The sequence below is a fragment of the Pseudomonas fontis genome (genome assembly GCF_028656955.1).
Taxonomy (GTDB): Bacteria; Pseudomonadota; Gammaproteobacteria; order Pseudomonadales; family Pseudomonadaceae; genus Aquipseudomonas; species Aquipseudomonas fontis.
This window is the reverse complement of sequence record NZ_JAMDGY010000076.1, coordinates 1-57,671: the sequence shown is the minus strand read 5'-3', so window position 1 is coordinate 57,671 and position 57,671 is coordinate 1. Positions and strand designations below refer to the sequence as shown.

43 protein-coding genes (1 of these 43 running past the window's edge) are annotated in these 57,671 nt (G+C 62.8%); 11 read left to right on the top strand and 32 right to left on the bottom strand.

The genetic code is table 11. The features are described 5' to 3' along the window. The 7 genes in view from M5G11_RS21115 to M5G11_RS21085 are tightly spaced (at most 49 nt apart) and all read right to left on the bottom strand, a layout consistent with a single transcriptional unit that may run on beyond the window. Positions 1-1,411, bottom strand: partial view of a non-ribosomal peptide synthetase gene (locus M5G11_RS21115; RefSeq protein ID WP_273908864.1) — the beginning only. It extends 1,844 nt beyond the left edge of the window; the window shows 1,411 of its 3,255 coding nt (coding positions 1-1,411); the start codon lies at positions 1,409-1,411; its stop codon lies off the left edge, out of view. Between the two features lie 34 nt (positions 1,412-1,445). Next, on the bottom strand, positions 1,446-2,465 hold the full coding sequence (sbnB, locus tag M5G11_RS21110) for a 2,3-diaminopropionate biosynthesis protein SbnB (protein WP_273908863.1): 1,020 nt from the start codon (positions 2,463-2,465) through the stop codon (positions 1,446-1,448). Positions 2,466-2,485: 20 nt separating this feature from the next. Further along, the gene (sbnA, locus tag M5G11_RS21105) at positions 2,486-3,466 is read right to left on the bottom strand and encodes a 2,3-diaminopropionate biosynthesis protein SbnA (protein WP_273908862.1); all 981 of its coding nucleotides are present in this window, start codon (positions 3,464-3,466) and stop codon (positions 2,486-2,488) included. A 22-nt stretch (positions 3,467-3,488) separates the two neighbouring features. Then, on the bottom strand, positions 3,489-6,074 hold the full coding sequence (locus tag M5G11_RS21100) for a type I polyketide synthase (RefSeq protein ID WP_273908861.1): 2,586 nt from the start codon (positions 6,072-6,074) through the stop codon (positions 3,489-3,491). 17 nt (positions 6,075-6,091) lie between these two features. Next, positions 6,092-15,463, bottom strand: a complete 9,372-nt coding sequence (locus tag M5G11_RS21095) for a non-ribosomal peptide synthetase (RefSeq protein WP_273908860.1) — start codon at positions 15,461-15,463, stop codon at positions 6,092-6,094. Next, the gene (locus tag M5G11_RS21090; protein WP_273908859.1) at positions 15,456-16,865 is read right to left on the bottom strand and encodes a cytochrome P450; all 1,410 of its coding nucleotides are present in this window, start codon (positions 16,863-16,865) and stop codon (positions 15,456-15,458) included. The genes M5G11_RS21095 and M5G11_RS21090 overlap by 8 nt, the downstream gene beginning before the upstream one ends. A gap of 49 nt (positions 16,866-16,914) precedes the next feature. Beyond that, positions 16,915-18,306, bottom strand: a complete 1,392-nt coding sequence (locus M5G11_RS21085; protein WP_273908858.1) for an amidase — start codon at positions 18,304-18,306, stop codon at positions 16,915-16,917. A 325-nt stretch (positions 18,307-18,631) separates the two neighbouring features. On the opposite strand from M5G11_RS21085, the gene M5G11_RS21080 reads away from it, so the two are divergent. Together M5G11_RS21080 and M5G11_RS21075 are read left to right on the top strand one after the other, a co-directional pair. Beyond that, positions 18,632-20,044 (top strand): purine-cytosine permease family protein, encoded by a 1,413-nt coding sequence (locus M5G11_RS21080; RefSeq protein WP_273908857.1) that lies wholly within the window; start codon positions 18,632-18,634, stop codon positions 20,042-20,044. A gap of 55 nt (positions 20,045-20,099) precedes the next feature. Further along, on the top strand, positions 20,100-21,719 hold the full coding sequence (locus tag M5G11_RS21075) for a mechanosensitive ion channel family protein (protein WP_273908856.1): 1,620 nt from the start codon (positions 20,100-20,102) through the stop codon (positions 21,717-21,719). 1 nt (position 21,720) lies between these two features. Here M5G11_RS21075 and M5G11_RS21070 read toward each other — a convergent pair whose 3' ends face one another. The 6 genes from M5G11_RS21070 to M5G11_RS21045 form a co-directional block, all read right to left on the bottom strand. Beyond that, entirely contained in the window at positions 21,721-22,491 is a 771-nt protein-coding gene (locus tag M5G11_RS21070; protein ID WP_273908855.1) for an HvfC/BufC N-terminal domain-containing protein, read from the bottom strand. After that, positions 22,482-23,327 (bottom strand): MNIO family bufferin maturase, encoded by an 846-nt coding sequence (bufB, locus tag M5G11_RS21065; protein WP_273908854.1) that lies wholly within the window; start codon positions 23,325-23,327, stop codon positions 22,482-22,484. The genes M5G11_RS21070 and bufB overlap by 10 nt, the downstream gene beginning before the upstream one ends. Before the next feature lie 58 nt (positions 23,328-23,385). Next, positions 23,386-23,646 carry a BufA2 family periplasmic bufferin-type metallophore gene (gene bufA2, locus M5G11_RS21060; protein ID WP_273908853.1) on the bottom strand — a complete coding sequence of 87 codons (261 nt, stop codon included), beginning with the start codon at positions 23,644-23,646 and terminating at the stop codon, positions 23,386-23,388. A gap of 207 nt (positions 23,647-23,853) precedes the next feature. Next, a complete protein-coding gene (locus tag M5G11_RS21055) occupies positions 23,854-26,061 on the bottom strand; it encodes a phosphoinositide-specific phospholipase C-related protein (RefSeq protein WP_273908852.1) in 2,208 nt (735 codons plus the stop codon). 357 nt (positions 26,062-26,418) lie between these two features. Continuing rightward, positions 26,419-27,834 carry a DUF1254 domain-containing protein gene (locus M5G11_RS21050; protein WP_273908851.1) on the bottom strand — a complete coding sequence of 472 codons (1,416 nt, stop codon included), beginning with the start codon at positions 27,832-27,834 and terminating at the stop codon, positions 26,419-26,421. Positions 27,835-27,897: 63 nt separating this feature from the next. Continuing rightward, positions 27,898-29,430 carry an arylsulfatase gene (locus tag M5G11_RS21045; RefSeq protein ID WP_273908850.1) on the bottom strand — a complete coding sequence of 511 codons (1,533 nt, stop codon included), beginning with the start codon at positions 29,428-29,430 and terminating at the stop codon, positions 27,898-27,900. Positions 29,431-29,650: 220 nt separating this feature from the next. Here M5G11_RS21045 and M5G11_RS21040 point away from each other — a divergent pair, with 220 nt between their 5' ends. Next, positions 29,651-31,933, top strand: coding sequence for a tetratricopeptide repeat protein (locus M5G11_RS21040; protein WP_273908849.1), 2,283 nt, complete (start codon positions 29,651-29,653; stop codon positions 31,931-31,933). Here the strand turns inward: M5G11_RS21040 and M5G11_RS21035 are convergent. Both M5G11_RS21035 and M5G11_RS21030 read right to left on the bottom strand, forming a co-directional pair. Continuing rightward, a complete protein-coding gene (locus M5G11_RS21035) occupies positions 31,930-32,982 on the bottom strand; it encodes an MBL fold metallo-hydrolase (RefSeq protein WP_273908848.1) in 1,053 nt (350 codons plus the stop codon). The two genes, M5G11_RS21040 and M5G11_RS21035, sit on opposite strands and share 4 nt — an antisense overlap. Before the next feature lie 22 nt (positions 32,983-33,004). Beyond that, the gene (locus M5G11_RS21030; protein ID WP_273908847.1) at positions 33,005-33,859 is read right to left on the bottom strand and encodes an SDR family NAD(P)-dependent oxidoreductase; all 855 of its coding nucleotides are present in this window, start codon (positions 33,857-33,859) and stop codon (positions 33,005-33,007) included. 229 nt (positions 33,860-34,088) lie between these two features. Between M5G11_RS21030 and ppk2 the strand changes: the two genes are divergently transcribed. Continuing rightward, a complete protein-coding gene (ppk2, locus tag M5G11_RS21025) occupies positions 34,089-34,898 on the top strand; it encodes a polyphosphate kinase 2 (RefSeq protein WP_273908846.1) in 810 nt (269 codons plus the stop codon). A gap of 9 nt (positions 34,899-34,907) precedes the next feature. Here ppk2 and M5G11_RS21020 read toward each other — a convergent pair whose 3' ends face one another. Both M5G11_RS21020 and M5G11_RS21015 read right to left on the bottom strand, forming a co-directional pair. After that, a complete protein-coding gene (locus tag M5G11_RS21020) occupies positions 34,908-35,822 on the bottom strand; it encodes a LysR family transcriptional regulator (RefSeq protein ID WP_273908845.1) in 915 nt (304 codons plus the stop codon). Continuing rightward, positions 35,822-36,742 (bottom strand): LysR family transcriptional regulator, encoded by a 921-nt coding sequence (locus M5G11_RS21015; protein WP_273908844.1) that lies wholly within the window; start codon positions 36,740-36,742, stop codon positions 35,822-35,824. Before M5G11_RS21015 ends, M5G11_RS21020 begins: the two co-directional genes overlap by 1 nt. Positions 36,743-36,865: 123 nt before the next feature. On the opposite strand from M5G11_RS21015, the gene M5G11_RS21010 reads away from it, so the two are divergent. Both M5G11_RS21010 and M5G11_RS21005 read left to right on the top strand, forming a co-directional pair. Beyond that, the gene (locus M5G11_RS21010; RefSeq protein WP_273908843.1) at positions 36,866-37,492 is read left to right on the top strand and encodes a glutathione S-transferase family protein; all 627 of its coding nucleotides are present in this window, start codon (positions 36,866-36,868) and stop codon (positions 37,490-37,492) included. A 40-nt stretch (positions 37,493-37,532) separates the two neighbouring features. Continuing rightward, positions 37,533-39,590, top strand: coding sequence for a 2Fe-2S iron-sulfur cluster-binding protein (locus M5G11_RS21005; protein ID WP_273908842.1), 2,058 nt, complete (start codon positions 37,533-37,535; stop codon positions 39,588-39,590). Positions 39,591-39,709: 119 nt separating this feature from the next. Here M5G11_RS21005 and M5G11_RS21000 read toward each other — a convergent pair whose 3' ends face one another. The 9 genes from M5G11_RS21000 to M5G11_RS20960 form a co-directional block, all read right to left on the bottom strand. Next, complete coding sequence (locus tag M5G11_RS21000) at positions 39,710-41,008, bottom strand: transporter (protein WP_273908841.1); 1,299 nt, start codon at positions 41,006-41,008, stop codon at positions 39,710-39,712. A gap of 46 nt (positions 41,009-41,054) precedes the next feature. Further along, a complete protein-coding gene (locus M5G11_RS20995; RefSeq protein ID WP_273908840.1) occupies positions 41,055-41,798 on the bottom strand; it encodes a hypothetical protein in 744 nt (247 codons plus the stop codon). Positions 41,799-41,830: 32 nt separating this feature from the next. Continuing rightward, positions 41,831-42,511: a C39 family peptidase gene (locus M5G11_RS20990; protein WP_273908839.1), complete on the bottom strand. Its 681-nt coding sequence runs from the start codon at positions 42,509-42,511 to the stop codon at positions 41,831-41,833. 60 nt (positions 42,512-42,571) lie between these two features. Next, positions 42,572-43,567 carry a heme utilization protein gene (locus M5G11_RS20985; RefSeq protein ID WP_273908838.1) on the bottom strand — a complete coding sequence of 332 codons (996 nt, stop codon included), beginning with the start codon at positions 43,565-43,567 and terminating at the stop codon, positions 42,572-42,574. 52 nt (positions 43,568-43,619) lie between these two features. Next, a complete protein-coding gene (locus M5G11_RS20980) occupies positions 43,620-44,192 on the bottom strand; it encodes an adhesin (RefSeq protein ID WP_273908837.1) in 573 nt (190 codons plus the stop codon). A gap of 1 nt (position 44,193) precedes the next feature. Further along, positions 44,194-44,649, bottom strand: coding sequence for a hypothetical protein (locus M5G11_RS20975; protein WP_273908836.1), 456 nt, complete (start codon positions 44,647-44,649; stop codon positions 44,194-44,196). A 297-nt stretch (positions 44,650-44,946) separates the two neighbouring features. After that, a complete protein-coding gene (locus M5G11_RS20970; protein ID WP_273908899.1) occupies positions 44,947-45,498 on the bottom strand; it encodes an AAA family ATPase in 552 nt (183 codons plus the stop codon). Further along, positions 45,495-46,061 carry a nicotinamide riboside transporter PnuC gene (pnuC, locus tag M5G11_RS20965; protein WP_273908835.1) on the bottom strand — a complete coding sequence of 189 codons (567 nt, stop codon included), beginning with the start codon at positions 46,059-46,061 and terminating at the stop codon, positions 45,495-45,497. The genes M5G11_RS20970 and pnuC overlap by 4 nt, the downstream gene beginning before the upstream one ends. 130 nt (positions 46,062-46,191) lie before the next feature. Further along, positions 46,192-47,826, bottom strand: a complete 1,635-nt coding sequence (locus M5G11_RS20960; protein WP_273908834.1) for a methyl-accepting chemotaxis protein — start codon at positions 47,824-47,826, stop codon at positions 46,192-46,194. A 295-nt stretch (positions 47,827-48,121) separates the two neighbouring features. Between M5G11_RS20960 and M5G11_RS20955 the strand changes: the two genes are divergently transcribed. After that, positions 48,122-48,952 (top strand): undecaprenyl-diphosphate phosphatase, encoded by an 831-nt coding sequence (locus M5G11_RS20955; RefSeq protein ID WP_273908833.1) that lies wholly within the window; start codon positions 48,122-48,124, stop codon positions 48,950-48,952. Positions 48,953-48,965: 13 nt separating this feature from the next. Continuing rightward, the gene (locus M5G11_RS20950) at positions 48,966-49,346 is read left to right on the top strand and encodes a DUF1294 domain-containing protein (protein ID WP_273908832.1); all 381 of its coding nucleotides are present in this window, start codon (positions 48,966-48,968) and stop codon (positions 49,344-49,346) included. Between the two features lie 71 nt (positions 49,347-49,417). Here M5G11_RS20950 and M5G11_RS20945 read toward each other — a convergent pair whose 3' ends face one another. Then, positions 49,418-49,777, bottom strand: coding sequence for an MmcQ/YjbR family DNA-binding protein (locus tag M5G11_RS20945; RefSeq protein WP_273908831.1), 360 nt, complete (start codon positions 49,775-49,777; stop codon positions 49,418-49,420). Further along, entirely contained in the window at positions 49,770-50,678 is a 909-nt protein-coding gene (locus M5G11_RS20940; RefSeq protein WP_273908830.1) for a LysR substrate-binding domain-containing protein, read from the bottom strand. The genes M5G11_RS20945 and M5G11_RS20940 overlap by 8 nt, the downstream gene beginning before the upstream one ends. 129 nt (positions 50,679-50,807) lie before the next feature. On the opposite strand from M5G11_RS20940, the gene M5G11_RS20935 reads away from it, so the two are divergent. Both M5G11_RS20935 and M5G11_RS20930 read left to right on the top strand, forming a co-directional pair. Beyond that, positions 50,808-51,419: an FMN-dependent NADH-azoreductase gene (locus M5G11_RS20935; protein WP_273908829.1), complete on the top strand. Its 612-nt coding sequence runs from the start codon at positions 50,808-50,810 to the stop codon at positions 51,417-51,419. A gap of 142 nt (positions 51,420-51,561) precedes the next feature. Next, positions 51,562-52,593 carry an alpha/beta hydrolase family protein gene (locus tag M5G11_RS20930; RefSeq protein ID WP_273908828.1) on the top strand — a complete coding sequence of 344 codons (1,032 nt, stop codon included), beginning with the start codon at positions 51,562-51,564 and terminating at the stop codon, positions 52,591-52,593. Here M5G11_RS20930 and M5G11_RS20925 read toward each other — a convergent pair. From M5G11_RS20925 to M5G11_RS20910, 4 genes are all read right to left on the bottom strand, one after another. Next, entirely contained in the window at positions 52,587-53,777 is a 1,191-nt protein-coding gene (locus M5G11_RS20925) for an MFS transporter (RefSeq protein WP_273908827.1), read from the bottom strand. The genes M5G11_RS20930 and M5G11_RS20925 overlap by 7 nt on opposite strands. A gap of 219 nt (positions 53,778-53,996) precedes the next feature. Next, positions 53,997-55,583 (bottom strand): ABC-F family ATPase, encoded by a 1,587-nt coding sequence (locus M5G11_RS20920; RefSeq protein ID WP_273908826.1) that lies wholly within the window; start codon positions 55,581-55,583, stop codon positions 53,997-53,999. 32 nt (positions 55,584-55,615) lie between these two features. Next, positions 55,616-56,770 carry a tyrosine-type recombinase/integrase gene (locus tag M5G11_RS20915; RefSeq protein WP_273908898.1) on the bottom strand — a complete coding sequence of 385 codons (1,155 nt, stop codon included), beginning with the start codon at positions 56,768-56,770 and terminating at the stop codon, positions 55,616-55,618. After that, entirely contained in the window at positions 56,671-57,045 is a 375-nt protein-coding gene (locus M5G11_RS20910; protein WP_273908825.1) for a hypothetical protein, read from the bottom strand. Before M5G11_RS20910 ends, M5G11_RS20915 begins: the two co-directional genes overlap by 100 nt. A gap of 100 nt (positions 57,046-57,145) precedes the next feature. On the opposite strand from M5G11_RS20910, the gene M5G11_RS20905 reads away from it, so the two are divergent. Then, positions 57,146-57,646, top strand: a complete 501-nt coding sequence (locus M5G11_RS20905; RefSeq protein ID WP_273908824.1) for a hypothetical protein — start codon at positions 57,146-57,148, stop codon at positions 57,644-57,646. The last annotated feature ends 25 nt before the right edge of the window (positions 57,647-57,671 follow it).

Genomic DNA, 57,671 nt, shown 5'->3' with positions numbered 1-57,671 from the left:
CCTGTTCTTCTTCAGGCAACAGGCTGAGCGTGCCCAGGGCGCATTCGGGTGAAGCCAACGCCGACGCCAGCAGGCAACGCAAATGCCCGGCCATGCGTTGGGCAAAACCTTCGCTGAACAATTCACTGTTGTATTCGATCTGCCCGTTGATCTGCTCGGCAGCATCCTCCAGGGCCAGGGTGAGGTCGAACTTGGTGTAACTGCTCTCGCGAGGCAGCGGTTCAACACTGGCCTTGCCCAGGGCGAAACGTTGCGGCAGGCCTTGTTGCAGCACGAACTCGACCTGGAACAGCGGACTGTGGCTAGCGCTGCGCTCCGGCTGCAAGGCGTGCACTACCCGGTCGAACGGCACGTCCTGATGGGCATAGGCGGCCAAGGCCTGCTGCTTGACCTGTTGCAGGAACGCTTCGAAGGACAACGCTGCCCGTGGCTGATTGCGCATCACCAGGGTGTTGACGAAGAACCCCACCAGGGCCTCGGTCTCCTGGGGGAAGCGGTTGGCCACCGGTGAACCCACGACGATGTCTTCACTGGCGCTGTAGCGCGACAGCAGCACATTGAACACGGCCAGCAACAGCATGTAGGGCGTGACTCCGCGGCTGCGGCAAAAGCTGCGCAATCGGTTGTTCAGATCGGCATCCAGGGCAAAGCGCAGGGTCTTGCCGGCGTAGCTTTGACGGGCCGGTCGTGGCTGCTCCAGCGGCAGGGAAAGCAGCGCCGGGGCGTCCTTCAATTGCTGCTTCCAGAAGGTCAGCTGGGTGTCCAGCCGCGCTTCGCTCAGCCACTGCTGCTGCCACTGGGCATAGTCGGCATAGTGCGCCTTGAGCGCCGGCAGGGGGGAGGGCAGCCCTTGGCTGAAGGCCTCGTAGGCCTGGCCGATCTCGCGCAGTATCACACCCATCGACCAGCCATCGCAGGCGATATGGTGAACCGTGAGCGACAGCAGATGGTGGCGGCTGTCCAGGCGCAGCAGGTGCGCACGCAGCAGCGGTGCCTTGCTCAGGTCAAGCGGTGCATTGGCTTCGCCGCGCAACCAGTCATGGGCCTGTGCTTCATCGGCCATTTCCAGCACCGGCAGGTCGATGCGCGGCGTCTCGCAGCAGCGCGCCCGGGGCTGGCCGGCCTGTTCTTCGATGACGGTGCGCAGCACCGCATGGCGCTGTACCAGGTGCTCGATGGCGTGACGCAAGGCTTCGACATCCACGGCCCCGCGCAAGCGCAAGGCACAGGGCATGTTGTACAGGCCGCCGAGCGCCTCCAGCGACTGGTGCAGCCATAGCCGTTGCTGGGCCGCAGACAATGCCGGCGGCGCGCCGCTGGGGAGTGTGCTGCCGGTGGCGCCTTTGCGCCGTTCAAGCAGCGCTTGCTCGAGACGGCTTTGGCGTTGTGGATCCTGTTCTGCTGAGTTCATCACGACTTCCCTCTCCTGATTGTTGGCGTTGTCCCTAGGCGGCCTGGTAGGGCCTGGCGAAGAAGTCTTCGAGTTGAAGACCCTGGTCGCTGGCGCAGTCCTGATAGATCGCCCGGGCGACCGCGAGGTCGAGTACGCCCATGCCGAATGGCGAGAAAATCCGCGCCCGCCGTGGGTCTGGCTGCACCCGACCTTGCAGGGCATCGACGATGTCGCCGGCAATGAAGTCGCGGTGACCCGCCTGCTGCCAGGCCAGTTCCAGGGAGGTGGCCGCTTTCAGGCAGTGGTCGACGTTGTCGGCGAGGTTTTGTGCGCGTAGCACCACCGCAGGCGCCAGGTCGCGCAGCGACAGGTGCAACACGGTCGGGGCATGGGCGAACCAGTCGGGTTGGTCGATGCCGGGGCGCACCGCAGAGGTGGCGAACAGCATCAGGTCGCTTTCGCGCAGCGTGCTTTCCAGCGATGCGGTGCGTGCCGGCAGCCCCAGGCCAAGGCAGCGCTGGCGCAGTTGCTCGGCACGTTGCGGGTCGATGTCGCTCAGGGTGACGCTGCCTAGCTCCCAACCGGTCTGTTGCAGCAGGCGGATCACCCGCCAGGCAATCGGGCCACAGCCGATCACCCCGAGGTTTGTGCAGTGCCCCGGTGTCGGGTGAAGTTGCAGCGCCCCCACCACCGCCGACGCTGCCGTGCGGGCTGCACTGATCAGGCTGCCCTCAAGGCAGGCCAGCGGGTAGCCGGTCTGGCGGTCATTGAGCAGCACCAGGGCCGAGGCCCGGTCCAGCCCCCGCTGGGTGTTGTCGGGAAAGCTGGCGACCCATTTCAGCCCGGCAACCGGGTGATCGTCGTCCAGCACGGCCGGCAGGGCGATGATGCGGTTGCGCTCGTCGTCGGCAAAGCGCAGGAAATAGCTGTCAGGGTTGCTGGCCCGACCCTCGCTGGCCGCCAGATACGCCTGCTCTACCAGGCTGAGCAAGCGTTGTGGGTTGGCCTGCAGCCAGTTTTCAATGGGGCCTGCGCCGAGCAGCGTCAGCGCCGGTGGGGTCATGGAAGGCATCGGTTATCTCCTGCTGGGGCTCACACCGCGATGGCGGCGGGGCGTGAAGGGGCGGTTGAGTAGAAGTCGGGGTAGTGGCGTGTGACCCACTCGGGGTTGTAGACGGTGTCGACATAGCGGTCGCCCAGGTCCGGAGCAATGGCCACCACACAGGCGCCGGGCTCGATCTGCTGGGCCAACTGACGCACCCCGGCGAGCACAGTGCCTGACGAGCCGCCCAGCAGGATCCCGCGTCGCGCCAGGCTGTGGCACATGTGCAAGGCCTGCGCTTCAGGCACCATCAGCAACTGGTCGTAACGGCTGTATTCGCGGATCGCCGGTGCCTGGCTAGTGCCAAGCCCGGGGATATGCCGGGGCCCTGAGGGCTGCCCGAAGGTCACCGAGCCGACACTGTCGACGGCCACGATGCGCGTGCGCGGTGAGTGCTGGCGCAGGTAGCGCGACACGCCGCCGAGGGTGCCGGTGGTGCCGGCGCCAACGAACACGTAGTCCGGTTGGGCAAACTGGCGCAGGATTGCCGGGGCGGTGCTCAGGTAGTGCGCTTCGACGTTGTTGATGTTGCCGTACTGGTTGGTCCACACCAGTTGAGGGTCTTCGTCGAGCAGGCGTTCGATCAGCTCGATGCGACTGCCCAGGAAGCCGCCGTTGCGGTCGCGCTGGTTCACCAGCATCAGCCGTGCGCCGTAGGCTTCGATCAACTTGGCGGTTTGTGGCGAGATATTCGGGTCGCTGACGCAGATAAAGGGATAACCCTTGCTCGCGCAGACCATCGCCAAGGCCAGGCCCAGGTTGCCGGATGAACTCTCGATCAAGGCATTGCCTGGGCTGAGCCGGCCCTCCAGCTCCAGGCGTTCGACCATGCGCAGGGCCGATTTGACCTTGATCGAGCCACTGAGGGAAAAGCCCTCGAGCTTGACGAACACCGGGGTGTCCTCAAGCACCTCGCGCAGCTCCAGAAACACATCGTCGAACACCAGGTCGCCTGGCGATGAGATAACCATGGGGTATTGCTCCTGCGTGGCGTTAGAGAGAGGCATCCAGGGCTGCGCCTTCATGGCGCAGCATCAGGGCTACCGTGGCCTGCACCGTCGGGTGGTCAAACAGGTCATCCAGCGACAGCTGGATGCCGAACAGCTGGTGAATGCGCGCATTGAGCTGGGTGGCCAGCAATGAGTGGCCACCCAATTCGAAGAAATCGTCTGTGACGCTGATGCGTTCAACCCCCAGCAATTGGCACCACAAACTGGCTATCTCGTGCTCCAGCTCACTGCCGGCATCGATGCAGGTGCCTGTTGCCTCCGGTTGAGCAAGGGCAGCGTGAGTGGGTGCTTGCACGGCATCGACCCAGTGGCGCACGGAATCGAACGGATACCCGGGCAGGACCAGGCGCTGGCCCCGCACAGCGTGCACGGCCGCCAGGTTGAGCGGTACGCCGCGCTGCCAGAGTTCAGCCACGGCTTGCAGCAGTTGCGTCATGGCGCTGCTTGCAGCATCGGTGACGATGCATGCGGCAGACGCTGGCAGCGGCCAGGGCAGGGCGGCGGCATCCAGCAGGCAACGGCCGGTCGCGCGTGCCTGGTTGTCGAGGGCGTGTAGAAACACATCGGGCGAGCGCGGCTGCTGCCAGTAGTCTGCGGCAAACACACGCGTCGACCTGACCGGTTCGCCATCCAGGCTGGACAACCAACTCAAGCGTTCGCTGCCACGTCGTTCGCCGATCTCGCTGGCCGGCTCCTGGATCAGTTGCACCGCCTCCACCAGTGACAGGCAGCCGGCATGACAGGCCGCGACCAACTCACCCAGGGTGTCACAGAGTATTTGTCGAGGTTGCAACCCCCAGCCCAGCCAGACTCCGACCAGGGCGTGCAGCACGGCAAAGCGCAATATGCGCAGTTGGGTCGGGTTAAGTGTCGGCTTGTCCAGGTACAGCGGCAACGGCAAGCTCGGCGCCAGCGCATGGATCGCCTGGGCAAACACCGGGCATTCGGTGAGCAGTGCGTGCCCGCGCACGAGCAGCTCCGGGTTGTCGCGCAGTACCAGCAACAGATCGCTGGGTGCCGGGGCGGCCAGGCGCGCTGGCGCCGGGTGTCGCAGTTGCGCGATGCAGGCGTCCCGCTCGCCAACCACCAGGGCATGCCGGTAGACGTACTCGCTGCGCCCGGTATTGCTGGTGAAGCAGACATCCTCCAGGCGGGCAGCGGGGCAATCCCGCAGGAAGTCCGCCAACTGCGACTTCTTGCGTGCCAGGGCATCACTGCTCTTGGCCGACAGGCCAAGCAGCCACGGGCCCTCAGCGACGGCGTTGGTGGCGCTGGCAAGGGGGGCGGCCTGCAGCACCACATGGGCATTGGTACCACCGATACCGAAGGAGCTGACGGCGGCCCTGAGTGGCTGATCGCTTGGGTTCCAGGTTCGCAGTCGATCATTGACCGCCAGCCCCTGCAAGGCCACTTTGTCGGTCAAGCAAGTGAAGTTCAGCGAAGCGGGCAATTGCCGGTGTTGCAGGCACAACACGGCCTTGATCAGCCCGGCCGCACCGGCAGCGGAATTCAAGTGGCCAAGGTTGCTCTTGAGCGAGCCCAGGTAGCAGGGGGCTGTAGTGTCGCGCTCTGGCCCGCCGTATACCTCGTTCAACGCCGTCAGCTCGATCGGGTCGCCCAGTGCGGTCCCGGTGCCATGACACTCCACATAACCCACCTGTTCTGCGCGCACCCCGGCCATGGCCAGGGCGCGGTGCAGCACCGTGACCTGACCGTTCACGCTGGGCGCGGTATAGCCCACCTTGCCGGCACCGTCGTTGTTGATGGCTGAGCCGCAGATGATCGCCTCGATGCGGTCGGCGTCGCGCAGGGCATCGTCAAGGCGCTTGAGCAACACCAGCGCTACGCCCTGGCCCGGTACTGTGCCGCAGGCGTGTTGGTCGAACGCGCGGCAATGGCCATCGGGCGACAGGATGCTGTCGGGCCGGTATTGATAGCCCAGCGGGTCGGCGGCCTGCACCGAGGCACCGCCCGCCAGGGCCATGTCGCATTCATACATCAGCAGGCTGCGACATGCCTGGTGAATGGCCACCAGGGAAGTGGAGCAGGCGGTGTTGATGTCCAGGGCCGGGCCCTTGAGGTTGAGCTTGTAGGCAATCTGGGTGGCGTTGCCACTGTTGCCATAAAGCAGTTGCACCGGGTCGGCACCGAGTTGCGCGTTGTGCAGCAGGTTGCGGATGTAATAGCTGCTGATGTCGGCGCCGACGAACACCCCTGTCTCCACCGCGCACTGGTCGGGCGCGTACCCGGCACGTTCGAAGGCGTGGTAGGCGGTTTCCAGCAGCAAGCGCTGCTGCGGATCCATCAGGCTGGCCTCCCGCGGGGCAATGCCGAAGAACCGCGCGTCGAAGTGCTGGCGCCTGGGCAGTGGGATGGCGGCCTTGACGTAGGTCGGGTCGGCCAACTGTTCGGGGCTGACACCGTTGGCCAGCAACTGCTCGTCGCTGTAGAACTGCACCGCCTCCTGGCCGCTGGCCAGGGCGCTCCACAGCGCTTCGGGCGTATCACCTAGCGGCAGGCGGCAGGCCATGCCGACAATGGCAATGGCGTTTTCCATGGACTGGGTCATTGCTGCGTTCCTTCTGCTCATTGGCGTTGCAAACCGGCACGCCGGGCCTTGAGGGCGGCGACGCGACGCTGGTTGTCGGCCTGCGCATCCGTGTGCGGTTCTGCGGAGTTGTCCAGATAGCGGGCCATGCTTTCCAGGGTCGGGTAGCGGAACACATCCGCGATGGCCAGCTCGCGCTCGAAGGCTTGGGCGATGCCTTGCTGCAGTTGCATGGCCAGCAGGGAATCACCGCCGCGTTCGAAGAAGTTGTCCTGAGGCCCGATCTGCCCGTGGCCGAGCAGGCGTTGCCAGAGGTCGAACAGACGGCGCTGGCTCGGCTCGCTGATGGGTACCGGTTCGTTGGCGGCCACGCCGACAGGGTCGGGCAAGCGGGCCAGGTCGATCTTGCCGTTGCGGTTGAGCGGGAAATTGTCCAGGGCGATCAGCCGGGTCGGCAGCATGAACGTGGGCAGGTGCTCGGCAAGGGTCAGGCGCAATTCGTCTGCGCCCACCTCGCCGCTGTAGTAGAGGGACAGCCCCTGACGGTGCAGGGCCACGCACTGCGCGACACCGACACACAAGCGCGCGGCGTTTTCCAGTTCGCCGAGGTTGACGCGGTAACCATTGACCTTGACGGTGCGGTCGATACGACCGACGAACGCCAGTTCGCCGCGCGCCAGCCAGCGCACGGCGTCCCCGGTGCGGTATAGGCGGTGGCCGTTCAACTCGACAAAAGCGCTTGCCGTACGGGCCGTATCGCCCAGGTAGCCACGGGCCAGGCCCCGGCCCCCGAGGTACAGTTCACCGACCTGGCCGATGGGCACTGGCCGCTGCATTTCGTCCAGCACGTACAGCTGGGTATCGCTGATGGGCCAGCCAATAGGCGTTTCGGCCAGGGCCAGGCTGTCGCTGTCGATGCGATGCATGGTGCTGAACGTGGTGTTTTCGGTCGGCCCATAGCAGTTGTACAGGTGCTGCGGGCGCCCTTGCGGGCAATTCAACACCTGCGCCATGCAGCCGGGGTCCATGACTTCGCCGCCTACCAGCAGGTAGCGCAAATTGCGGAACATCGCGCCATGGCCGGCGCTGACATGCTGGTCGAACAGGCGGGTGGTCATGAATAGGACATCGACCTGCTCGCCGAGCAGGAAGGCTTCCAGGCGCGGGCTGTCGAGCAGGCTGTCGGGCGGCGCCAGGGCCAGCGTCGCACCGTTGAGCAGGGCTCCCCAGAGCTCGAAGGTCGCGGCGTCAAAGCTCAGGCTGGCGAGCTGGGCAAGCACATCGCCGGGTTGGATCTGCACGTAGTTGGTGTCGCGCACCAGGCGCAGGATCGCCGACTGCTCGACCATGACCCCTTTGGGCTCCCCGGTTGAACCCGAGGTGTACATCACGTAGGCGAGCTGTTCGGCAGACGGCAGCGGCACAGCGGCCTGGGTTGCATGCACCGAGGGCAGCGAGCCTGGCACCAGGCTCGGCACGTTCAGCCCGGGGTGGCGGGCCAATGTCAGCTCGTCGCCCAGCACCAGTGCCGGTCGGGCATCGTCGAGCAGTTGCTGTAGACGCCGGGGCGGGTAGGCCGCATCCAGCGGAATGTAGCTGGCACCCACCTTGAGCACTGCGAGCAGCGATGCAATGGTGGCCATGCTGCGCAGGGCAAACACACCGATCATCTGCCCGTCGAGATCACCGCCGTGCTGTGTGAGCATTTGCCGGGCGAGGGCAGTGGACCAACGATCCAGTTCGGCATAGCTCAGGCGTTGCCCGCCAGCGCTGATCGCTATGCGTTGCGGCCCCTGGGCGCACACCGTGGCAAAACGCTGGACGATGCCGACCGGCTCGAAGCTGGCGTTGGGTAGACCGGCCCACTGCTTCGGCGGGTAGAGCTTATTCAGCCGCGAGCGCTCGGTGGCCGTTGCCGACACCTGCGCTATGTCGCGCAAGGCTTGCTTGAAGAACAGTGCAAAGCGCTCGACCGAGCGCTCGCCCAGTGCAGCGACCCGGTGGACCAATTCCACCCGCAATGCCCCGGAGTGGGGATCGATTGCCGTCTGGTTGACCAGGGTGAAGTTGGTTTCTTCATAGCAGTAGCCAGGCTGTACGCTCAATCGCTGCAGCCCGCCGAGCTGCCCGAACACCCGGAAATTGACGAAGTTGAACAGGCTGTCGAACAGGGCGCCAGTGCCCAGGCCACGCTGGATATCGCGCAGCGGGTAGTTGGCGCAGCCGTCCAGCGCAGCTTTGAGTTCGCGCAAACGCTGAACCAACTGTTGCGGTGAATCGTCGCTTTGCAGCGTCAGGCTGCAAGGCACGGTGTTGAGGAACAGGCCCAGCATGCGCTGGCCGCTGTCCTCTATCAGCCGCCCATGGCTGGGCATGCCGCACACCACCTGACGCCTGCCGCTGAACAGGCTCAAGGCTTGCAGGTGCGCGGCGAGCAACAGCAGGTCGAGGCTCACGCCCAGTTGCTGCGCCGTGCTCCGCAGGGCCGTGTCCAGAGAGGTATCGATGGCAACCTCCAGGCGTGCAATCGGCCCGTTGTTGCCGACACCGGGGGCGGCCAGCAAGGTAGGTTCGAGGTCAGCGCACGCCTGCTCCCAGAACAGGCCCAAGGCAGGGTCTTGCCGCCATCGACGTTCTTGCACCACGTAATCGGCGAAGGTGCGCTCAGGCGGGAGTAGCTGCGGTGAGTGCCCTTGCAGGGCCAGGTCGTAGCCTTTGAGCAAGGTGGTAAACAGGGTGGCGACGCTCCAGCCATCGAGAATGGCGTGATGGCAGGTCAGGGTCAGGTGGAATGCCTCCCCGAGGCGATGCACCGTCATGCGCCAGAGCGGCGTACGCTCACCGTCCAGCGGGGTGAGCAACTGCGCTTCGAAGAACTGTTGCAGCAGCTGCTCCTGCCCCAACACAGACAAGGCGCCCAGGTCGTGAACGGCCAGAGGCAATGGCAGCGAAGCCCGAACGCGCTGCCAACTGCCTTGCGCATCGCGCGCGAACAAGGTGCGCAACACCGCATGCTGCTGCATGAGCGCGGTGAGCACCGCGCTGAAGTGACCCTCATCAAACTCGCCCTGCACCCGACAGGACATGATGTCCAGATAGGTGGATGCACCCGGATCCAGCTGCGAATGGAACAGCATGCCTTCCTGCAGGGCCGTCAATGGATAGGCGTCCAGGTCGCCGAGGCGGCGGCAGTGCTCGGCACGTGTGGGGTCAACCTGGCTGAACGCAGCCACCGGGGTGCTCGTGGCGGCTTCGCCCAACGGTTCCAGTCTCGCGGCCAGCCCGGCGAGGGTCGGGTGCTCGAACAGCTGGCGCGGGGTGAAGGTAAACCCGGCCTCGAGCACCAGGCGTTGCACGTCCAGCACCCGCAGCGAGTCGCCGCCACAGGCGAAGAAGTCGTCATCAGCGCCGGGGTTGGCCAGTTCCAGCACGTCGCGCCAGATTTCGGCCAGCAGCAGCTGCGTCACGCCTGCGGGCGCTCGCCACGCCTCGCTGGTCATTGGTGCGCTGCTGTCGAGTGCCTGGAGTGCGGCGATATCGACCTTGCCGTTGCGCGTCAGCGGCAACGCCTGCACCTGCAGCAAACGCTGCGGCACCATGAAGGCCGGCAACAGGCTGCGCAGGTGCGCGTGCACCTCGGCAGGCGGTAGCGGCGTGTCGGCGCAATACCATGCTTGCAGCAGCTCGCGCCCAGGGTCATGGCGGACCTGCGCAGTGCGGATGGCCGCATGGCGCAGCAGCGCGGCCTGGATATCGCCCAGCTCGATGCGAAAACCGCGAATCTTCACTTGATGGTCGTTGCGCCCCAGGTATTCCAGGTGGCCGTTGTCCAACCAGCGCCCCAGGTCGCCAGTGCGGTACAGGCGCAAGCCCTGCCATTGGACAAAGGCACGCGCGGTCAGCATCGGCTGGTTCAGGTAGCCGCGCGCCAGGCCTGGCCCTGCGACATGCAATTGGCCGGTGACCCCGACCGGGCACAGGCAGCCGTGCTGATCGAGCACCAGCACCTGCAGGTCGGCGAGTGGTCGGCCAATATCATTGCGCGTGCTGCGCAAAAGGTCTGCCGAGGTCACTTGTTTGTGGGTGACGTGCACGGTGGTTTCGGTGATGCCGTACAGATTGCTCAGGCGCACGCTGTCGGCGTATTTGTCGAACCACGGCGCCAAGCTGGCGACTTGCAGCGCCTCACCGCCAAAGATCACCTCGCGCAGGGGCAAGCGCTGCGCATGGCGACAGTCTTCGCTGATCAACCGGGCAAAGGCGCCCGGCGTCTGGTTCAGCACCGTGACCTGCTGCTCCAGCAGCAAGGCGCGCAGGGCCTGTGGGTCGCGGCTGATGTCCTGGGGCACGATCAGCAGACGCGCTGCATGCAGCAGCGCGCCCCAGATTTCCCAGACCGAAAAGTCGAAGGCATAGGAGTGGAACAGGCACCAGGTGTCCTGCTGGCGGAAATCGAACAAGCGCCGGCTGCTGCTGAACAAGCGCAGCACATTGCCGTGGCTGAGCATCGCCCCCTTGGGCGTTCCCGTTGAGCCCGAGGTGTAGATCACATAGGCCAGTTGTGCCGGGTCAATCACCGGCAGCGGTTCGTCGGTTGCGGTGAAGGGCTCGTCCAGCGTGAGCACATTTGGCACGGTCAGCCCGCTGTGCGCCAAGGCTTCGGCATCGCCAACTACCCATTGCAGGCGGCTGTCCTGACAGACGGCCTCAAGCCTTGCTGCCGGGTAGTCGGGGTCCAGCGGGACATAGGCGGCACCAGCCTTGAGAATGCCCAGCAAGCCGATCAGCAGGTCGGCACTGCGTGGCATGCAAAGGCCAACCAGGGTGTCGGCAGGCAGCGCTTGGCCATGGACATGCCGGTAACGGCTACGCAGGTGCTGAGCCAGCGCGGTACTAGCCTGGTCGAGTTCGCTATAGGTCAGGCTGCGCGGGCCATCCTGCACGGCGATAGCGCAGGGGAACTGCGTGGACGTCCTGGCGAACAGCGACACCAGCGAATCAGGCGAAGGCGCCTCGGGTTCGCCGCGTGCCAGCAATGCCTGCCGCTCGATGGGGGTAAGCAGCTCGAGCTGCGCGACACTTGCGTCACTGTCCAACGCGTGCTCCAGCAGTTGGCAGTAATGCTCGCCCAGGCGCGCCATGCGGGCTGCGCTGAAGCGCTCAGTGGCGTACTCCAGCGTGCCGCGCAACCCACCGCTTGCGTCATGGCGCAACGAGAGAAACAGCGGGTAACGGGCAATGCCATCCTCGACTTCGAGAAATTCACTGTGCAGGCCATGCAGGTCCAGGGCGTGCTGCTCGTTGGCCGATTGCAGGGCAAATACAGCCTGCATCAAGGCATGGGACTGCCCCTGGGTACCGGGCTGCAGCGCCTGCATCGCTTCCAGCGGGACACCCTGATGCGCCTGCGCCTGGCGCCCCAGCAAGGCAACCTGTTCGAGCAACGCGGCAAATGGGGCCTGTTCGTCAATCTGTACGCGCAGTGGCAGGGTACAGGTGAACAACCCGAACACCGCTTCATTGCCGGCCGCACGGTTGGCCGAGGGCACGCTGATGACCAGGTCGTTCTGCTCGCAATAGCGGCGTAGCAGCAGGGCAAACACGCTGAACAGGCCACTGAACAACGACGCCGCGTGCTGTTCGCAGTACTGCGTGAGGCGCTTGACCAGATGAGCAGGCAGGCTGAAGTAATGGTGTGCACCTGCCGATGAGCCAGCGTCATGTCCATCACTTGGCAAGTCCAACCCTTCATAGCCTTCCAGCAGGCTGCGCCAGTAGTCCCGCGCCTGCTCGAATTCGGCAGACGCCAACCAACGCTGTTGCCGGGTAACGGCACCGCTGTAGGACTGCGATACGGGCGGCCAATTCAGCGCGTCGCCTTGGCACTCGGCGTTATAGGCTTCGCCCAGTTGCCGCCGCAACAGGTCCAGTGACCAGCCATCGGCGATCAGGTGCGGCAGGCGCAACAGGAGGATGTGCTCGCGTTCGTTCAGCCTGAGCAACTGAACCTGCACAAGCGGCGCCTGATGAAGATCCAGTGGTTGGCGCAGCGCATCTTCCAGGTAGGCCTGTAGCGCATCGGCCGCCACCTGCATTCGCTGGATAGGGTGCACGGTCTGTGGGCTGTAGACCTGCCAGAGCCCCTGGTCGTCGACCACCTGCATGTGCAACTGGTCATGACGCCTGACGACCTGTTCCCAGGCGCGCTGCAATGCAGGCAGGTCAATAGCGCCCTCCAGCCGTTGCACCACCGCCAGGTTGAATCGCTGGACCTGCCCCTCGTCGTAGCGGTCGCTGAAATACAGATGCTGTTGTTCAAGTGACAGCGGGAAGCGCGTTTCGCGCTGCGGTTCAGTTACCTCTTCGGTCGAGCAACTGCCCACATAAGCTGCCAGTTCGCCCACGCTCGGGTAACACAGCAGTTGTGCAAGGCTCAAGCGCACGCCGAAGTGCTCGTGGATGCCAATCAACAGCTGAGCGGCCAGTAACGAGTGCCCACCCAGCTCGAAAAACGAGGCCTGGGTGCTGACCACCGGCACATTCAGCAGGTTCTGCCACAGCCCAAGCAGTTTCGACTCGAGCGGGTTTTTTGCGGCGACCGACTCTGCGCTCTGATCCTGCGTAGGGCGCTCCAGCGCCTGGCGGTCGACTTTTCCGTTCAGTGAGCGTGGCAACTGGTCCAGGCATTGGAAATGACGCGGCACCATGTAGCCGGGCAGGTGTTCATGCAGCGCTGCGCGCCATGCAGCAGGCTCGGCAGCTTCAGGCGAGCGGGGCACCACATAGGCGCTCAGCTCGGTCTGGCCATTGTGCTCCCAGGCCAGCACCACGGCCTGGCGGATACCCGGCAACTGATGCAGGGCATGTTCGATTTCACCCAGTTCTACCCGGTGGCCGCGGACCTTGACCTGGAAATCCAGGCGGCCGAGGTAGACCAGCTCACCGTGCTCGTTCCAGCGTACCCGGTCCCCGGTGCGGTAAAGGCGCACGGTTTCGCCTTTTCGCGCCAAGGCGTCGAGCATCACAAAACGCTCGGCGTTCAGCGCTTCACGTTGATGGTAGCCACTGCTCAGGCCGACGCCGCCGATGTACAACTCGCCGTTGGCCCCCCAGGGCACGAGGTTCTGTTGAGGGTCCAGCACATAGCAGCAGGTGGCGCCGATCGGCTGGCCAATGACCGCATGCTGGGCCGGGTCGCTCAGTACCTTGCGGGTGGACCAGATCGTGGTTTCGGTCGGCCCATAGACCTGCAACACCCGCGTCGAGCAGGCCAGCAGGTACTCGGCCAGGTGCTTGGACAAGGCTTCGCCGCCGCACAGCAGGCGCGCCTGCCCGCGTTCTGCCGGGCGCCAACCGGCGAGCGCCAGTATCGACCAGAACGAGGGCGTGCCCTGCAGCAGCGTGGGTTGGTAGGCGTCCAGCGCGGTGCAGAGGGCTGCCGGGTCCTGTAGTTGTTCGTCGAGCAGCAGCAGGCGCGCGCCGCTGGCCAGCGCGCCGAACAGCTCAAGGCCGAATATGTCAAAGCCCACCGCAGTGGCCCCGACCACGCGATCTCGGCTATCGAGCTGAAGATCCGTGACGAAGTCTGCAATCAGGTGGCCCAAAGCCGCCTGTTCGATACACACGCCCTTGGGCCGCCCGGTGGAACCGGAGGTGTAGATCAGATAAGCCAGCGCCGAGGCCGGCGGCAGGCTAAGCGCCACCGGGCAGGTTGGAGCACGTACCAGCGTCGGCGCCAGGCACCATTGCTTTACGTCGATCGGCAGCGCCTGATCACAGATCAACAGGTCCATGCCGCTGTCGCTGACGATATCTCGCAGCCGCTCCAGGGGCATGTGCGGGTCAATCGGGACATAGGCGTTGCCACTGCCAAGAATGCCCAGCATGGCCACCACCGCGAGGTCCTTGCGTTGCAGGCAGATGCCAATGCGTCGAGGTGTCGGATGCGCTGAGTGCAGTTGTGCGGCCACGGCCGATGCGGCGCTGGCCAGTTGACGATAACTGAGCGTGGCGTTGCGGTAGTGCAGGGCGGGGGCGTCGGGTTGGCATTTGACTTGGGCCATGAACATGGCCATGACACCTTGCTGCCCACGGGCAACCCCCGCGGGTTCGCCGGCAAATGCCCGTAGCTGTTGGTACACGGGGGCGGTCAGCAACCAGCCGCTGTGCAGCGGCTGTTGCGGCGCATCCAGGGCGCACTCGAGCAGTTGCACGAAGCTTGCGGCCAATCGCTGGATGAATGCGGCGCTGAACAGGCCCAGTTGATAGTCCAGGCGCAGGCGGATGCGCTCGGCATCCTGCTGGTAGGCAAAAACCAGGTCGCCGACGACCTGGCGCTGCCCCAGCGGCAGGGGGTGCAGTCGGGCCTTGCCCAGGGCCAGTTGGTCCTCGCCGAAGTAGGCCTCGATCACGCTGACGTTGAACGGTCGCTCTTCGCTGCGTTCGCTGTTGCGCAACTGCCGAATCACCTCGGTCAGGGTGAAACGCCCGTGTTCGCGCGCCGCTTTACGCTGCTCAAGCAGATGTGCGACCTGCTGGTCCAGGGTGCACTGGGCGCCAACGTCCAGGTGCAGGGGGTAGTTGTTGATGTAGCAGCCCAGTACCTGGCGGGCGCCGGCCGGGCGCATGTCGACAGGGTAATTGAGCACCAGTGAATCAGCCCCGGCATAGCCAGCCACGACCTGGCCGACCGCGGCAGCAATCACCATGAAAGGCGTTGCGCGCTGGCTGCGGGCGTACTTGCGCAGTGCCTGCGACAGCGCCGGGCTCAGTTCGAAGTAATGTGAGCTGCCGAGGCCGGCTGGCGCTGCGGGTACCTCCTGGCGTGGCAGTTCCACGCTCAACGGCTGCCCGGCCAGGCGCTCGCACCAATAGTCGACATCCGCCTGCCGGGTACTGTCGTCCATCGCCGGCAACTGGGTGCTTGGCTCAGGCAGCGGCGTCCCGGACAGGTAATGCTGGTAGCTCTGTTCCAGCACGTGCACGAAGTGCAGCGCCGAGGTGGCATCGGCAATGATGTGATGGAAGTTCAGCAGCAGCACCCGCTGTTGCTCCCGGCGCAGCAGGCTGAAGCGAAACAGCGGCCCGCTTTCCAGGTTGAAGGGGATGGCCAGTGCTTCGCCGATGGCCTCGTCCAGCGTTTGCGCCAGCGCAACCTCACGTACGCAGAGCACCTCGGCAATCGGTGCAGCAACCTGCTGGAGCAGCTCATCACCCGCCACCCGAAAGCGGCTGCGGCAGCCGTGGTAATAGTGATTGACGAAGTAGGCCAGGGCGCACTCGAGCGCCTGCTCGTCGAGATCACCCTCGATGCGGTAGACCAGGGGGGTGTTGTACAGCGTGCTTTGTGGTGCCAGCTGCCATTCCAGGAAGAACCGTCGCTGATAACGATTGGCGTTGAATTCACGCATGGCGACGCTCCTGCAGCGCGATCTGCACCGGTTGCTTCATCGCCAGGGCGAAGTGGAACTGGTGCTCCATCAGGCCATTGCTGACCTCCCAGTCGCCCGCGCGAACCAGCTCGGCCAGCAGCACTTTGAGCGAGTAGCGGGAGAACATCTGCCCGGTGCAGTTGTTCGGGCCGCTTGAGTAGGTGAGGAAGGGCTGGCGGTAGCGCTCGGGTTTCTCCATGAAGCGCTCCGGGCGAAACTGTTCGGCGTCCGCGCCCCAAAACTCGGTCAGGCGCAGGAGGTGGTAGACATCGGCCACCAGTTCAGTGCCACGCTTGACGAAATGGCCATTGATCATCAGGTCGCAACTGGCGGCGCGGAACAGGAACGGTTGCGCCGGGTGCAGGCGCAGCACTTCGTGTACGCAGGCATGCAACAGGGTGTCGTCGCGGCGAATGTAGGCGCTGTAGTCCTCGCCCTGGCTGCGCAGCTCGTCATGCAGCGCTTGGCGATAACCGGCGTGCTGTCCGAGTTCATAGACCAGCGCGACGAACGACGGGAAGGGCGCGATGTAGCCCGCCAGCACCGCGCCATTGAGGCCGGTGGCGAAGGCTTCGTCCTGGATCGATTGGTAGTGCTGGTCGATATAGGCGTTCAGGCGCTCGGTGTAGTCGGTGGTGTTCAGCAGGCCTGGGTCATTGCCAATGCGCGCCACCAGTTGGCGCTTGAGCTGGTCGAAGCGGGCATTGAAGTTGGCTGGCTTGTGATAGGCAAAGGCCTTGCCAAGCAGGTCGACCTGTTCCTCGAGCATCTGGCTGACGCCTTCCAGCGACCCCTGCATGTTCATCACCGAGCGCAGGTAGACCTCGACGGTAAAGGCCCCCAGCGCATCATTGATGGCGAAATGGCGCTCACCCTGCCACCAGCGAGTGGCCAGTTGCTCGCTGAGTTGGCGCATGGTCTGGATGAAACGCTCCGGGCCGCTGACCAGGTGCGCAATGATATTGCGCTTCTGCTTGGCATCCTGGCGCTCCTTGCTCATGCGCATGCGGCCCAATGCGTCGGCAATTACCAGGAACTGCCGACCATCACCCACCAGCTCGCCCTGGCCCATGCGCGGGTGCTGCATCAAGCCGCGAATGGCCTCGACGCCGAGCAGTACGCAGTAGTCGCCAGCAAAGGTCGGCAAGCGCAGGAACGGCTGGTAGTGGCCGTCGCCACGCAAGGCGCGGCCAGCGATGTAGTGATAGACGTCGGCGCGACGACGCAAGGCGCGCGAATTCTGCCAGCGTCGCAATAGCCCGAAAGGTGCCGCCAACCCGCCCAGCAGGCGGTAGGTACGGCGTTGCAGTAGGGAGGCGGCGACAATCGACAGACCGTCTGCGCGCGTGCTTTCCAGGGGACGGTTCTTCAGCGCTTCCATGGCTTACCTGCTCGTCAGGGTGGGGGGCCGCGCACCAGGCGCGAGAGAGCTACATCAGGGCCGGGGCTTGCCAGCCGCCAAGGCGTTCCAGCTGGCGGGCAACCTGCAACGCGAGGTCTTCACGCCAGGGTTTGGCGATAACCTGGATACCGATGGGCAACCCTTCGCGGGAGCGTCCGATGGGCACCACCGCCACCGGCCAGTTGACCAGGCTGTAACAGATCGAATAGCTGAAATCGCGTACCTCGCGGTACGAGTGCCCATGCGGCTTGGCCACGGTGGCGGCGACCGGGCAGAGGATCACGTCGTAGTCATCCATGAAATGCAGCATGGCCTGGCGGCAGCGGTCGAACTGCATCCAGTTGCCGCGCAGCTCGGTGACCGAGAGCCGGGACTGGCGGGCCAGCTCAAGGTACTCAAGCAGCAGGGGGGAGGGCCGTTTCAGGTCCAGTTGCTGGATCAGGTCAGTCAGCCACTTTCCTTCGTCGCCGCCCAGCAGGATGCTGTTGGCCAGCAGCGTTTCGATCTGCCCGAGCACTTCCGGGCGGCGCTCGTCGAGCTGGGCCACCTCGCCCTGCAACGACAGCGCGGCGTTTGTGACGCAACGGCGAACATCTTCGCTGGGCGGGGCAATGCCGTCGTCGCTGTACCAGGCAACGCGCAATGAACTGAGCGCACGCGGCTCGCCGGTCTGCCAGGGCACCGGGGGCACATGTGGGTCGCGGCCATCGGGGCCGGCGAGCAAAGGGGCAACCAGCATCAGGTCGTCGATGCTGCGGGCCATGGGGCCAAAGGAAATGAACTGGCTGAACAAGCCCATGCAGTCGAGCGGAAAGTGGCCGGTGAGGGGAACGCGCCCCTGGGTCAGGCGCAAGGTGGTGATGCCGGTGTTGTGAGCCGGCACCCGCAGGCTGCCGCTGGCATCGGAGCCGATGCCAAGCAGCGACCCCCTGGCGGCAATCAGTGCCGCCTCGCCGCCACTGCTGCCGCCGGGGCTACGCAGCAGGTCGTAGGGGTTGCGGGTCTGGCCATACAGCAGGTTGTCGGTTTCGTAGCCGATGCTCAGCTCTGGCGTATTGCTCAGGCCGAGCAGCAAGCCACCGGCTTCGCGCAGCCGGGCAACCACGGTGGCGTCGCGCTCGCTGGGCTGGCCGATCAGGCCGGCACAGCCCTTGTCGGGCTGGTAGCCGATGGCGCCACAGGTGTTCTTGACGCTGAAGGGCACCCCCAACAGCGGTTTGTGTTGCAGGCGATTGCGGTGTTGGTCGATCCAGGCGGCCTGGTCGTAGGCCATTTCCCGATTGCTCTGCACCAGCGCATTGATCAGCGGGTTGACCCGGTCAATCTGGCGGTAATAGGCGTCCAGTACTTCACGGGCGCTGAGGGTTCCGCGCTTGACCGCCGCCGACAGGGTGGCGGCATTGCAGGTGAGGATATCCACGCATCGTTCTCCATCGAGTACCGCCTGGACAACAGCCTGAGCCCCGTTGAGCAAGGGCCGCGGCAAGGTTGATGCGCAGAGTGCCAAGCGGGCCGGAATGCGTATATGTGCAATTCTTCACGGTTTGCACAGGTTTGCGCGGCGGCGTTGAGGCCAATTCAAGCGGCGCTCGGCCAAGGACACATTTTTTAAAGCCTCAAGGCATATTTTTACTAATTTCCCTGTTTGCCCGCTTTGCCCATGATCGCTCCAACAAGAAATGCGCCCGTCGTGCAGGCGCACAGCGAAGTACGTCCACGTACTCACCCTTGCCTTGGAGTTCGTCATGACCACCGCAACCGCCACACCGCTAATCGAAAAGCACACGATCGGATACGTGCCGCTGGAAGACCGCCACGGAAAGGTAAGGGACCTCTTCACACTCTGGTTCGGCGGCAATATCGCGCCGCTGCCCATCGTCACCGGCGCGCTCGGTGTGCAACTGTTTCACCTGAACTTGCTGTGGGGCATTGTCGCCATCGTTGTCGGCCACCTGGTCGGCGGCGTGCTGATGGCCTTGCACTCGGCCCAGGGCCCACAAATGGGCATCCCGCAGATGATCCAGAGCCGCGCCCAGTTCGGCTCGCTCGGCGCCTTGCTGGTGGTGGTGATCGCCGGGGTGATGTACATCGGCTTCTTCGCCTCGAACATCGTCCTGGCCGGCAAATCGCTACACGGCGTGGCCGACAGCGTACCGTTGCCGGTGGGCATCATCGTCGGCGCACTCGGTTCCGGGATCATCGGCATCATCGGCTACCGCTTCATTCACGTGCTCAACCGTATCGGCACCTGGGTGCTGGGCATCGGTATCGTGCTGGGGTTCGGCTATATCCTGACCCACGTGCAGTCCGATGACTTCCTCACCCGTGGCGGCTTCAACATCTCCGGCTGGCTGGCCACGGTGTCGCTGGCCGCGCTTTGGCAGATCGCCTTTGCCCCGTATGTGTCGGACTATTCGCGCTACCTGCCCAAGGATGTCGGCGTAGGCGCAACGTTCTGGGCAACTTACCTGGGTTCTGCGCTGGGCTCGACGCTGTCGTTCGTGTTCGGCGCCATGGCGGTACTCGCGGTACCCGCAGGCATGGACACCATGGACGCAGTCAAGCTGGCCACCGGTGCCATTGGCCCGTTGATGCTGGTGCTGTTCCTGCTCAGCGTGATCAGCCACAACGCGCTGAACCTGTATGGCGCGGTGCTTTCGTTGATCACCCTGCTGCAAACCTTCGCGCACCGCTGGATCCCTACCGGCAAGAGTCGCGCCGTGCTCTCGCTGGTGGTACTCAGTGGCTGCTGTGTGGCGGCGATTGGCGCCTCGGCGGACTTTATCGGGCACTTTGTCGACATGGTCCTGGCGCTGTTGGTGGTGCTGGTGCCGTGGACGGCGATCAACCTGATCGACTTTTATGCGATCCACCGCGGGCAATACGATATCGACTCGATCTTCCGCGTCGATGGCGGCATCTACGGGCGCTACAACCCGCAGGCCCTGCTGGCCTATGCCATCGGCATCCTGGTGCAGATCCCGTTCATGAACACGCCGCTGTACGTCGGCTCGGTCTCGGCGCATATCAACGGCGCCGACTTGTCCTGGCTGGTGGGCCTGGTAGTGACCTCACCGCTGTACTTCTGGCTGGCCAGCCGCGACAGCGCCTACCGCCGGCGTTTGCGCCAGGGGCAAATGACTGCGGCGCACGCCTGACAGCCCCCAAGCCCTGAACTAAGCTGCGTATCGTCCGTCCCAAGGAGTCGACACGATGCGCAGCAGGGTTTCTGCATGGAGTTTTCTTACGCTGTTGACCGTGTTCTTCTCGCTGTCGGCCGGCGCCGAGAGCACGCTCGACACCCAGCCGGCAGACCCGCCGGCCAACCTCAACGTCGCCAACCGCACGGTGATGGTGTTTCGCGCCACCTTGCTCGGGGAAACCCCGGCCTTGCGTGCCCAGCGTGCCAACGCGGTGATCGACGAGGCCTTGCAGAACGCCGATAGCTTGCAGGTCAGCATCGACCCGATCCAGAACAGCTACATGGTGCTGATGGGCGGGCGCCGGGTGTTTTTCGTCTCGCCCAGGGATGTCGACCCGGTGCAGGGGCTTTCGGTGCAGGAAACGGCCGAGAAAGCGGCCGGCAACCTGCGTCTGGTGGTGGCTGAAGTCAGTGAAGGGCGTGACCTGCAGATGATCCTGCGCGCACTGCTGGCCGCGGCGGTGGCGACCCTGTGTTATGTGGTGTTGCTCTGGGTCGTGTCCTTCATCCGGCGCAAATTGAGCAGCCGGCTGCTCGAGTTGATGCGTCGGCACAGCCGCACCTTGCGGGTCGGCCCGGTGCCGTTGCTCGACACCAACTTCATCTACACCCTGATCCGCCGGCTGATGTGGCTGGTGCGCTGGCTGGTCGTTGGCTTGCTCAGCTATGAATGGCTGGGCTTCGTACTGTCACGCTTCCCCTATACGCGGCCCTGGGGCGAGCGCCTGAACAACTACCTGTTCGATACCTTGCGCTATCTGTTTGAAGCCGTGATTGGCGCCATCCCGGGCCTGGGCCTGGCGGTCATCATCTTCTTCATTGCCCGTGGCGCCAGTGCCTTCAGCCGTCGGGTGATCAAGCGCATGGCCAGCCCAGGCACGCTGAGCTGGCTGAACGAGGAGACCCTGCAACCAACCACCCGGCTGACCTCGCTGGCGATCTGGCTGTTTGCCCTGGCGATGGCCTATCCCTACCTGCCGGGTGCCGGGACGGAAGCCTTCAAGGGCCTGTCGGTGCTGGTCGGCCTGATGATTTCACTCGGCGCATCGAGTGTGGTCGGGCAGGCCGCAGCCGGGCTGATCCTGACCTACACCCGCACCCTGCGCCCCGGTGAGTTCGTCAAGATTGGCGAGCATGAGGGCACGGTGACGGAACTCGGCATGTTCACCACGCGCATCCGCACCGGCCTGGGCGAAGTGCTGACCATTCCCAACTCGATGATTACCGGCACCGTCACCAAGAACTACTCGCGTACCGTGCAAGGCGAGGGCTATGTGGTGGATACCACGGTGACCATTGGCTATGACACGCCATGGCGACAGGTCGAGGCGATGTTGCTGGAGGCCGCCAAGCGTACCAACGGGGTGTTGATGGACCCGGCACCACGGGTGTTCCAGACCGCGTTGTCGGACTTCTATCCCGAGTACCGCCTGGTGGCGCAGGCCATTCCGGCCGAGCCGCGCCCTCGGGCGGTGCTGCTGAGCATGCTGCACGCCAATATTCAGGATGTGTTCAATGAGTACGGCGTGCAGATCATGTCGCCGCACTACCTGGGCGACCCCAACGACGAGAAGTGGGTGCCCAGGGACAAATGGTTCCAGGCCCCGGCGCAGGAGCCCAAGGACAGCTGACTCAGCCTTCGCGCTGCAACAGGCCTTCGCTGATCCACTGCTTGAGCCAGGTGGCCGCCTGCACGGGGGGTGCTTCGACAAAGGCGCCCAGCTCTTCGCACAGCTGGGCGAAGGTCCAGCCTTGGTGCACCATGCCGTCCAGTGCCCAGGCTTCGCTCGGCTCAAGCAGGCGAAAGCGCGTGACAAGGTCCAGGCGCCAGATCAGGCAGACGGCCGGGTTGTCCAGGGGAGCGCTGGCGGGTACGTCCTGCTCGTTCTTGATCGTGCGCCACAGCGCCATGCTGTTGTGCCGGCAATTGAGCCATTGCACGCTGGGTAGCAGCCCCAGGCGCAAAGCCGGCCAGGCCTCGGCGGGTAAGGTCGCCATGTCCTGCAGGGTCAAGGGCTCGCCTTGCGGCGCATCGAAGGCCAGGGTGAAGGCCCATTCGACCTTGGCCAGTTCCGCCAATGCGCCGTCACCTGACTGCTCGATGAATGCCGGCAGCCGCGCGCCCAGCCAACGCAGGCTGAAATGGTCGGAGCGGGTGCTGTGCAGGTAGTCATCCAGCAATTGCTCGAACTCGTCCTCGCCAAGCCAGGCCAACAGGACCGCGTAGTCCTCGCGCAGCACTTCCTTGAAGCGGCTGCGGTAGGCGTTGTAGTAGATCAGCATGCCGTCTTCGGCATTCAGCGTCGGCCCGCCGCGCAGGCTGTCGAGCAGGTCAGCCGCCGGCGCGGCTTCGGCGCCCAGCAAGTAGGCCTCGACCTGGCACTGCCATTCGGTCAGGCGCATAGCGACTCCTTGCCCAGGACCGTGGCCGCCAGCGTGCGGGCCTTGAGCAGCTCTTCGAGCAGTTCAGCCAGCGGCGGGAAATGGTCGTCGCGCTCCAGCAAGGTGGTCACCGGGCCGAAGCGCTCCAGGGTGCGTTGGTACAGCTGCCAGACGGGGTCGCAGACCGGTTGGTCGTGAGTATCGATCAGGCAGTTGCCGTAATCGCTATGGCCGGCCAGGTGCAGTTGGCGCACCCGGTCGAGCGGCAGGGCGCTGATGAAATCCCAGGGCTCGAAGCCATGGTTGAAGGCACTGACGTAGACATTGTTGACGTCCAGCAGCAGTTCGCAGCCGGTGGCTTCGGTCAGGGCCGTGAGAAATTCCCATTCGGTAAAGGTCGAGTCTGCCGTGCGCACGTAGCTGGAGACGTTCTCCAGCACCAGCGGGCGCTGCAGCACGTCCTGCACCTGACGCACTCGACTGGCGACATGCTCCAGGCTTTCCTCGGTGTAGGGCAGGGGCAGCAGGTCGTGCAGTTGATGCGCGTTGCCACGGCTCCAGCACAGGTGATCGGACACCCAGGCAGGGTTGACCCGCTCGGTGAGCTGCTTGAGTTGTTGCAGGTAGTCGCGGTCCAGCGGGTGAGGGCCGCCGATGGACAGGGAAACCCCGTGCATCACCAGCGGGTACTGCTCGCCAATGGCATCAAGGAAGTACAGCGCCTTGCCGCCACCGACCAGGTAATTCTCCGAAACGACCTCGAACCAGTCCACCGGCGGGCGCTGCTCAAGGATTTCGCTGTAGTAGGCGCTACGTAAACCCAGCCCGTAGCCTAGGAACGGAGGTGTTGCTGCCATGTTGGCCTCCTGCGTCGAGTGTCCGGGGTGGCGACTGCGCGTGCCACCCCGGGCCGGATTACTCGCCGATCTTGCCTTTGAGGTTGTTGCATTCGGCCTTGGTCGTTGCCTTGAAGCCTTGACCTTTGCACGACCCTTGCCCTTTGCAGGCATTGCTGGCGGTCTTGCAGTCGTTCTGCCCTTTGCAGGCGTTGATGCCGTAACAATGCACGGTGGTCGCTTCTTCGCCAAAAGCCACACTCGGTACAGTAACGCTAGCGAACATCCCGGCAGCAGCAAGGGCCAGGGCAGCACCAGCAGCAATAGATTTAACGGTCATGTCGTCTTCCTCGGTAGGTGGATGTCGGCGTTTTGTTGATTGTTGACTGCCGACATCTAACTAGAGCGGGACACTGCCGGGCCGTTACAGCCGATTACAAATATTTTTGAAATTTATGCAGGACGCGACGAAAGGTCAAAAGGCACTTCATGCAAGCATGAAGTGCCTTCAATAGCAGCCTCCATCGCAGCCTCTGCTACTCGGTGATCAATTCACCGCAGGGCAGCCTTCGGCCACCAAGCGCCACTTGTCGTTCTCACCTTGCTTCGGGTAGTAGTCCCCGGCGCCTGCGATACCGTCAAACTTCGCTTCAAAGCGTGGCCCTGCATCCGGGTTGTGAATGGCCCCCTTGAAGGTAGGTTCCCGCCAGCGTTTTGGCTGAGCGTAGGTCCCCGCTCGGTTCCCGCCGAACGTCCAGTTCGAGTCGCTATTGTCACCTTTTGGCCAATAGCGACCACCTGCCGTTCCGTTGAACCGTGCTACGAAATAACGATAACCGTCGGTGTGGACCCGGCCAACGACGGTTTCTTCGGACCACAATTTAGGGTCGGCATAGGTACCGGCGTGAATACCACGGAACGTCCAGTTGGCATTGTTGGTATTTCCCCGTGGCCAGTAATAGTTACCGGTAGCGGCGCTGCCACTGAAGTTGGCCTCGAAGTAGCGGTCGTCACTCTTGTGGATCTGTCCGGGTGTAGTGGTCTCCGACCAGCCCCTTGGATTTTCATAGGTGCCGCGCAGTGGCGTGACGGAAGTATCCGCGAGCACGTTGCAGGTATGAATGCGTGCCGAAGAGACTTTGCCAGCCAGTTGTTGAGTTCCCCCGGTGCGTTTTACCGAGACCTGCGAATTGTCGAAACCATACTCGAACGAGGGGATCAACACTGGCGAGGTTATATCTTCCTTGACCTTGATAGACAGACAGCCCTGCTTGCAACTACTGCTGCCCCGGTCACCATAGAACGTTACCTCGGCACCCGCCCGCGCCTTGAGCAGCGTAGCCGAGCGGGCCTCGTCGTTGTCGCACCGGTAACCACTGGACTTGTTGAAATCAAACGACTGGCTCGACTTCAACGGGATGGTACACAGCAGGTTCTCTGTGCCGCGATCACCTTCATGCAAGGCAATACTGGCATCGGAGAAATCAGTGGGGGCGGACGGCTCGATTTTTATGTAGGAGACCTTTCCGTCAAGCCCGTTGTTGCGCACATAGGTACTTTTGAAATTATTGTTGTTCTCACTTCTTTCGAAGCTGGATACCACGACGCGCTCTTCAAGCCCGATATCACGTTTGATATCGACGACAGCGTAATCGTCGTGCTGGCTTGCTGTCGGCGAGTCGTAGAGCGTAATGCGGGTGCCCTTTTTGATCCCTCGCAGTGACAGCGAACGGGCTTCGTCATTTTCACAACCGCGCGCAGCGAGTTTGAAACTGTAGTTGTGCCCGGCCGGCAGTACGCAGGTGGTATCCCGTGCGGTATCGCCATTGTTGCCTTCATGCAGATAGATGCCACCCTGGCTCAGGGCCGCAGCATAGGGGAGGGCATCGCCGACCTGATTGAAGTCGATGGCCAGGTAGTTGGGTATTCTTCGCTTGCCGTCGTTGGCTGCCGCGCAGTAGTTGTCTACCCGACGTTCAAGGTAGGTCAAGTTGTTGTCGACCTCTCCGGCGTGGGCTTGGCTAGAGCCAAAGGAGTGGAACTGGTTCAGGACAAATAGCCGCTTCCAGTACTCGAATCCTGAGAAGTTGACCGTGCTCTGTGCCATCGGTACGGATTCCCAGCGGGAGACACACGCCCATTTGTGCTGGAGGGATGTCGAGCCCAAATCGTAAGTGTTTTGTGTCTCCCACTTATGATCTTCCAAGACCTGCACGGACTTACCGGCACCGATGTCTACCTTGCCAACGATGTTGAAACCGATGTTGTCGCTGACATCGGAAATCAGCACGATGCGTTTGCCACTCTTGATGATCTTGTCCAGTGTTGGCCAGGTCGATGTGTGTTCGTAGTCGTTGGGGTTGAATACAAACTTCTCGATCTGCGGTACTTCACCCAGTGCCTTCGCGAAGGCGGCCCGGTCTACCCGGGTTTCCAGAAGCAAGGTAATGACGGCATTGGGGTTGCTTTTCAGGAACGGCAAAAAGGTGTTGTTCAGCTCCGTTGAGAATTTCTTTTCTGAGCGAATGTCACACGTTGAGCCGATATGGCAGAGGTACACCCCGCCTGCATCAAGGTTGCCAGGCTTCAGGTCGAGCAGGAACCCACGAATGCCGCGTTGCAGCTGGCTTTTCATATCATTCAGGTAGGCATTGTGTGCTGTCACCCAGGTGTACTCATCAAAGGGCTTGGTCAGTACGTTGATGCCTGGCGCGGTTTCGGTCGCCTGTGCCTGCGAAACGAGGGTGCCAAGCAAAGAGCTCCCGAGTAGAAATGAAAGTGCCGCTGTTGAACAGAGTGACCGCATTGAAATAAACTTTTTGTAGTGGATTTCGTAGGATTTTCCTGTTTTCGCTACAAGCGAAAAATATAAAAAGTACGAAACTTAAACAGAAAGCGTTTATTTCTGTAGGGCTTTTCCGATCATGATTTCAGAGGTTTGACCTCGTGACGCCTTCCGGCTGAGGGCTCGATAATCACTCGAGAGTGCCGCCGGCCGATCGCTGGCAAGGCCAGCTCCCACGTAACCGCTGCCATCAGGCTGCGCTCGCCTGCATAGCAGGCGCCGACTTTGGGAGCCCTCACGGGCTCCAGCGCAGCCTGGCGGCAGCGGCTACTGCATGACTTCCACCTGCGGCAGTTCATAGTGCCCATCCAGCACCGCCGCACGCGGTTGGTACAGCCGCAATATCAGGTAGAACGGCCCCTCAGGCGTCGGCAACCAGTTATCCGCATCCGTTTGCCGCGCTTGTAGCGTCACGGTAAACGAGCCATCGCCATTGACCTTCAACCCAGGCGTATCGCTGCCCAGCTTGTAGCGGGCAATGGGGTTCTCCACCAGCATCTTGTCCTGCGCGTTATAGGCGGTCAGCGACCAGAACGCATCCACCGGCGGCGCACCCTTGAAGCGGATCACGTACTGGCGCGCACCGCTGAGCTGCTGACCCTGCGCGTCCGTCGAACGCATCGGGTACAGGGCCTCCTGCTCACCTTGCCCGCCCAGGTAAGGGCCGGCCACCAATGCCCGCAACGGGTAGTTGCTGCCGAAATTGTCCAGCCCGGTGGCCCAGGTCCAGCCATTGCGCTGCACGGCCGCCGTTGCCACCGCGGACACCGCCACCTTGGGGCCGTCTTCAAGGGCCCTGCGTAGCCCCTCTTTTTGCGGCGGGGCTAGTCGCGATGGGTCAAAGCCCTGGGCACTCAGCCCAAAACGCCGGAACTGTGCAAACAGGCCTTCATCCTTGGGGGCGACCGGGTTGTCCTTGAGCGCCGCCGCCAGTTGCCGATAGAAGCCCAGACCGTCGTCGCCCATGGCCGGCAGCGGCGCAAGCGAGCGCACGGGTGGCGTGTAGTTCGGATTGTCACGCTGAGACAGCGGCCGCAGGCTGAACTGCTGCTGCAACGCATGCAATGGCGCCAGGTTTTCCCCTTGCTCGACCGCCAGACGCCCCCAGAGCCAGACCTTCCTGGTGCTGACCCGCAGCGGTATCAGCCCGCTCGGCAACTGCCCGGTCCAGCCTGGCGGCACCAGCACATAGTCACCGGCCTGGGTACCTGTGGCACGCCGGCCAATGTAGTGTTCAAGCTCCTGCCACATGCTGAACAGGTTGACCACGTAGTAGCGGTCGGCCGTGTCGGGCACATGCAGCACATATGGCTCATCCAGTTCGACCACCGCGCTCATGTACAGCGTGTCGTTGTTGGCCGTCGGCATGTCCTTGGCCGACGGGGTTGCCAGTGCCGTCGCCCAGCCAATCTGGTTCAGCGGGGCGCGATAGCTGGTGGCAGGTTTTGGCTCTGGCACCTGGGTGTAGTCGCGCATGGCGCGCTCCATGCGCACCAGCGGGTAGCCCCAGACATAGGCATTCAGGCCGTTGGCATAGGCATCCGCTTGCAGGCCCTCGACGATGTTCTGCTGGCTGACCGGCAGGTTCAACAGCGCATCGGGCTCACCCTGTGCGCTGGCGTTGGCGGCGCACAGCACCGCAGTGGCCAGCGCACAGCGCAGCCATGGAAATGCAACAGGCATAGTCAGCTTCCCTCGCAACACGGGCGTCCCGCTCGGGTGCCCGCATTCGGATTGGTATGAAAGTCAGTTGGCCATGGACGCCATGCCGACGCCCGCCGCACCTTTCTGCGAGGGCGGGAAGTCCTTCATGCTCTGGCTGAAGGCTTTCAGGTAGGGTGCCATTACCGGGATAAGCCAGCTGTGCTGTTGCTGCCAGCGGAAATGGTCACCTGTCTCGGGGGAGCGCTCATACGGGTCAAGCTTGATATCGATGACCAGGCCACCGGGTACCTGTTGGGCCGCCTCCATCCATTTGTCCTTGATCGCGGTGTGCACCTTCCACTGGTCCACACGGATCGCGTTCATGCTGGTTTCGGCAAAGTAGAAGAACTCGTGGCGCCGCGACTTGCCGTCGGGCCGGGTGAGCATGTCCAGTTGGTCGTAGCCGTCGAGGTGGTTCCTGAAGGTCTTGTCACCCACGGTCAGGCCCTTGAGCAGGTCGGCCTTGATGTCCTTTTTACCGGCCGCAGCCATCAGCGTCGGTAGCCAGTCCTCAGCCGTCATGAACTCGCCGGTCCAGCTGTCGGCCTTGATCTTGCCGGGCCAGCGCACCAGCATCGGCACACGGAAGCCGCCATCCCAGGTCAGGCCTTTTTCACCACGAAAAGAGGCCGCACCGCTGTCGGGCCAGTGCGACAGGTTCACGCCGTTGTCGGAGGTAAACAGCACGATGGTGTTGTCGGCCAGGCCTTGCTGGTCGAGGGTCTTGAGCAGCTTGCCAACCAGGGAGTCGAGCTGCATCACCGCATCGGCGTATTCGGTATGGCCGCTCTTGCCCAGCCACTCATCGCTGACGTGGATCTTCTGGTGCAGGCGCGAGGGGTTGTACCAGAGGAAGAATGGCTTGTCGGCGGCCTTCTGCTTCTTGATCCAGTCAATAGACAGGTCGGTGAACTGGTCATCGACGGTCTTCATGCGCTCGGCCGTCAGCGGGCCTTCGTCGCTGATCTTCTGCTTGCCGACCCGGCCCCAGCGCGGGTCCTCGGTGGCGTCATCGACGCTGGTGGCCACGGCGTGGATCATGTTGCGCGGGATGCCGGGGAAATTCGGCTGCTTGGGGAAGTCAGTCATCTGTGCGATTTCCATCACGTTCAAGTGATAGAGAAACCCGTAGAACTCATCGAAACCATGGGCCGTCGGCAGGTATTCATTGCGATCCCCCACATGCGACTTGCCGAACATGCCCGTCGCATAGCCTTCGGCCTTGAGCAACTGGGCCAGGGTGACGTCGCTGTCTTGCAGGCCGATTTTCGCACCCGGCTGGCCGACCGTGGTCAGCCCGGTACGGATGGGGTACTGGCCGGTGATAAAGGCCGCACGACCGGCCGTGCAACTGGGCTGGGCGTAATAGTCGGAGACCATCATGCCTTCCTTGGCGATACGGTCGATATTGGGCGTGGTCACGGCGCCCAGGCCACGGTTGTAGGCCGAGACGTCCATGGGCGCCATGTCGTCGATCATGATCACCACGATGTTCGGTTGGTCGGCGGCCAGGGCAGTGCCTGCGGCCATTGCGGCGAGGGCGAGGCCACACAGCGTGTTTCTGAATACCGGCATAGCGAGTTCCTGTGAAAATGGCGACGCTCTGGTCAGGACAGCGATCGCTTCCATCTTCAACGCTGCGCTGCGCCGGTTTCGGGCCGAGTGCGCCAGTGTTTTAACAAATCACGCCAGCTGTTCAATAAACCGTGGGGGCGGTTTTGTTGCCTTTGAATCTCTGGCAAGGTCGCGGCCCGACGTCAGGTGCGTCGCGCGCCAACCCAAGGAAAATCCCGCCATGTCCAAGATTGCCTCGCTGTTTTTCACGCTGTTTCTTGTGCTGTGCTGGCGCGGTAGCGTGGCGGCCGAGGCACCGGGGCTGGCCAAAGAGCCGGCGGGTTATGCCGCAGCGGCCACCTGCCTGGGCTGCCACCAGGCGCAGGCCGCGCAGTGGCAAGGCTCCGATCACGACTGGGCGATGCGCGAGGCCAACCCCGACAGCGTGCTGGGCAACTTCGATGGCGCCAGGTTCGATGAGGCCGGCGTCAGCGCACGCTTCTTTCGCCAGGGCGAGCGCTACTTCGTCAACACCGAAGGCGCCGATGGCAAGCCGACCGATTTCGAGGTCAGCTACACCTTTGGCCATTACCCCTTGCAGCAGTACCTGGTGGCGTTTCCCGGCGGGCGCCTGCAAGCCCTGACCCTGGCGTGGGACAGCCGCGCAAAGGGGCAGGGCGGCCAGCGCTGGTTTTCCTTGTACCCGGGGCAACGTTTCGCGCCCAACGACCCGCTGCACTGGACCGGCCGCTACCAGAACTGGAACGCCATGTGCGCCGACTGCCACTCCTCGAACCTGCAAAAGCACTACGACGACCAGCAGGACAGCTTTGCCACCACCTGGCATGAGCAGAACGTTGGCTGCCAGGCCTGTCACGGCCCGGGTCAGGCCCATGTGCAGTGGGCCGGCAAGCATCCTGCGGGCACCGCCTACGCCTCGGCGCTGGATGCCGGCTTGCCCGTCGATTTCAAGGCGGCCGGCAGCCAGGGGCTGGTCGAGCAGTGCGCGTTTTGCCACAGTCGTCGGCAAAGCCTGGGGGTTGGCCAGCAGCCGGGCAAGTCCCAGTTCGATGCGACCTTGCCGGCGACCTTGCGCGCGGACCTGTACCACGCCGATGGCCAGATCGACGGCGAGGTGTACGTCTACGGCTCGTTCACCCAGAGCAAGATGTACGCCGCCGGGGTGAGCTGTACCGACTGCCACAACCCGCACACCCTGAAGCTCAAGGTTGAGGGCAACGGCCTGTGCCAGCAGTGCCACAACACCCAGCCACCCGAACGCTTCCCCAGCTTGCAGGCCAAGGCCTACGACACCCCGGAACATCACCATCACGCGGCAGGCTCGCCCGGCGCGCAATGTGTCAATTGCCACATGCCGGCCAAGACCTACATGCAGGTCGACCCGCGCCGCGACCACAGTTTCCGCCTGCCGCGCCCGGACCTGGCGGCAAAAACCGCCAGCCCGGATGCCTGCACGGCGTGCCACCAGGACCAGTCGCCCGCCTGGGCAGCCAAGGCCATCGAAAGCTGGTTCGCGCAGCCGCAGCGCCCGCCGCACTACGGTGAACCCCTCCAGGCCGCGCGCCTGGGCCAGAGTGACAGCCTGGGCCAGTTGCGCGCGGTGATCGCCGACCTCGGCAAACCGGCGATTGTGCGCGCTAGCGCCGCAGAGCAACTGGTCGACCTGGGGCAGCCGGCGCTACCGACTTTGCGCCAGGCCTTGGAGGACGCCAGCCCGATGGTGCGTGCCTATGCCATCCCCGGTTTTGCCGTATTGCCACCGCTGGAGCGGGTCAACACCCTGATGCCCTTGCTCAACGACCCGACCCTGGCGGTGCGCGACGAGGCCGTGCGCGCACTTGCCGGGATCCCGCTGATGGCCTTGCCGGCTGAGCGGCGTGACCTGTTCAAGGCGCAAAGGGCCGACTATGAGCAACGCTTGCGCGGCAATGCCGATCTGCCCGGCAACCGCCTCAACCTGTCGGTATGGCTGGAGCGAGAAGGGCGCGAACTGGAGGCCATGGCGCAACTGCGCCAGGCGCTGCGCATGGACCCGTATTTCGCCCCGGCGCGGGTCAACCTGGTGACACTGGCCAACCGCACCTTGCGCCAGAACGAGGCCGAACAGGTTCTGCGCGACGGTGTGGCGCTGACCGACATGCCCGCCAGCGACCACGGCAACCTGGCCTACATGCTGGCGCTGCTGCTGGTGGAGCGGGGGCAGGCCGAGGAAGGGTTGCAATTCATGGCGCAGGCGGCCGCGCAATTGCCGCAGAACACCCGGATCCGCTACAACCAGGGCCTGCTGCTGGTGCAATTGCAGCGCCCGGCGCAGGCGCTGGTTGCCTTGCAGGCCGGGCTTGCACAAGCCCCTGGCGATGCCGACCTGCTCTACGCGTTGATTTACCTGTACGCCTCGACCGGGCAACGCGCGCAGGCGCTCGAGGCCCTTGGCAAGTTGCAGCAGGCGGCGCCCGAAGACCCGCGCCTGCCGCGCCTGAAACAGCAGTTGGCCGGCGCTTAGGCTGTGTGCAGCGTGCCGTGTCGCGCGTGCCCGACATAGAACGCCGGGCGCGTGCCGGGGAACAGCCAGAATGGCGTCATCTCCGATGAGGGGAAGACATTGGGGAAACGCGGATCGCGTTTCGATGGGCCGGCTACGGTGGCTTCCTGCACCATCGAGACGTACTGCTCGACCGAGTTTTCCAGGGTGTTGCCATTGATGATGGCTTCGGTGCCGATCATCTTCGCGTAACGCGCGACCCCACTGGCGCGGGCCAGCAGCGGTGCATAGGCCTCGACGCTGACGCCGTTCTCGCTGGTCACCCACAGGCCTTCGTTGGTATGCACCACGATCGAATGGTTGCCTTCGGTGTGCCCTGGGGTGTGCATCAGGGCCACGCCGTCACCGAGCATGATCGAGCCGTCGAAGCAGATCACCTTGTCTTGCGGTATGCCGGCGATGCCGTCGGGGCAGTACCAGTCGGCCTGGTACGGGTTGAGGTCCTGGGTCGAGGCCCATTCGCGCGAGTGCACCAGCAGCTTGGCATTGGGGAACAGCCCCGGCTGGCTGGCCGAACCAAGCCAGCGCCGCACGTCCTGGGTGTGCAGGTGATCGTAGGTGATGTAGTCGATGTCCTGTGGTTTCAGGCCGATACGCGCGAGTACCTGCGGCACGGTGTTCTGCCGGGCGATAAGGAAGTTGCTGATCCAGTTCGGCGTGCGGTCCTGCAGGCGGCGGAAGAACGGGGTTTCGACATTTCGTTCATGGTCCGAGGGCGAGGCCAGCAGGGTCTTGATGCCGTCGGCAGTGTCGAACTGGATGACGAACAGGCGGTTCTGGATATGCATGTACTCGACAAAGCGTTCGTGGGCAAAGGCGTTGCGCAGCCCGTAACGTACCGGGTAAGGCACCTTGACCAGGTCGAAGGACTCGAAATAGCGCGCCTTGGGGCCGCTGAGCATGTCGTTGCGAAACTGCCGGGCGGCCACGCGGGTGTCTTCGACCCGCGCCTGTTGGCCGAATGCCTTGCGCGAATGATCGAAGTGCGGGATCTGTTCGAAAATACTCATGCGGGTGCTCCTGAAAAAAGGACTAGGGCTTGGGTGCAGGCGAGGCGGGCTCAGCCTGCAACTGCGCAGCAAAGGCGCGGGCCAGGTTGCGATCGACGATCCAGCGCAGCAGCGAGGTGCATTTGCGCGCCAGCGCACGGACGCATCTGGCGCGCACCCCGGGGGTGATCATGAACTGGCGTTTGCGGATGCCCTGGACAATGCCGGCGACGGCGGTGTCGACGCTGAGCACCCCGGCCACGGCATTCAGCGAGCGGGTCACCGGGCTGCCGTGCAGGCGTTCGTACTCCAGCAAGGGTGTATGGATCTCGCCGGGGCACACCACCGACACCGCGATGCCGCGTAGCTTCTGTTCTGCGCGCAGTACTTCGGCGAGGCCAACCACGCCGAACTTGGACGCGGCATAGGCTGCCTGGGTGTAGCTGCCGACAATGCCCGCCAGTGATGCCATCAACACCAGATGGCCGTGCGGGGCCATTCGCGGCAAGGCGCTGGCGGCAAAATTGCGGCTGCCGATCAGGTTGACGTTGATGACCTGGGAGAAGGTCTCGGCGCTCATCTGCATGAACGGCGCGTTGCGCATCAGCCCGGCACAGTTGAAGGCCAGGTCGCAGGGGCCAAGGCAGTCGGCGGCCTGGGCGAAGGCGCTGTCCAGGGCCTGGGCATCAGTGATGTCCACGGCATAGGCATGCACGGCCTGGCCCTGCTGCCGGCAGGCTTGGCGCAGGCTGGCGAGCACGCGCTCGCTTACCTGCAGATCAAAAATCACCACGCTGACGCCTTCGGCCAGCAACACCTGGGCGATGCCCAGGCCAATACCACTGCCTCCGCCGGAAAGGTACGCAACATCGGGTGGCCGCCGTTTCCACTTCGCCATGGGTTCACCTGCTTGTCTTGAGTCAATGACGCCAGGCCCTGGAGCAGGGCCCAGCCTGACGTCACAGGCTAAGCGCAGCTCAGCGCGCAAACTTGACATTTGGCGCCGCCGAGTTGGCCTATCACGCCGCGTTGAGTAGGCACGAGGGCGGTGAAAAACGGCCCATGGACTAGACTCAGCCGGTTACTGGATCGAGGTGAACCGCAAGTACAGACGCGAGGTGTAAGCCATGGCAAAGAACAAGAAAAGTGCAGCTGAAAAGTCGGGGAAGTTGAACAACAAGGCTTACCTTGAGCAATTGCGCACGCTGCATATCGAGCTGGTGAAATTGCAGGAATGGGTCAAGGAAAAAGGCGTCAAGGTCTGCGTGGTCTTCGAAGGGCGCGATGGCGCCGGCAAGGGCGGCACCATCAAGGCGCTGACCGAGCGGGTCAGCCCGCGGGTGTTCCGGGTGATCGCCTTGCCGGCACCGACCGACCGCGAAAAGAGCCAGATGTACCTGCAACGCTACCTGCCGCACCTGCCGGCGGCCGGTGAAGTAGTGATCTTCGACCGCAGCTGGTACAACCGCGCCGGTGTCGAGCGGGTCATGGGGTTCTGCAGCAAAGAGCAGGCGGTGAGCTTCTTGAATGCGATTCCCAGCGTCGAAAAAGCGATTGTCGATTCCGGGGTCATCCTGCTCAAGTACTGGCTGGAAGTCAGTGAAGAGGAACAGACCCGGCGCTTGCAGGCGCGTATCAAGGATGGGCGCAAGATCTGGAAGCTCTCACCCATGGACCTAAAGTCCTACAGCCGTTGGTACGACTATTCCCGTGCCCGTGACGACATGTTCAGGGCGACCGACAGCCAGCACGCGCCGTGGTTGGTGGCCGACTCCAACGACAAGCGCAAGGCGCGCCTGAACATCATCAGCGACCTGCTCAGCCGCATCCCCTACAAGGACGTGCCGCGCGAGAAGGTGGTCTTGCCCAAGCGGCAGAAGGCCGGCAGTTACCGCGACCCGAAATACCCGGTCAAGCGCATTGCCGAGAAGTTCTGAGCCCCCGGCCTAGCTCGGCTGGGTGGTAAGCAACGCGGGGTGCGCCCTGAGTCGCGGTAGTGCGTAGTCGACAAAACTGCGCACGCGCATGGAGGCCTTGTGGCCTTCGCGATACACCAGGTGAACCGGCAGCGGCGCCGGTTCATAGGGTTGCAGTACCCGGCACAGCTGCCCGCTTTGCAGGTGATCGAACAGCGGGTAGTTGAGGCTCTGCACCAGCCCGGCGCCACTGCAAGCGATGTTGATTGCGCCTTGCAGCGTGGCGCAGGCCAGGCGCGGACGGGCCTTGATGTTGAGGGTCTGCCCCTGGTGCTGAAAACTCCACTGCAACCATTCCCGCTGCCCCTGGCTGGCGATCAGGCTGTGTGTCTTGAGGTCAGCGGGCACCTGCGGCGTGCCTTGAGCCGCCAGATAAGCGGGGCTTGCACAGGTGATGGTGTGCACATGCCCCACCGGCCGGGCAATCAGCGACGACCCCGGCAACTCGCCAATCACCAGGGCGACATCAATGCCTTCCTCGAGCATGCCGGGGGAGCGGTCATGCAGGCGCATGAACACCTTCACCAGCGGGCATTGCTCCAGGTAGCCGGCGAGGATGGGCGGCAGGATGTAGCTGTTGAACAGGCGTGGCGCAAACAGGCTCAGGTTGCCGCGTGCCTGCTGATGCAGGCCCTGGGCAGAGGCCTCGCTGTCCGCCACTTCCTGCAGAATCCGCGAACAGTCGGCCAGGTAGGCGATGCCGGCGTCGGTCAGCGAGACCCCGCGTGTACTGCGCAGCAGCAATTGCTGATTCAGGCGCGCTTCAAGACGGTCGATTGCGCGAGTCACCGTGGCGACTGACACGCCCAGGTGGCTGGCCACCGACATCAAGCTGTGGCGTTCGCAGAGTGCCTGGAATATCTGCATGTCGTGATGGCGCTGCATCAGCGACGCTCTATTGGCGCGGTATGCAGCAACGGGTGCTGCGCCAGGTGGCTGGCAAGGAAGTCCACGAAGGTGCGCACCTTGGCCGACACCTGGTGGTTCTGCGGGTACACGACATGGATGGGCAGGGCGGGGGGCTCGAAGTCGGCCAGCAGCACTTCCAGTTCGCCACTCGCCAGCAGGCTGGCCACCTGGTAGGACAACACCCGTGTCACGCCCCAGCCCAGACGAGCCACATTGATAGCGGCCTTGTTGTCGGTGACCACCAGTTGCGGTGTCGGACGCACGTGGATGGCTGAACCCTGGTGCACGAACTGCCAGTCACTGAGCAGCGTGCTCGCCGAAGACAGCACGACATTCGCCGTTTCCAGTTCTGCCGGATGTCGAGGGCGGCCGTGTCGCTGAAGGTAGCCGGGAGCGGCGCAGACGACTTGGCGCACTTGCCCGACCTTGACCGCCTTGTACACACCCTCTGGCAGGTGGCCGATGCGCACGGCGACGTCTACGCCTTCTTCCGCCATGTTCACCAGGCGGTCCACCAGCAAGGCATTCAGGCGTACCGCCGGGTATTGATTCATGTACTCGACGAGAACGGGCGCCACATACAGCTCGCCAAACAGCATCGGCGCAGTCAGCGTCAGGCTGCCGCTGGGTACGCCATGGCTGCCGGCGGCCGCCACTTCGGCTTCTTCCAGTTCACTGAGGATGCGCCGGCAATCTTCAAGGTAACGCTGTCCAGCCTCGCTCAGGTGCAGGCTGCGGGTGGTGCGTGTCAGCAATTGAGTGCCGAGGCGTTGCTCGATCGAGGCGATGGCCCGGGTCACGGTGGGCGGCGAGATGCCCAGGCGCCGGGCCGCTGCGGCAAAGCCGTCCTCCTGGGCGACCGTGACAAAGATCTGCATTTCGTAGAATCGGTCCATGGCGGCCTTTGTTTCATTAATTGCAATGATGACTTTCAGTTTGTGCTCATTCCGCATTTTTGAGCAAGGACGGAAGATAGCCAGCAATCGCGCAGTACAACCCCATGCCTCAGGAGAACCACCATGTCGAACGCCATCAAACTGTACCGTCACGCTTTGTCCGGCCATGCCCATCGGGTGGAGCTGATGCTGTCGTTGCTGGGCCTGCCGGTCGAGCTGGTAGCGGTTGACCTGGCCAATGGCGCGCACAAGAAGCCGGAGTTCCTGGCGTTGAACCCGTTTGGCCAGGTGCCGGTGATCGATGACAACGGCACGGTGCTGGCGGACTCGAATGCGATCATCGTCTACCTCGCGCAAAAGTACGGCAAAGGCCAGTGGCTGCCGAGCGACCCGCTGGCCCTGGCCAAGGTGATGCGCTGGCTGTCGGTGGCCGCCGGGCAGATCGCCAGCGGCCCGGCCACTGCGCGGCTGATCACGGTGTTTGGCGCGCCGTACAACGCTGACGAGGCCATAACCCGTTCCCATGCGTTGCTCAAGGTGATGGAGTCGGAACTGGCCACTCGCACCTTCCTTGCCGGTAGTGAAGCCAGTGTGGCGGACGTTGCGGGGTACAGCTATATCGCCCATGCGCCGGAAGGCAACGTCTCGCTGGCGGACTACCCGAATGTGCGCACCTGGCTCGACCGAGTGGAAGCGCTGCCCGGCTTTGTGCCGATGCAACGTACTGCTGCGGGCCTTCAGGTCGCCTGAGCCCAGGGTATGTTTCGCTTCAGTCGCCAGGGAGAACGAAATGAGCACAACACCTGTGACGCCAGGTACGTCTCCCTGGCATGAAGGCGAGTTGACCTTGCAGCGCTCGGTTGGCGCCGTCGAGCTGATGACCAGCGTGGGCGAGCGGCAACTGGCGCGCAACTGGATGCCGGACCAGCACCGCGAGTTCTATGCGCAGTTGCCGTTCGTGATCCTTGGCGCGGTAGACCGCAAGGGCGATGTCTGGGCGACCCTGCGCAGCGGGCCGCCGGGGTTCATGCTGTCGCCCGAGCCGCAAACCCTCAATATCCACCTGCAAACTGAACCCGACGACCCGGCCCAGGAGGGCCTGAACACCGGGGATGCCATCGGCATGCTGGGTATCGAGTTGCACACCCGTCGGCGCAATCGCATGAACGGCACGGTGCGCGAGAACCGCGCTGGCCAGTTGCAGGTGGCGGTCGACCAGGCCTATGGCAACTGCCCGCGCTATATCAGCCTGCGTCGCTACCGGTTTGTCGATGAGGCGCCGGGACCGGTTTACCAGGCCACCTCGCTGGACCCGCGGGCACGGGAGATGATCAGCTCGGCCGATTCGTTCTTTGTCGCCAGTTATGTGGTGCGCGACGGGGCGCGGCAGGTCGATGCCTCGCACCGTGGCGGCAAGCCGGGGTTCGTGCGGGTGGACGAGGACGGCACACTGACCATCCCGGACTTTTCCGGCAATCTGTTCTTCAACACGCTGGGCAACCTGCTGCTCAACCCGCGTGCGGGGTTGTTGTTCATCGACTTCCAGACGGGCGATCTGCTGCAAATGAGCGGGACTGCCGAGGTGCTGCTGGATAGCCCGGAGATTGCGGCGTTTCAAGGGGCCGAGCGGCTGTGGCGGTTTACCCCACAGCGAGTTGTCTACCGCGAGGCGGCGATCAATCTGCGCTGGGCGGACCTGGCCCAGGGAGACTCCCCCAATTCGTTGATGACCTGCAGTTGGCAGCAGGCTGCACAGCGCTTGCAGGCGCAAGCCTGGGGCAACAACTGGCGCGCCTTGCAGGTGGTGAACATCGTCAAGGAGAGCGAGAGCATTCGCTCGTTCTACCTGCAAGCCAGCGAGGGTATGAGCCTGCCCGGGTTTGCTGCGGGCCAGCATTTGCCGGTGCGGTTTGTGCTGGATGGCCAGGCCTCGGCGGCGATTCGTACGTACAGCGTCTCCAGCGCACCGGCTGATGAGCTGTTGCGCATCAGCGTCAAGCGTGACGGCGTGGTGTCGGCGCATCTGCATGACCGGGTCAAGGTCGGCGACCTGATCGAGGCGCGTGCGCCGCAAGGGCAATTTACCGTGGTGGCTGACGAGCGCCGGCCGTTGGTATTGATTGCAGCCGGCGTGGGTATCACGCCGTTGTTGGCGATGTTGCGGGAGGTGATTTACCAGGGCAAGCGGATCAACCGCATGCGTGCGACCTGGTTGTTCCAGAGTGCGCGGACCCTGGGGGAACTGGCGTTCAGCGAAGAGCTCGACAAGCTGGTGGCGCTCGCCGGGGACAAGGTGCGGGTGGTGCGTTTGCTGAGTCAGCCGGAGCCCGGCGTGCGGGTGGGCGAGGGGTTTGACTGGCAGGGGCGGATGGATGTCGAGCGGCTGAAGTCGGTGTTGCCGCTGGATGATTACGACTATTACCTGTGTGGGCCGGGCAGTTTCACCCAGGCGTTGTATGACGGGCTGCGTGGGTTGCGTATCCAGGATGATCGTATTCATGCCGAGACGTTTGGGCCGTCGACCTTGGTGAGGGACGTTGAGGTGGCGGTTGCAGCGGTGGCTCAGCCGCCTATGGCGATCGAGTCGGTCAAGGTGCTGTTTGCCAGTTCCGCCAAGGAGGCGCGCTGGGAGCCTGGGGCGGGGAGCCTGCTTGAACTGGCTGAGGCACGGGGGTTGAACCCGGAGTTCAGCTGTCGTGGCGGGTCGTGTGGTACTTGTCGGACGCGGTTGCTCAGTGGCCAGGTGCATTACCTCCATCCGCCGGCTGAGGTTGTGCCGGAGGGGGAGGTGTTGATCTGCTGTGCGGTACCGGCTTTGGGGGATGGGGTGTTGGTGTTGGATATTTGAGTTTGACTTGACGACGCAAAAGTAACCAAAACTTTTGTAGCCGCTGCCGTCAGGCTGCGCTGGAGCCCGTGAGGGCTCCCAAAGGCTGCGCCACACCTACTGGATAAACGCCAACCCCGTTAGAAGTAATAAGGGAATTTCAAACTGAACGTAAAGTCCGGCGCATCATCGGTCAAGCCGATCGACAAGTTCGGCACAATCGTCAGGTTATCCGTCGCCGCCAAGGTCATCCCCACGTTGAAGTACGCGGCATTGGCGTCACTGCTGATGACATCGGTCCATTCATCCCCGGTATCTGCCGACTTGATCTTCGACTTGCGCGCAATCAGGTCTGACACCGAGAACGACATACTCATCTTCTCGTTCAAGGCAAAGGCGATACCAGCACCGATCTGGAAGCTGTCACCCAGCTTGACCTTGCCCGGGGTCTTCTGGTTGACCGTCGAGCTCACATCGCTGAACGAATCTTCAAAGGTATGTGTATAGGACAGGCTGGCGAACAGCACCGCCGGGTCGTAGGTCTTGACCAGCGAGATGCCCGGTGTCACCGACCAGACACCGTTGCCGGTAGGCAGGTCTTCTGGATAAGCCAAGCTGTCGTTGCCTGGGTCCTGGATCAGCTTGATGCCGAATGGGTCCTTGCCGGTAGGCGCCTTGACCCGCAAGGTGAATACCGCGTCAGGGGCGTTCTCGCTTTCATCGAGGAACTTGTACGCCACACCAAAGTTGACGTCGCCAATAACCGGGTCACGGGTAACGGTTTTCTCCGATAGGCCCTGGGCGTTGTTGCCCACGCCACCGGATTGAAAGGTCGATTCGCGATACACCACAGGCACGTTGACGTCGAACTGCCAGCGCTGGTTCAAGTTGTAGCGGGCAGTAAGGTCCAGCGTCCAGTTGTCCGCCTTGATCCGGTCCAGGTTGATGTTGCCCAGGAAAATCGAGTCCAGGGCAAGGAAACCATTGAGGATCAACTGGCGGGTATCGTAACGGGCGTAGGTAATACCGGTCTCGAAGCTGAACTTGCCGCCGCCGAAGAAGCCACTGGCCTCGTCGTACAGGTTCGACACGCTCTGCGCCGGTTGCGAGTCGTCCTTGAGCGACTCGCCATAAGAGCTGCCAGTACCGGCTGCGGCCCCCGCCGCCCCTGAAGCGGCAACCGCTTGACCACCCCGGGTCATTGACGCGGGTGACTTGGCCAGCCGCTTGGGTTGTGGTGCCGCCGGTTGCTCTTCAACCTGGCGGACCCGCTGTTCCAGAACCATCAATGCCTGCTGCTGCGTTTCATAACGTTGCTTGAGGGCCTGTAACTCCTGTTTCAAGGCTTCTACCTGTGGATCCGCTGCTGCATACAGCAATGAAGACGGAACCAATGTGCTCAAACAAACGACTGCCTTTAATGAAAACGATCGGTGCATGGGTTAGCCGTCCCTTCCAACTGCGATGATTGAGACGAAGCGTAGATCAATATCCCGAAATGCGAAGGCCCTTGAGTTGATCGAGGTTGCAATTGAGTGCGCCTACGGTCGGCAGGTTGTTGCGCAGCACCACATTCAGTTGAGTCATGTTGTTGACGACGTTGTTGCCGCCCATCAGGGTGGCTGCCTGGGTCAGGCCGCCATCGGCCAGGCGTTGCATGGCTGCACCCTGGTTATTGTTGGCCTGGATGCCCAGTTGGATGCCGCCGCCGCTGGAAGAAACACTCAATGTGCCGGCATTGTTGGAGCCGGTGATGGTCGAGTTGGCGGCCAGTACCTGTCCTTGTGGGATCTCGGCCACAGGCGCCACGTTGCTTTCCTTCACATTGATGTCAACGTTGTTGTAGGCGGTGTTGTAGTCGCCCGCAGCGCGTACCGATTGGGTCACGCCCTGGGTCGTGCTCAGGCCAGCACCACCGCTGACGATGCCAGTGCCCTGGCTGGTGTTGGTGCCGCTGCCGTTTTGACCGGTCATCGACACGTAGAATTGTGGTTTGTAAGTGGATTGTTGCACTTGCAGGCTGGCCGTACCGCTTAGGCGGTCGCCATTGGCGTTTTGCCAGGTAGTACTCATGACCACGCCAAAACTGATGATCCGGCCGGGCATTACATAGCGTCCACGCAGTTCGGCCAGTTCCTGATCCTTGACTTCGATGGGCTTGAACAGCTGCGCATGCGCAGGAAGGCTGGTCACCAGACACACGGCTACCAACCAGGTGGAAGTCTTCATCGGTGCTCCCCGGAGCTCCTTGCCCCTTGTCGTTAGAAGAAATCGCTCTGGATGAATCCGAACTCCATCAACTGGGCGTCATCCACCGGATAGAAACTGTCGATCCGGGTTTTTGCAGTCAATGGTTCCGGCGGGGCGAGCAGGGCATTGGCCTTGTCATAACCGGGACCGATGACGGCAAAGATGATGCCGTTCCAGCCTTTGACGAAGTCGTCGAGCTTGTAACGCTTGTGGCCCAGGACCGGGTCGCCGACGTACACCCATTGCTTGTCGCTGCGTTGCAACACGACAAAGTGCTTGTAGCCACGGATGTCCATCAGTACTACCACCGGTATGGTGACGCTTTGCAGGCTCTCCGGTGGAATCCGGTAGCCACGCGCACGCATGCCGATGCTTTCCACGTAGCGCTTCATGTCGAGCATCGAGAAGCCCTGCACCTTGACGGTGTCCTGGTCGGAATGGGCGAGCATGCCTTCGATGATGTGGGCTTCGTCGACATCCAGCCAGTAGGCCTGTTTGAGGACGGTCGCCAGCGCGGCTGCACCACAACTGAAATCGGTCTTTTGCTGTACCAGATCGGCGAAGCGCCGTTCGCGAACACTCTGTACCGGCTTGTAAATGACATTACCGCCAGGGAGGGCGGCAATCGGCATTTGTGCAGCCTCGGTGAGGCTAGCCAGTCCCATCAGTGCGCACAAAAGAACAACTCGCATGATCTTCACCACCCTGTGAACGCCAGGAAAGGGGCCCCGAAGGGCCCCGTTCTGTGCTGGTTACATCCCGGTGCAAGCTTTGCAGCCTGCGGCGATGGACAGCGAGTTGCTTTGTTGGTTGCCCGACCCTGCAGAAACGTTAGCACCGATGTTGCCCGACACGCCGTTCAGCGAGTTGGTCAGCGAAGCGGTGTTGGTAACAGGGTTGATCCAGCCACTTGGGGTCAGCACTTGATAGGACGCTACGCCAAACAGCGCGAAGTCGCCTTCTTCGTGGAACTTGAGTGGGTCTTTGACAGTTTTGCTGCTGCCACGATCATCCCAGCCGCCGCCATGGCCAGGTTTGTCTTCTTTGCGTTCTACGTAGCCAGTGCCGGTGCCTTCATATTTGCCGTAGGCTGCGAAGCTGGCATGCAGGGTTTTGGTGTCGTAGGTACGATCACCTTCGTTGGTCACGTTCAGACCCGAGGTGTTTTGGTTAGCCGCTGCACTGGCAACCGCTACACGGCCGCCGGACACGGCAATGGCCAGGTTGTTTTTCTGTTGGTTGAAGTCGCCGGCGGTGACGTTGACACCGATGTTACCCGAGCTGCCGTTGGCTGAGCTGTTAAGCGTAGCGTTGTTGTCGGTCGAGTAGTTCTTGACGGTGTTGCCGGAGTTGTTCTGGGTGGCACTGGAGATGGCCATGGCGCTGCCGAAGACGAAGCTTTCGTCGGCAGTGGAGATGGCAGCGACGTTATCTTGCTGGTTGCCGTCGCCGGCTGCCACGTTAGCGCCCAGGTTACCTTGCGAGCCGTTCGCCGAAGCGTCCATTTTCGCGTGGTTTTCGGTGCCTTCGTTGACTACTTTGTTGCCGCCGTTGTTTTGTACATCAATTACGGTTGCAGCGGAACCGGCGCTGATCAGCAGCCCGAGCAGAATGCTCTGGGTGTTGTCGTGGCCGCCGTTATGGCCGCCATTGTGGCCGCCGTGTTCACGTTCGCCCGCTTGTGCAGCAACTGCCATGACCGCTGCGAGTGCGAATACCAGAGGCTTGAGTGCCATTGTGGGTTTCATGGTGTTTCTCCGCATTATTTTAAGTAGTTAAGTGTTGTGTTGCTGTTTCGGGTCAGTCTGCAACCCGTACGCTCAGGGTGTTGGCCATTCGGTTGCCCACCCCGGCGCTCTGATTCAACTGGATCACTCCGCGACTGCCGGTGAAGGCCTGGTCACCGAGGGTGACCTGGCGACTGCCGGGTGCATGATCTGTTGAGTCGGAGCCGTTGAGCAGCGCCACGTTCTGTTGCCCGAGGACGCTGTCATCAATGTTCTGTGGCAATGCGCTGATGCTGATGCGTACCGCATTCGCCTGTTGCGTGTTGGCCCCAGCCGACTGGTTGATGCCAATCATTCCGGTGCCGTTGGTGAAGGTGTTGTTGCCAATGTTGGCGTGGGCATCGACAGCACTGCTGGCAGGGGTATCGATGCGTTGACGAATCTGCGTGGTGGCGTGGGCGTCGGTGCCAATGGCGATGGCCCGGCTGTTGTTCTGTTGTTGTCCGTCGCCGGAGGCCTGGTTGATCGACAGGTTGCCCTTGTAGCCCTGGCCGCTGTTGTCGATGCTGGCGTTATCAACCACCGGTGAAGCGGCGTAGGCGCCAGTGCAACTGCACAGGGCCAGGAACAGGAGTGAGCGGGTCATGTCAGCGGCCTCCGGTCAGGATTTGCAGCGGGGCGAGGCCACGCTGGACGCTCTGGTTGACCGAGTTCGAAATGCTGTTGCTACCTGCTGCCGCCCCCGGGCCTGCGCCGCCAGACATGCCAGGCAGGCTGTTCGGTACATTGCCCAGGCCACGTACAGTGCCGGAGGCATCGGGTATCAGTACGCGGTTGACCATCTGGCCGCTGGCGACACTGGCGAAGTCGCCGTCGCTAAGCTCATTGTTGGTCTGGCTCAATACGCGCTGGGAAGGGTTGACGTTGACGGTGGTCGGGTAAGGGTCTGGCCTGCCAGTGGCGCGGTCAGCCTGACGGGCCTGCACATCACGCTGCAGAACAACGACACCATTACCGGCTGCCTGAACCGGCAGGCTAAGGGATGAGCCCAAAGCACATCCGAGTATCACGAGGCGTAGCAGGTTGTTGTTGTGTGTCCCCACGGCGGCGGCTCCTTCTTCGATTCGCTGGCCCAGATTCAGCGTTGCGAGAAGGAGAGCAGAAGGCGTGCCATGTCTTGTTTTCAGTTGCTGAACAAGGGCTTACGCAAGCCAATAGGGGGATGTCAGAAAACCTGTAACGCGGCTGATACAGCCAAATGCCCGCAGGCCCGACCACAGGGCATTACAGCGACCCGATGTGAGCGATTCAGGACTGTATCAGTGACTTAACAGTCTTCATGACAGCCCTGCGACAGGCTCTGTTTGGCGTGTTGGCGATAATGCGGCTGTATCGCCGGATTAACACTCGGTCGGGCAGGCGGCAGGTTTGCCACCGAGCAATTGCTGCACCGCAGCCAGCACCTGGGCGCTGCGCTGCAGCCAGTCACCCTCGATGATCTGGGTGGGTTGTTGGTGCTGCTGCAGCCATTGCCGGCTGTGCTCGAAGAAGGCCTGGCGCTGGGCGATATCTGGCTGGCAACGCTGGCCGTCACCCACCCAGGGCACGCCTTGCGGGCTGAGCAGCAGGTGCAGGTCGTAACGTCGCGCCAGCAACGCAGGCTCGATCCAGGCTGGGCAGTCGTTGAACAGCGCCTTGCTCCAGAGCAGGTTGCTGAGCAAGTGGGTGTCGAGGATCAGCAGTTCCGGTTGCCGCTGGCGGGCGGCATCCTCCCAAGCCAGCTGGCCGCGGGCGATGCTCGGGATATCGGCGTAGCAGGTGTCGCGCGCCTGCTCATCGATGAAGTGGCGAACATACTCGCCGACCAGTTCGCCGCCGAAATGCGCCTGGATTTCGCCACCCAGCCAGCTTTTGCCACTGGATTCCGGGCCCGCCAGTACCAGCACCTTCATGCTGGGGCCAGCGCCGGGTCGCGGCGCCATTCACGCAGGCCCTGCACGGCGATCAGGGTGAACAGCGCATAGAGCGCGGCGGTGAGGTAGAGGCCCTTGTAAAGGAACAGGCCGACGAAGATCACGTCCAGGACGATCCACAGGGTCCAGCATTGCACGCGCTTTTGCGCCATCCACACCTGTGCGACCAGGCTGAAGGCGGTGAGCGCGGCATCCAGCCAAGGTTGGGCGGCGTCTGTCCAGGTGGCCATGGCAGCGCCAAGTGCCAGGCTCGCTACGGCGCCGACAGCCAAGCAGAAGGCGACAGGTCGCGGTTCAAGGCGGGTGACCTGGCGCACAGGGCGGGTGTGCCCCGGGCGGGTCCATTGCCACCAGCCGTAGAGCTGCAGCACGGCGTAGATCAGTTGCAGGAGCATGTCCGAGTAGAGTTTGACCTCATAGAACACCCAGCTGTAGAGCAGCACCATGACCAGGCCAATCGGCCAGCACCAGGGGTTTTGCTTGACTGTGAGCCATACGGCAATCACGCCGAGCACGGCGGCGAACAGTTCCAGGCCGGACATCGGCGTTCCTTGGACAGGGTTGGAGGAGGGCGGCGATTGTAACCTGTGCGCTTAGTGAAAAGCATCGCCGGCAAGGCCGTCTCCCACAAACCTCGTGCGAGCCGCCCTTGCCGGCGATGTGCTGCTCAGATCAAACCCGGAACTGTCGAAGCAGTTGCCCCAATTCCTCACTCAAACGGTTCAACGCCGCACCGGCACTGCTCGACTGTTGCGCCGCTTGTGAGGTCTCCCGCGACAGGTCGGCCGTGTCGGTCACATTGCGGTTGATCTCCTCCACCACATGCGACTGCTGCAGGGTTGCGCTGGCAATCGATGCGTTCAGCGCCGTGAGGTTTTGCAGCGCCTGGCTGATGGCATCCAGGCTGGCACCGGCTTCGCTGGCTTGCTCGACCGTCTGGCGCGAGGCCAGGCTGCTGGCATCGATGGCCTTGACCGCGGCTTCCGATTGGCCTTGCAGGTGCTCGATCATGCTCTGGATTTCCGCCGTCGACTGCTGCGTACGCTGCGCCAGCAGGCGCACTTCATCTGCAACTACGGCAAACCCGCGTCCCTGTTCGCCGGCACGCGCCGCCTCGATGGCTGCGTTCAACGCCAGCAAGTTGGTCTGTTCGGCAATCGAGCGGATCACCTCCAGTACACTGCCGATGCGCGTACTTTGCCCGGCCAGGGCCTGGATCACTTCGACGGCCTGGTCGATGGTCCCGGACAGCTCGCCAATCTTGCCCAGGCTGCCATGGATACTCTGCTGGCCCTGTACCGCGCGGGCCTGGGCGTCGCTCATTTCACTGGAAGCCTGCTCGGCGTGCTTGGCCACATCCTGCACGGCGTAGCTCACTTCGTTGATCGCTGTCGCGACCTGATCCATCTGTTGCGACTGCTGCTCGCTACGCTGCTGGGCTTGCCCGGCACTGCTGCCGACATCTGCTGCGCTCTGGCCAAGGGCCTGGGCGGCGCCGAGCAGTTGGCCGACCACCTGCTGCAAGCGCGCGGTGAAACTGTTGAAGTGCTGGCCCAGCTGGGTGATTTCGTCATTGCCGTGGGTGTCCAGGCGACGGGTCAGGTCACTTTCACCACTGGCAATCGTCGCCATGGCTTCTACTGCCTCCTGCAACGGACGGGTAATGCTGCGGGCAATCAGCACGACCAACAGTGCCATCAGCAGGGCAATCGTCAGCCCCAGTACCGAGGCATCGCGGACCTGGCTGGCAAACTCGGCCTGCAGGTCGTCGATGTAGACCCCCGAGCCGATCACCCAGCCCCAAGGCTTGAACAACTGGATATAAGAGGTTTTTTCCACCGGCTCACTGGCGCCCGGCTTGGGCCAGCGGTAGTCGATGCGCCCGCCGCCCTGGGCCTTGGCCAACGCGACCATTTCATTGAACAGCGCAAAGCCGTCCGGGTCGCGGATGGCCGACAGGTCCTGGCCATCGAGCTTGGGGTTGGCCGGGTGCATGATCATTTTCGGGCCCAGGTCGTTGATCCAGAAGTAGTCGCTCTGGTCATAGCGAAGGCCGCGAATGGTACTGAGTGCTTGCTGTTGAGCCGCTTCGCGGGTCAACGCGCCGGCCGCTTCCTGCCCCTGGAAATAAGCCAGCACGCCGGCGGCGGTCTGGACCACGTGACGGGTTTTTTCGGCCTTGGCCTGGTACAGGTCACCATGGACCTGACGCAACATCAGTACCCCCAATGTCACCAGCATGAGCACTGCTACCACCAGGATGAGCCATAGGCGCCGGCTGATCGACATACTGCGTAAACTCTTCATGAAGGTCACCCCGTGTTCTTGTTATTGTCTCGCGCATCCAAGCACGCTTTAGCGTTTCTACCTACTCGACCAAGGGCTAAGTGGTTGATTGGGCAAGCGCTGCTGTATCGACCCGAAGCAAAATAAGCAGTGGTCTGATAGGATTTCGGCCTTCAAGCGATAAACCTGAAGGCCGCGTTGTTTATTCAACGTCGGTTGGCGACCAACTGTCGCTGTAAAACACCTGGGCAGTGGACTGTTTCGGGCTTTAAAAATGATAACGGGGCGTGCCAGGGGCATTGCTTCAGGGGGAATGATGGATTTTTGGACCGCCATGCAGGCAGTAATTCTCGGCATCGTCGAAGGGTTGACGGAGTTCTTGCCGATATCCAGTACTGGCCACCAGATCATCGTGGCTGACCTGATCAACTTTGGTGGTGAGCGGGCCATGGCCTTCAACATCATCATCCAGCTGGGCGCGATCCTGGCCGTGGTCTGGGAGTTCCGCCGCAAGATCCTCGAGGTGGTCGTCGGGCTGCCGAGCCAGGCCAAGGCGCAGCGCTTCACGGTCAACCTGCTGGTCGCCTTCATGCCGGCAGTGGTGTTGGGTGTGCTGTTTGCCGACCTGATCCACGAGTACCTGTTCAACCCGATCACCGTGGCGGCTGCCTTGGTGGTCGGTGGGGTGATCATGCTCTGGGCCGAACGCCGCAAGCATGCCGTGCGTGCCGAGGAAGTCGATGACATGCGCTGGACCGATGCCTTGAAAATCGGCTTGGTCCAATGCCTGGCGATGATTCCGGGTACTTCGCGTTCTGGCTCGACCATTATCGGCGGCCTGCTGTTTGGCCTGTCGCGCAAGGCGGCCACCGAGTTTTCGTTCTTCCTGGCGATGCCGACCATGGTCGGTGCGGCGGTGTATTCCGGCTACAAGTACCGCGACCTGTTCCAGCCAAGTGACTTCCCGGTGTTCGCCATCGGTTTCGTGGTGTCGTTCATCTTCGCGATGATCGCTGTGCGTGGCTTGCTGAAGTTCATCGCCAGCCACAGCTACGCCGTGTTTGCCTGGTACCGCATCGTGTTCGGCCTGGCGATCCTGGCGACCTGGCAGTTCGGCTGGGTTGACTGGTCGGTAGCGCACGGCTGATATGGCCGGCGCGATGCGCTTTGTGCGCGTGAAGCTGCTGGTGTTGGCATTGCTGGGCCTGCTGCCCTTTGTCGGCGTATTGCAGATGGGCCTGGAGCTGGGCTTCTGGGTGCCGGCACTGGTTTATCTGCTGGCGAGCCTGGTGTGTGTCTGGCTGTACCGCCAGGACAAGCGCCGCGCGGCCGAGCAGGGGCAGCGCACGCCGGAGAAGGTGCTGCATGGCTGTGAATTGCTGGGCGGCTGGCCCGGGGCGCTGTTGGCGCAGCAGCTGTATCGGCACAAGACCCGCAAGGTCAGCTATCAGTTGGTGTTCTGGCTGATTGTGCTGGTACACCAGGTGTTCTGGGCGGATTACCTGTTTCTCGGTGGGCGCTGGCTTGGGGTTGCAGCTTAAGGCCTAATCGCGGGACGAGCCCGCTCCCACAGGGGAGTTTGTGGGAGCGTCCCGCGATGGGGCCACTAGCCTCACTGCAACAGCCCAACCTGCACCCGCTTGGGCAGCCGCTGCACCACCAACTGGTGCGAACGGCCCAGTAACGCTCCCAGCTCTTCACGCCCAATCGAGTAAGGCTTGGCCACGCTCACCCAGTGCGCCCGCGCCAGGTAAGGCGCGGGCCGCACCCCCGGACGATCCACATACCCCAGGAACAGATCCCCGTCGACCTTGAACGACAAGCCTGCACCGCCCAGGTCCAGCACGGCGAACATCTTGTTGCCGGCCACCGAGAACACCCGCACACCGCCCCATTTGTAGTCTTCCTGCGCACCGGGCAAACTCAGGCACAGTGCGACCACCTGGTCTTCACTCATTGTTTGTCTAGACATACCGCTCCCCACACTCCTCGAAACTGGCCACCAGATGGTCGATCCATGCCCGCACCGCCGGCAACACGCCACGCCTATGCGGATACACCGCTTGCAGCCAGCCGCCAGGCAGCGACCACTCGGGCAGCAATTGCACCAGCTCGCCGCTCAGCAGTTCCTGCTCGCAATGCATGATCGGTAACGCAGTAAAGCCCAGGCCTGCGAGGGTTGCCGCTTTGCGCACGACGAAATCGTCAACGCCAAGCCGCGCCTCCAATGCCAGTTCCACCTTGTTGCCTTGCGTGTCCAGCAGTTTAAGGTGCACTAACCGGTCTGACTCCACCGCGCCCAGTACCGGGGCCTTGTTGAGGTCGGCAGGGGTGAGGATCTGCTGCTCGGCCACGAACGCTGGGGTGGCCACCAGCAACAGCCGGGCTTCGCGCAGGCGTCGGGTGACCAGGGTCGGGTCTTCATCGCCCAGGTCGCGTACGCGCAAGGCGACGTCAATGCCCTCGCTGATCAGGTCGACTCGCCGATTGAGCAGCCCCATGTCCAATTGCACCAGCGGATGCTGTTCCAGAAAGCGGCTGATCACCCTGGGCAGAAATTCGTGGGCCAGGCCGACCGGGCACGACACCCGCAAGCGCCCCCGTGGCTCGCTGGTCATGCTCGCCACGGCTTCGTCAGCCATTTCCGCTTCCAGCAACATGGCCTGGCAGTGGCGCAGGTAACGCTCGCCCACCGCCGTCAGCTTCAGTTTGCGGGTGGTGCGCTGGAGCAGGCGGGTGCCAAGTCGCTCTTCCAGCTCGGCAATGCGCCGGGACAAACGCGACTTGGGGATGCCCAGCAGGCGCCCAGCCGCCGCGAAGCCGCCGGCTTCCACCACGCGGGCGAAATAGTAGAGATCGTTGAGGTCTTGCATGGCTGAGCTCGATTGTCCTATCAGTGGGACGAACTAATGCAGTTTTGCCAGCTTATCAGGTATTGAATACATCGGTAGGATTGCCCCCATCGTGATCGCCGAACTGCGGTCCTCATTCAGGAGCACCTCATGAAACTGTTGCATATCGACTCCAGCATCCTCGGCGACAACTCCGCTTCCCGCCAACTCAGCCGCAGCGTTGTTGAAGCCTGGCAAGCCGCAGAACCTGCTGCCGAGGTGATCTACCGGGACCTGGCTGCCGATGCCATCAGCCACTTCTCAGCAGCGACCCTGGTCGCCGCCGGTACCCCGGAAGCAATGCGTGATGCCGCCCAGCAACACGAAGCCAAGCTGAGCAGCGAAACCCTGCAGGAGTTCCTCGACGCCGATGCCGTGGTGATCGCCGCGCCGATGTACAACTTCTCCATTCCGACCCAGCTCAAGGCCTGGATCGACCGCGTAGCGGTAGCCGGCAAGACTTTCCGTTACACCGAAGCCGGCCCGGAAGGGTTGTGCGGTAACAAGAAGGTGATCGTGGTCTCCACCGCAGGTGGCTTGCACCAGGGTCAACCTACCGGTGTTGGCCATGAAGACTTCCTCAAGGTGTTCCTCGGCTTCATCGGTATCACTGACGTCGAGTTCGTTCGCGCCCATGGCCTGGCCTATGGCGACGAGCCGCGTAAACAGGCGATGGCTGCGGCCCAGGTGCAGATCGATAGCGAGCTGTTCGCGGCGGCCTGATCCTTCCCGGTCAAATTCAAAAACCGACTGCCGGCCTGCCCGGCAGTCGGTTTTTTCATTTACGTTTCATCTTCAGGGGAATGGCCCGATCTATGCTGCGCAATAGGTAGGCACGCCTGCCAACCGTACAAGGTGAACCCCCATGCTGCGTCTACGCGCAATATTGATGCTGATGCTGATCTTCGGTGGCATTTCGGTGCACGCCGAGCCTGCACAGCACTGGAGCGTGGGCCTGCACAGCATGAGCTTTGCCGATCCGCTGGATGGCCAGCCGATGCAGGCACTGGCGTTTTACCCGTCCTCCGGCGCCGATCACTGGAGCACGCTTGACGGTTATCGTATCGATGCCACGCAAGAGGCAAAAATCGCCATCGGCCGCTTTCCGCTGTTGATGCTCTCCCACGGCAACACCGGCACGCCGCTGGCCTTGCATGACCTGGCCACAGAGCTGGCCAAGCGCGGGTTTGTGGTGGTGGCGGTGATTCACCCCGGCGACAACGCCCACGACCATAGCCGCCTGGGCACCCTGAGCAACCTGTATGGTCGCCCGTTGCAGATCAGTGCCGCGATCACCGCGACCCTGGCGGACCCTTTGCTGTCACCCTACGTGACGGCGGACCAGGTGGGGATGATCGGTTACTCGGCGGGCGGTGAGACGGCCTTGATCCTGTCTGGTGCGCGGCCAGACCTTGAGCGCCTGAAACGCTATTGCGAAGAGCGCCCGCTGGATGCCGATGCCTGCAAGATGCGTGGCGAGCTGGTCGCTGACCGTGACGACTTGTTGCCGGAGGCCGACCCGCGTATTCGCGCGCTGATGCTGATGGCGCCCTTGAGCCTGATGTTCGGTCGCCAGACCTTGGCAGACGTGCACGTGCCTGCGCTTATCTACAGTGGTGACCGCGACCAGTTGCTGGCCCTCGACAAGAATGCTTCGGCGTTGGCGCGCAAACTGCCGATCACCCCCAACTACAAGTTGCTCGCCGGGGCCGGGCACTTCGTGTTCATGGCGCCGTGCGACGACGAGCAGCGTCAACGCATGGCGGCGCTGTGCAATGATCCGGAAGGCGTGGACCGTGCGGGCATCCACCTGACCTTGCAGGCCGAGGCCACGCGTTTCTTCAACCGTGCCCTGGGGAAGCCCAGCCGCGCGGGGCTGCACACTGCCGATCAGTAGGCGGCGCTGCGCCGCAGCAACAGCAAGGTCAGCGCGATACCGGCCAGCGAGAGCAGGGCGGCCACGCAGAAAATCCACGCATAGCCCAGGTGCGCGGCAATCGCACCCATCAGCGGGCCGGCGATGGCCAAGGCCAGGTCGAAGAACACCGCATAGGCCCCCAAGCCGGCGCCCCGGCTGGAGCTGGGCACCTGCTTGATGGCCTCGACGCCCAGTGCCGGGTACACCAGTGACAGGCCGAACCCGGTCAACCCGGCGCCCAGCAGCGCCAGGACCGGCGAAGGGGCAAGCCACAGCAATGCCAGGCCGAGTGCTTCCACGGCCATGCAGACGACTGCCACCCGGTAACCGCCCCATTGATTGACGGCGTTGACGAACAGCAGGCGCGACAGAATAAAGCAGATGCCGAAGGCACTCAGGCACCAGGCGGCGCCACTCCAGCCGCGTTCCAGGTAGAACAGGGTGACGAAGGTTGTCAGGGTGCCATAGCCAATCGAGGCCAGGGTCAGGCCGACACCGCAGGGGGCGACGCGAGCGAAGGCCGCCCAGAACGGCAGGCGCTCGCCACGCACCACGGCCAGCGAGGGTTTATTGCGCACCACCATCAGGGCAAGCAAGGCGAAGGCCAGCAGCGCCAGGCCGAGGGAGGCAAAGCCCAGCTCTCCGGCGAGGATCACCCCGGCAGGAGCGCCGATGGCGATGGCGCCATAGGAGGCGATGCCGTTCCAGGAGATCACCCTGGCAGTATGTTCGGCGCCCACTTCGCCGATGCCCCAACTGAGGGTGCCGACGCCGATCAAGCCCTGGGCGATGCCGAGCAGTACGCGCCCGCCGAGCAATACCAGCAAACTGGTCAATGGCAGGCTCATCAGCAGCGCCGAGACCCAGGTGAGCAGCCCGGCGCCGGCGATGCCCAGCAGGCCATAGACAATCGCTTTCTTGGTGCCCAGGCTATCGACCAGGCGCCCGGCCATGGGGCGGCTGAGCAATGTGCTGAGGTATTGCAGACCAATGGTCAGGCCGGCAACGACGGCGCTGAAGCCGAGCTGGTCGTGCACGTGCCCGGGCAGCACGGCAATGGGCAAACCGATGCACAGGAAGGCGATGAAGGTATAGAAGACGATCGAGAGTATCTGCAGGGTGACGGAGCGATTGCTCGGTGCAGCGGGTGCCGGGGCAGTCATGGGGCTCGTTCGCGGGTAGGCGGAGGACTGCGCCATGATGGCGGGGGAAAGGAATAAAAGAAAGCAGGCTAATGATTTTTGCCGGATCAACTGTGATCCTGGCCAAAAGCTCTGTGGGAGCCGGCGTTGCCGGCGATGTGGCCCTCAAGGGCCACGACCGCGTCACGCTCGACCCGGTTCCCACAGAGTTTGTGCATCAGCTACACAAACGGGTGTTGCTTAGATCACCACACCCTGGCTACGCAGGTAGTCGTCGTAGGTGCCGCTGAAGTCGACCACGCCGGTTGGCGTCAGCTCGATGATGCGGGTGGCCAGGGACGATACGAACTCACGGTCGTGGCTGACGAAGATCAGCGTGCCCGGGTAGTTTTCCAGCGCCAGGTTCAGCGCCTCGATCGATTCCATGTCCAGGTGGTTGGTAGGTTCGTCCATCAGCAGCACGTTCGGCTTTTGCAGGATCAGCTTGCCGAACAGCATGCGGCCTTGCTCACCACCGGAAATCACCTTCACCGACTTGAGGATCTCGTCGTTGGAGAACAGCATGCGGCCCAAGGTGCCACGGATAACCTGTTCGCCCTGAGTCCACTGGCCCATCCAGTCGAACAGGCTCACGTCATCTTCGAAGTCGTGGGCGTGGTCCTGGGCGTAGTAGCCCAGCTCTGCGCTTTCGGTCCATTTCACCGCACCGGCATCCGGGGTCAGTTCATTGACCAGGGTGCGCAGCAGGGTGGTCTTGCCGATACCGTTCGGGCCGATGATCGCTACGCGCTCACCTGCTTCGACGACGAAGCTGAAGTTCTTGAACAGGACCTTGTCGTCGAAGCTCTTCGACATGTGCTCGACGGTCACGGCCTGACGGTGCAGCTTCTTGGTCTGCTCGAAGCGGATGAACGGGCTGACACGGCTCGATGGCTTGACTTCGGCCAGCTGGATCTTGTCGATCTGCTTGGCGCGGGAAGTGGCCTGCTTGGCTTTCGAGGCGTTGGCCGAGAAGCGGCTGACGAAGGTCTGCAGTTCGGCGATCTGGGCTTTCTTCTTGGCGTTGTCCGACAGCAGCTGCTCGCGCGATTGGGTCGCGGCGATCATGTACTCGTCGTAGTTGCCCGGGAACAGGCGCAGCTCGCAGTAGTCCAGGTCGGCCATGTGAGTGCAGACGCTGTTGAGGAAGTGCCGGTCGTGGGAAATGATGATCATGGTGCTGTTACGCGCCGTGAGAATGTTTTCCAGCCAGCGAATGGTGTTGATGTCCAGGTGGTTGGTTGGCTCGTCGAGCAGCAACACTTCTGGATTGGAGAACAGTGCCTGGGCCAGCAGGACTCGCAGTTTCCAGCCTGGTGCGACTTCGGTCATCGGGCCGAAGTGCTGTTCGAGGGGGATACCCAGGCCCAGCAGCAGCTCACCAGCGCGGGATTCGGCGGTGTAGCCGTCCATCTCGGCGAATTCGGTTTCCAGCTCGGCCACGGCCATGCCGTCTTCTTCGCTCATTTCTGGCAGCGAGTAGATGCGGTCGCGCTCGGCCTTGACCCGCCAGAGTTCTTCGTGGCCCATGATCACGGTGTCGATCACGGTGAATTCTTCGTAGGCGAACTGGTCTTGGCGCAGTTTACCCAGGCGAACGTTGGGTTCCAGCATGACCTGGCCGCCGGACGGCTCCAGGTCGCCGCCGAGGATTTTCATGAAGGTCGACTTGCCACAGCCGTTGGCGCCGATGAGGCCGTAACGGTTGCCGTTGTTGAACTTGACCGAGACGTTCTCGAACAAGGGCTTGGCGCCAAACTGCATGGTGATGTTAGCGGTAGAAATCAAGTGCTTATCCTGCGGGGGTTCCAGAGGTGTGTTTAGGTGCCGTCGTCTGTTTTGGGCCAATTTTGGGCCAATTCGACTCTAGCCGGCAGCTTCTCCAGCTCCCTCCAATCCGAGGAGGAGCTGATCCATTTTGCGTAGGTAGAGAGCAACATCTCGACACTATGGCCGAGTTGGTTCGCGATGAACGCAGGGTTCATCCCAGCCATTAGGCACATGGTTGCATAGGTGTGGCGGGTGTCGTACTGCCGACGTTCACGGATGCCCAGCGTGTTGAGCGCGAGCTTGAAGTGTTTGATTGTAACACTTGGCTCTCTGATCCACATCCCACCTTTGCCCGGTTGAAACACGAAAGGGCTGGTCGGTGTGGCCGACTTGGACGCCAGGCTGCGAAGCGTTGCCATTCGCCTGGCCTGTCCAAGTGCATGCAACGCACGCTCATTGAGCAAAACCACACGGTGATACTTCGTCTTGGTCCGCTCCTCGGGCTGCCCGCCGACAATGATCCGCCGGATGTTTGCCGTCCTCGCCTCCAAATCGATGTCACCCCACTGAAGCCCCATAGCCTCACCAGGCCTGAGCCCAGTGAAGAACGCGAACTCGAAGAAAGCCGCATAGATCTGCGAGTACTTGCACAGCGCCCTGTATAAGTGAGCGATGATCCGCTCGGCTTCGTCCCGGGTGTAAGGATCGACTACTTTCTTTACAGCTTTAGGCTTGTCCAGTGAGGCGGTGGGGTTTTTCGCAAGCAGGCCATCCAGTACCGCCGTCTTGAAAACGCTCGCCAGCTTGATCACTGCGTTGCGTTTCACCCCCGTCGAGGTCCACTCCGTCTGCGCAATGATCCCCCGCAGCATGGTCGGCGTGATCATGTCGATGCGCCGCAAGCCCAGGTAAGGCATCCAGTACATGTTGAACACGCTTTTATAGTTGTCGCGGGTGCCGGCAACGATGTGTCGACTGTCTAGCCAGAGCTGGGTGTACTCGCCAAAGCTGGGGATCGCGGCTTGTGCCGCGAGTGCCAGGTCAGAATCGGGAAAGAGTTCGGCGTACTTCTCGTCGTCCAGCATCCCATGCCGGATGAGGTTGACTACTTGATCTCGTAGACGGCTGGCCGCTTTGATCCCTTGCGCAGTCGGGGGAAAGGCAAGAGTTTCCCCGCAGCGCTGACCGTTCCAAGTGAAACGGATCCGGAGCGCGTCCCCTCGGATTTCAACTCCAGGGGGCAAACCCACAGGCTTTCGAGCCATTCCTCATATCTCCATCTGCTGTAAGTGATGCTGCGACCGTTCCGGTTCCAAATGCCCTCGGGGATCTTTCCGCGCTGGCGTCTGGTCTGGAGTGCGCGCAGGGTGATACCCAGCAGCTCGGCCATTCTCTCTTCCGTGACCTTGTCCATTTCCGGGGCAACGGCTTGTTCCTGCTCGGCGTGTTCTTCGCCGGGCTTTTTCCTTTTTGTTTGCATGGGCATCTCCAAGCCGCGAATGGCGGCTGACGTGGGTTATGGCTAGATGTCGGTGGGGAGGGTAATCTGCCGCTTTTCGTCTACAAGGAAAGGCAATCACATGCCCAGAATGTTGAAGCGGATGGGGATTGCCCTTCTGGCATCTCTGCTGGTTGGTTGTGGTAGTCAAAAGTTGAGTTACACACCTGTGGAGTCACGCTTTGTAGACCGTGCTCACGCGGTCGAGGTCATAGAGCAAGCTTTCTTCGAGGACTACAGCAAGGGCGCTCGGCCACAGTCAGTGCTGGTCACGGATAAAGTCATCATCCTTTCTGATGGCGTGATTTCGCAGGGGAGTAGCGTCGGGTCCGCAGTGGCCGTGGGAGCTGGGGCGTTTGCGGTTGGCAATACGACCGTCGTCACCCGGGATGCAGGTCGTCGTATTTATCTCAACTCGATAGGCGATATATCGCTCTATCAGAAGCGCGGTCGGGATAACCGTTTTGTGGTGATTATTCGTGCCTTAGATGGCAGCCAAATGGTCTCTGTCAGAACTCGCAGCCTCGATCGAGCAAAGCAGTTCTCTGACGCGATTGCCTTCATTAAGGCTCCTTCCAGATGAACTAAGCCATGTAGAGCGGGGCGGC

Bases quoted from the DNA above. Each gene is read 5' to 3' on its own strand.
- sbnB (WP_273908863.1), bottom strand. From the start codon at position 2,465: ATGCCTTCCATGACCCCACCGGCGCTGACGCTGCTCGGCGCAGGCCCC.
- sbnA (WP_273908862.1), bottom strand. From the start codon at position 3,466: ATGGTTATCTCATCGCCAGGCGACCTGGTGTTCGACGATGTGTTTCTG.
- M5G11_RS21100 (WP_273908861.1), bottom strand. From the start codon at position 6,074: ATGACCCAGTCCATGGAAAACGCCATTGCCATTGTCGGCATGGCCTGC.
- M5G11_RS21095 (WP_273908860.1), bottom strand. From the start codon at position 15,463: ATGCGTGAATTCAACGCCAATCGTTATCAGCGACGGTTCTTCCTGGAA.
- M5G11_RS21090 (WP_273908859.1), bottom strand. From the start codon at position 16,865: ATGGAAGCGCTGAAGAACCGTCCCCTGGAAAGCACGCGCGCAGACGGT.
- M5G11_RS21080 (WP_273908857.1), top strand. From the start codon at position 18,632: ATGACCACCGCAACCGCCACACCGCTAATCGAAAAGCACACGATCGGA.
- M5G11_RS21075 (WP_273908856.1), top strand. From the start codon at position 20,100: ATGCGCAGCAGGGTTTCTGCATGGAGTTTTCTTACGCTGTTGACCGTG.
- M5G11_RS21070 (WP_273908855.1), bottom strand. From the start codon at position 22,491: ATGCGCCTGACCGAATGGCAGTGCCAGGTCGAGGCCTACTTGCTGGGC.
- bufB (WP_273908854.1), bottom strand. From the start codon at position 23,327: ATGGCAGCAACACCTCCGTTCCTAGGCTACGGGCTGGGTTTACGTAGC.
- bufA2 (WP_273908853.1), bottom strand. From the start codon at position 23,646: ATGACCGTTAAATCTATTGCTGCTGGTGCTGCCCTGGCCCTTGCTGCT.
- M5G11_RS21050 (WP_273908851.1), bottom strand. From the start codon at position 27,834: ATGCCTGTTGCATTTCCATGGCTGCGCTGTGCGCTGGCCACTGCGGTG.
- M5G11_RS21045 (WP_273908850.1), bottom strand. From the start codon at position 29,430: ATGCCGGTATTCAGAAACACGCTGTGTGGCCTCGCCCTCGCCGCAATG.
- M5G11_RS21040 (WP_273908849.1), top strand. From the start codon at position 29,651: ATGTCCAAGATTGCCTCGCTGTTTTTCACGCTGTTTCTTGTGCTGTGC.
- M5G11_RS21035 (WP_273908848.1), bottom strand. From the start codon at position 32,982: ATGAGTATTTTCGAACAGATCCCGCACTTCGATCATTCGCGCAAGGCA.
- M5G11_RS21030 (WP_273908847.1), bottom strand. From the start codon at position 33,859: ATGGCGAAGTGGAAACGGCGGCCACCCGATGTTGCGTACCTTTCCGGC.
- ppk2 (WP_273908846.1), top strand. From the start codon at position 34,089: ATGGCAAAGAACAAGAAAAGTGCAGCTGAAAAGTCGGGGAAGTTGAAC.
- M5G11_RS21020 (WP_273908845.1), bottom strand. From the start codon at position 35,822: ATGCAGCGCCATCACGACATGCAGATATTCCAGGCACTCTGCGAACGC.
- M5G11_RS21015 (WP_273908844.1), bottom strand. From the start codon at position 36,742: ATGGACCGATTCTACGAAATGCAGATCTTTGTCACGGTCGCCCAGGAG.
- M5G11_RS21010 (WP_273908843.1), top strand. From the start codon at position 36,866: ATGTCGAACGCCATCAAACTGTACCGTCACGCTTTGTCCGGCCATGCC.
- M5G11_RS21005 (WP_273908842.1), top strand. From the start codon at position 37,533: ATGAGCACAACACCTGTGACGCCAGGTACGTCTCCCTGGCATGAAGGC.
- M5G11_RS21000 (WP_273908841.1), bottom strand. From the start codon at position 41,008: ATGCACCGATCGTTTTCATTAAAGGCAGTCGTTTGTTTGAGCACATTG.
- M5G11_RS20995 (WP_273908840.1), bottom strand. From the start codon at position 41,798: ATGAAGACTTCCACCTGGTTGGTAGCCGTGTGTCTGGTGACCAGCCTT.
- M5G11_RS20990 (WP_273908839.1), bottom strand. From the start codon at position 42,511: ATGCGAGTTGTTCTTTTGTGCGCACTGATGGGACTGGCTAGCCTCACC.
- M5G11_RS20985 (WP_273908838.1), bottom strand. From the start codon at position 43,567: ATGAAACCCACAATGGCACTCAAGCCTCTGGTATTCGCACTCGCAGCG.
- M5G11_RS20980 (WP_273908837.1), bottom strand. From the start codon at position 44,192: ATGACCCGCTCACTCCTGTTCCTGGCCCTGTGCAGTTGCACTGGCGCC.
- M5G11_RS20970 (WP_273908899.1), bottom strand. From the start codon at position 45,498: ATGAAGGTGCTGGTACTGGCGGGCCCGGAATCCAGTGGCAAAAGCTGG.
- pnuC (WP_273908835.1), bottom strand. From the start codon at position 46,061: ATGTCCGGCCTGGAACTGTTCGCCGCCGTGCTCGGCGTGATTGCCGTA.
- M5G11_RS20960 (WP_273908834.1), bottom strand. From the start codon at position 47,826: ATGAAGAGTTTACGCAGTATGTCGATCAGCCGGCGCCTATGGCTCATC.
- M5G11_RS20955 (WP_273908833.1), top strand. From the start codon at position 48,122: ATGGATTTTTGGACCGCCATGCAGGCAGTAATTCTCGGCATCGTCGAA.
- M5G11_RS20950 (WP_273908832.1), top strand. From the start codon at position 48,966: ATGCGCTTTGTGCGCGTGAAGCTGCTGGTGTTGGCATTGCTGGGCCTG.
- M5G11_RS20945 (WP_273908831.1), bottom strand. From the start codon at position 49,777: ATGTCTAGACAAACAATGAGTGAAGACCAGGTGGTCGCACTGTGCCTG.
- M5G11_RS20940 (WP_273908830.1), bottom strand. From the start codon at position 50,678: ATGCAAGACCTCAACGATCTCTACTATTTCGCCCGCGTGGTGGAAGCC.
- M5G11_RS20935 (WP_273908829.1), top strand. From the start codon at position 50,808: ATGAAACTGTTGCATATCGACTCCAGCATCCTCGGCGACAACTCCGCT.
- M5G11_RS20930 (WP_273908828.1), top strand. From the start codon at position 51,562: ATGCTGCGTCTACGCGCAATATTGATGCTGATGCTGATCTTCGGTGGC.
- M5G11_RS20925 (WP_273908827.1), bottom strand. From the start codon at position 53,777: ATGACTGCCCCGGCACCCGCTGCACCGAGCAATCGCTCCGTCACCCTG.
- M5G11_RS20910 (WP_273908825.1), bottom strand. From the start codon at position 57,045: ATGCAAACAAAAAGGAAAAAGCCCGGCGAAGAACACGCCGAGCAGGAA.
- M5G11_RS20905 (WP_273908824.1), top strand. From the start codon at position 57,146: ATGCCCAGAATGTTGAAGCGGATGGGGATTGCCCTTCTGGCATCTCTG.